The sequence below is a fragment of the Nitrosomonas sp. genome (assembly GCF_019635155.1).
In the GTDB taxonomy this organism is placed as follows: Bacteria; Pseudomonadota; Gammaproteobacteria; order Burkholderiales; family Nitrosomonadaceae; genus Nitrosomonas.
This window is the reverse complement of the sequence record NZ_JAHBZY010000008.1, coordinates 1-57,671: the sequence shown is the minus strand read 5'-3', so window position 1 is coordinate 57,671 and position 57,671 is coordinate 1. Positions and strand designations below refer to the sequence as shown.

Below are 57,671 nucleotides of genomic sequence, written 5' to 3'. Positions count from 1 at the left end.
TTTTGACGTGCAAGATTATATCCGGAAATTTCTCGAAGAATTCTGCGACACCGAGAAAATCGATCATGGAGTATTTATTTTGAGTAGTTCTCATAAATACCTCATTTGTTTTGATCGTGATCACTTGAACCGGGTATTGTGGAATTTATGCCGGAATGCTTGGAGGCACTGCCGCCGGCAAACCGGCAGTATTTACATTCAACTGGAGAAAGCAGTCAATGAGAGCGATTTTTGCATCGATATCATGGATGATGGCCCCGGTGTTGATCCGCAGCAAGCCAAGCAACTCTTCGAACCTTTTTTTACTACAGCTTCCGGTGGTACCGGTCTGGGCTTATTTATTGCACGTGAACTGTGCGAGATTAACCAAGCATCGCTTGATTTTGTCGAAGACTCAGTCTCGGGGCATTTTAGAATCGTTTGTAAAATAAACAAATTATGTCAATAGTTAATGGACGCAATGCGGTTGCATCGCGTAAAAACACGTCTCCCAATATTCTAATCGTCGATGATGAGCCCGATATCATTGAGTTGCTGGAATTGACATTGGCGCGCATGGGGATGGATGTGGTGAGTGCAAGATCGCTTGGCGAGGCTAAGGATAGGTTGCAATCCAAGCGGTTTCAATTATGTTTGACCGATATGCGATTGCCGGACGGGGATGGATTGGATTTGGTGAGATTTATCTCCCAATCCTGTGCGGACTTGCCAGTTGCCGTCATTACCGCCCACGGTACGGCGGAAAACGCGGTTGCGGCGCTTAAAGCCGGGGCTTTTGATTACTTGGCGAAACCGGTTTCGCTGAAGCAATTGCGCGATTTGGTTAAATCCGCGCTCAGTTTGCCGCCAATGGTGGCGCAATCGGCGCCGGTCGTTCAGGCGCAATCGAATCGGCGCATGTTATTGGGTGAATCGCAGCCGATGCGTCAGCTTCGTGCAACCATCGATAAGCTTTCCCGCAGTCAAGCCGCCGTTTATATCAACGGCGAGTCCGGCAGCGGTAAGGAATTGGCTGCAAGAATGATTCATGAAAGAAGCGCGCGCCATCAACAGCCGTTTATCGCAGTTAACTGTGGCGCAATTCCGGAGAATCTGATGGAAAGTGAATTTTTCGGTTATAAAAAAGGCGCTTTCACCGGTGCCGAAAAAGACCATGACGGATTCTTTTGGGCGGCCAATGGTGGAACCTTGTTTCTTGATGAAGTTGCGGATTTGCCATTGGCTATGCAAGTCAAATTGCTGCGGGTCATCCAGGAAAAACAAGTGAGAAGAATCGGCGAATCGCAAGAAAAAAATGTGGATGTGCGCATTATCAGTGCAACGCATAAAGGACTGAGTCAGTGTATTGAGAATGGGGAATTCCGGCAGGATTTGTATTATCGGTTGAATGTCATCGAGTTAAATATGCCGGCGTTGCGTGAAATGCGTGAGGATATTCCATTGATTGCCACGACTATATTGGGAAAATTGTGCCGCGACGCGACGCGGCCGGTTGGCGATTTTACCAAAGGCGCGTTGGCGAAATTGATGAATTATGATTACCCGGGAAATGTGCGCGAACTTGAAAATATCCTGGAGCGAACGTTAGCGCTGTGCGGGGAAGTGCAAATCGGCGAAGCGGAGCTGCAGTTGCCCGCCGCAGCCAGAGAAGTCAAACTTTCTACACCGGATATTCCAACTGCTGCCTTGCCGGATCCGGATTCAGGATTGCCTCTGCAAGATTATCTCGATCAGTTGGAGAAGGATTCCATTGTCAAGGCGTTGAATCTTAGTCGCTATAACCGGACGAAGGCGGCTAAAACGTTAGGAATAACCGTCAGGTCGCTCCGCTACCGGATGGAACGGTTGGGCCTTAACGAGAATGCATAATCCGGCGATAAAGACGAGCCTGAAAATCGGTAAGATCAGTTCCGGGAAACGTTTTTCAGCGACCTGCTAATGCGATCGCAAACGGTGGCTTACCCATAAGGATGCCGCGAATAACAATACCGCGCCGCCTTGATGGGAAGCGGCTAACGGGATCGGTACGACATGCAACAAGGTGGCGATTCCCAAACTGATCTGCAGGATCAGCATCAGTAAAAAAAGATTGCAAGCAAACCGGGTTGTACCCGGTAACTCAATCTTGCGCGACTTGAACCAGAAAAGCGGTACTAAAAAAGCCAATGTCCACGCAATCAAGCGATGATCGAATTGCACGGTGGTAATGTTATCGAAGAAATTCCGGTACCAAGGTTCGAGAATGAAGAGGTCGGGTGGGATCAGATGTCCGTTCATCAATGGAAAAGTATTGTAAGCCAAGCCGGCGCGAATGCCGGCAACAAAACCACCCGATAGAATCATAATAAAAATCAATAGACTAAGACCAAAAGAGAACTTTCTTAACTCCTGAATTTTATCGTCGGTTTGTTGCGAGACGGGGTAAGGCGACAGCAATCCCAGAGCTACCCAGAACATGGCGGCAAAAATAATAAACGCCAGTCCTAGATGTGCAGTGAGCCGGTATTGGCTGACATGCGGGTCATTAACCAAGCCGCTCATGACCATATACCATCCCATAAACCCTTGTAAGCCACCTAGCACGAATATTCCCGCCAGCTTGATTCCCAGTGGCTTGTCGATTTGTTTTTTCATCAGGAAATAAATAAACGGGACAAAAAATACCAGTCCGATCATTCGTCCGAGTAAGCGATGAAAATACTCCCACCAGAAAATACTCTTGAATTCGTCGACGCTCATACCTTTATTGACTTGTTGATACTGAGGTGTGGCACGGTATTTTTCCAATAACACGTCCCAATCGTCCTGAGTGATAGGCGGCATGGTGCCGACGATCGGTTGCCATTCGACGATTGAAAGCCCGGAATCGGTCAAGCGAGTGACGCCTCCGACGACTATCATGGCAAATACCAAGGCACAACAAATTAATAGCCAAATTGCAATGGGTTTCTTCATAGTTGTTTGAAAATTAATAATAAATTTAATTCAAGAAGTTATTTTGTCGCATTATTTTGCGCGTAGTAGCCGCTGCTTGGTGCGTTCCCATTCTTTTTGTTTTTCGGATTCGCGTTTGTCATATTGTTTTTTACCCTTAGCCAAGCCAATTTCGACTTTGATCCGGCCGGTTTTATAATGCATGTCGATCGGGACCAGCGTATAGCCGGCACGCTCCACTTTGCCGATGAGCCGCTGGATTTCTTCGGCATGCAATAACAACTTACGTGTTCTCGCGGGATCAGGGTTGATGTGCGTCGAAGCTGTTTTGAGCGGACTGATGTGGCAACCGATAAGGAATATTTCGCCGTTGCGGATGATAACATAAGCTTCTTTTAACTGAATGCGGCCATCGCGAATGGCTTTTACCTCCCAGCCTTCCAGTACAATGCCTGTTTCATATTTTTCTTCGATAAAATAATCGTGAAAGGCTTTTTTATTTTGTACTATACTCATGCAGGAATGAAATTGGTGGGAATTACAAAATTCCGTTTATTTTATCAGTTTTTCAACATTACTCCATTGAGCTGGAGTGATTTACCTTTATGGCAGAAATAGAAAAATCGGTTTTGGTCGAATATTCGGCAAGTCAGATGTTTGCGTTAGTCGATAATGTTGAAGAATATCCAAGTTTTCTTCCTTGGTGCGGAGGGACTTCGGTCGATCCGCAAGATGAAGTTACGACGCATGCGACGGTTAAAATAAACTATCATCATATCCAGCATAGCTTTACCACCATTAATAAGCGCTTTCCGCCAGATCTGATTGAAATGAGTCTGCTGGATGGGCCGTTTGAACATTTGGATGGCTACTGGCAATTTATCTCCCTATCGGAGCATGCTTGTAAAATTAAATTCCGATTACATTACACCTTTTCACACAAAATTCTTGAGAAACTGGTAGGACCGGTATTTCATATGATTGCTAACAGTTTTGTCGAGTCTTTTATTGAAAGAGCTGAAACGATCTATGGCAAACGCTGAGAGCGCTTTTCAAGTAGAGATTGTTTATGCATTACCCAAAACTCAGGTGTTGAAGCAATTGACCGTACCGGACGGTTGTACTGTTGAACAAGCGTTATTAAGTTCAGAATTGCTGAACGATTATCCTGAAATTGATTTGGCGAAAAATAGATTAGGTATTTTCGGTAAGTTCGTGCAATTGGATGACTGCTTGCGACCCCATGATCGGATTGAGATTTACCGACCGCTCGTGATCGATCCCAAAGAAGCGAGAAGGAAGCGCGTTGGATCAAGAAACAAGCGGTGACCATCACTGATCGGGTAGCTTTTCACTAATCTTCCCGGTACGAATAAAGTAGAAGAATGCTGCAACCGTCAGGGAATTGATCGCCACGGCGATAATGTTCCAGACAATCACCGGCATTGAATCAATCAGAATGCCGTAGTAAACCCAAACGATTTGGAATGTACCCATGATGCCGGCCATGTTCGGGTTCATGCCTGCAGAGTTTCTGCGTTTCAACATCGTATATAAATCCGGGGCAGCGGCAAAAGTGGTACCGAGGCCTGCTATGAATCCGATAATCTCATGGCTTTCCATTCAGTTGTTTCCTCATGTAATGAATCCGATTACGTGTCAACGATTGCGATCTCAATCAAGTATAAGATATCCGATGAGCGCGGAAACATAACTTTGTCCGTTATGAATCGTGTTTCTTGATGATGTTGTATTGATTTGAATCAATGGTTAAGCGGGTGTTTGTCGACACACTATTCGCGAAAAGGTCTGGTCGGGGCGATCTATTTTTAGAGACGTCATTAATTGTGAGGAAACGTATGGTGATGAAAAATTTATTGGCAATCGATAGGTTCGTGTTACTGGTGTTTATTTCTCTGGTTGCGCATACTGCAACGGTCAAAGCCGATGCCGTTACGGATTGGAACAAGCGGGCGGGAGATATCGTCGTGGCTGCGGGTATCGGTCCATTACCTGCCGAGCGGGCATTGGCCATAGTGCATACCGCCGTGTATGAAGCGGTAAATGCGATTACCCAGCGTTATCCGGTGAGTGATTTGAAATTGCAACCGGCACCGGATGCATCAGTGGAAGCGGCGGTCGCGGCGGCTAACCGAGTTACGTTGATGCAATTGGTTCCCAATCAAACCGCTGCGATTGATATGGCTTATCAAACAGTGATTGCCGCCGTCAGTGATGAAGTTGCGAGGAATTCCGGTATCGCGGTTGGCGAACGAGCAGCACAAGGGATTCTGTCGATGCGAGCCAATGATGGCGCGTCCGATCAGGAAACCTACCGGCCGATTACCGGCGTGGGTGTGTATATCCCCACGGTTATTCCGGAAACACCGCAATGGATTACGCGCAAACCATGGTTGATGACGAATGCCGCACAATTCAGACCAGCGCCGCCACCGCGATTGGATAGCGAGCGCTGGGCGCGCGATTACAACGAAGTTAAAATACTCGGCCGATTTGATAGTCGGGTACGGACTGCAGAGCAAACCGAAATTGCCCGATTCTGGGAAGAGGTGATGCCGCCGATTTATCACGGTATCGTGCGCTCAGTGGCTACCCAGCCGGGACGGGAAATAACGCAAAACGCGCGATTGTTCGCCGCAGTCACGCAAGCGTCTGACGATGCATTGATCGCTGTTTTTGATGCGAAATATCATTACGGCTTATGGCGTCCGTTGACCGCGATCCGCAACGGTGACATCGACGGCAACGATGCTACTGAACGCGATTCTTCGTGGAGGCCGTTCATCGATACGCCAATGCATCCGGAGTATCCATGCGCGCACTGCATCGTGTCCGCAACTGTCGGTACCGTATTACACGCGGAAATTGGTAACGCCCCGCCGCCAGTGCTGATGACCGTCAGTAAAGCGGCGGGCGATGTATCCCGGAGCTGGGACAGTACGGATGCTTTTATGCAAGAGGTGATCAATGCGCGCATATACGACGGCGTGCATTACCGTAATTCCGGTGAAATCGGTGCAGCGATGGGCAAGCAGGTTGCCAAGCTTGTAATCGATAAATATCAATTGGGTAAAGAATAATTCCGCTGACCGACTTGCGAACCGGTGACTGTTATCAATGCTCATGATCGGTACAGTCGTTGTTCTGTGATTTTTCTTACTGACCTGTCTTCGGCAGTAGTTTACTCTGGCAGACTGTATAGGTTCGAGGTGGAACTGACAGCAAATTCAGTTACTCATGGAAAAGAAGTCATGCTCGCTAACATTGTTAAAAAGGAGTCGTTGCATGAAGACTTTGCTGCAATTGTTTTTGATGCTGATAATGGAATTCACCAGTGGAATGAGCGCGTTATCTTTTGCCGCTACGACATCGACTCAAATCAGCGGATCAGCCTCACCGGCAGGGTATTCCGGCAAGCAGGGCGGCAATAATAAAACTCTGGCGCCATCATCGGCATTTAATGAAGCGCTGTTTGGCGTGGAAATTGCGGAACGTTCCGATATCCGTGTTTCTTGCGGGTAAAATACCGCACTATCGCAACCGGCAGCGATGGCGCGCGTGCTTAGGCGCCGCTTTTGATGATGTCGTTAAGAATCCAAATGAATAGTTTAAAAAAGATATTCAAAACAACAATGAAGATTATTAATTCTAAGATAATTTTCATTAATCAATAGAAGATGAATGCTTATTAGTCAGAAGCCACAAGTTTAATTTCTTAGCGAAATTGGGCAAACATCGCGGAAGAAGGTTCCGGCGCGATGGGAAAATTCAATTTTGTATCGTTTGTACCACTTGCTTTTCAATGTATCCGAAACACCGAGTTCATTGCAACCTTCCGTTTCTATTCGATGTTTGGGCGATCATCAGAAATAAGGTGGAAATATCCCTTTATTCCGGCGATTGAGCTAAACCATCCCGTGAATAATTTGATCTATAGTTTTGATAAATGGTCATAAATGTCCTAGTTGTAAAGCAGGAATGATTGACTATGGAATTAATCAGTGAGCGAGCCTAGAATGAATATATCTTAATTTAATATAGTTTCTTTCGATAGCATAATTGCGGCAAAGGTGAACGGTTTAGCGAAATAATTGGTGACTGGAGTATAAAATGACACGAATATTGATAATTGCATTACTGCTGATCAGTCCGAATGTATCAGCATTTTCGGTAGAATGGCTGCCCTTGGTGACGACTGAAAAGAACGGCAACCCATTAAGCATTTATGGCAATCCGGTTCTGGAATATAGGAATGCCGGAAAAGGCGGCATCGATTGGGTGGTGACCGGTGACGGCCCGACCGGCGGGCGGGGAATACGGGAATTGTGGCTATTTGACGACTCGGCAGCCGGTATTCCGGGAACAAGCCAAGCGACTACAACGTTTTCCGCTATCAGCAATGCCGTAGGTTTTGTAATGGCGGGTGATCATAATGACGGTTTTGCCCAATTCCTGGTCGACAATGTCGATATCGGTACTTTTGATATGTATCGCGCCGGTAATAGAATTCTGGTAGTCACCGGATTAGATTTCATGACGCATACGTTGACGATCGTGCAGCTTGGAGAGCATAACCTCAATTCAACCAAGGGCGATGTTGCGATTTTTGGCGGTGCTGCGTTTAACACGTCGATTGCGGCCATTCCGGAACCGCAAACCTACGCGATGCTGCTGGTCGGCTTGATGCTACTGGTTTCTATGGCACGTTACCAAAAACAATATATCTAACGGGTTTTAACACCGTATCCCATAAACCCCGCCTTCCGGCGGGGTTTGCATTCTAGTGTACTGATTGGCTGCAGTTTGAGCAATTAGCTTTTATCGCTATTTTGTTTTCCTTCGGAGAATTCACTAACCTCTGTTTGCGAATCTGTTTTTTGGTCATGAATTGGAGAAGACTCAGTTGTCGCTGCTTCAGTATCAATATTTGTTGGAACAGCGACTGTATGATCATCTTGGTTTCCTTTGCCGTTCCACATGAAATAAATTGCACCCACCGTGATAAGCACGACGGGTAATGCGACAAATTCAAAAAGAGCATATTCAACGGTGACATCTTTTCCTGGTGGGAGTGGTTTGGTGACGATCATATAGGCATGCATTAAAGCTACACCGTAAACGGGTACCAAAGCAACGACAAATCGATTGGTGATAATCGGGCGGACCGTCAGCATATTTAAAATATTAGAGCCATAGTACCCAATGAAATAAATGAAAATGTAAAAGAAAATAGCGCCCATAAGTTTTCCTTTTTTATTTGGTAGAGTTTTCAAGTAAACGATTTTATCGTTACCGACAAGCACCGACCTATGATACACAGATCAATATAAAAAATGTACTGGGTAAAATTGAGCAGCAAATCTTGTTTGGATAAAACCAGGATGAACTTCTTATATCCGCTGGCGAGACCAGCTTGAAAATTAATGAATCAGAAACTGAGACTATCCGTTTTCAATCACAATTCCTTCACAGTTTTCGTGCTAGACTGCCATCGTATCTTCCTAATGTTAGTCGATCAACGCCCCTTGTGGGCGTTGTTTTTTTAGTTTACCCTGCCTGGGATTCTGCATTTTAAAACCGGTATCTGAATAGCGACCGGGCGGGATCGGCTTCTATGATGTGTGGGCAGCGCATGCAACAAAATATCTTGCTCGATGGATTAATCAGCGTTCCTTCAGCATTCGGTGATACTGACCGCTAAACCTCCCAATGATGTTTCTTTATATTTTACCGACATTTCCAATCCGGTTTGCTTCATCGCCGCAATGCAATTATCCAACGACATAAAATGCTGACCATCGCCACGAGTCGCCAGTGAGGCTGCAGTGTAGGCTTTGATGGCGCCAAAGCCGTTGCGTTCGATGCATGGAACTTGTACCAAACCGCCGACCGGATCACAAGTCATGCCGAGATGGTGTTCTAATGCAATTTCTGCGGCATTCTCGATTTGTGCAGTTGAGCCGTTATGGATGGCGCATAAACCGGCTGCAGCCATTGATGATGCCGAGCCGACTTCACCCTGGCAACCGACTTCAGCACCGGAGATCGAACTGTTGTGTTTGATTAATCCGCCGATTGCACCGGCAACCAACAGGAAGTCGCGAACCTGTTCCAGTGTTGCTCCTTCATGTTTGACTGCATAGTAAATAACTGCCGGTATTACCCCGGCAGCACCGTTGGTCGGTGCGGTAACTACCGAGTGACCAGCGGCATTTTCTTCATTAACCGCCATTGCGTAAGCGCATAACCAATCATTGAGCGTAGCTTTCTGCGGGTTGTTTTGTAGTTGCTGGTAAAGTGAGTGAGCGCGTCGCTTTATTTTTAAGCCACCGGGTAATTGACCTTCCGCAGTCAGGCCCTTTTCCAGGCACGTACGCATAGCATTCCAAATCGCATCCAGTCCGGCATTTAGCGCTTGCTCACTAGTGCGTTCAAGCTCGTTGCTGCGTTTCATGGCAGCGACCGATAAGCCACTATCGGCGGACATTTTCATCATCTGGTTTGCAGAGTCGAACGGAAAGCCGCACGAACGAGCTACTTCCATTTTGATCGGCGCAACGATTTGACCGATTTCAGCAATCGTCGTGATAAAACCACCACCGATTGAAAAATAAGTTTCGGTTAAAAGAGTCCGTCCGGTGCCATCCAGCAATTGGAAAATCATGCCATTGGGATGTTCCGGTAGTGGCTCCCCTTTATCAAAAATAATGTCTTCGGAAGGTGAAAAATGAACGATGCTCGTGTCGTTAATTTGGAAAGTTGTTTGCTGCCACAGTCTTTGGAACAATTCATTGACATCCATAGTGGCCAGACCTTGCGGGGTGTATCCGTTCATGCCCAATGTGACAGCACGATCGGTGGCGTGACCTTTCCCGGTAAAAGCCAATGAACCGCGCAATGTACAACGTACCTGCAAAAAAGCCTGAGCAGGATTATTCGTAACAAATGTCTGAATCCGGTTGCGAAAATCATTAGCTGCAACCATCGGCCCCATTGTGTGTGAACTGGATGGGCCGATACCGATTTTGAAGAGATCAAGAACGCTGATGAACATTGTATTGCCTGTGAAAAAAGGATTCTATTGGAAAGATGCAGAATATGTATTGAGTGTGTTTTTTGAAAATCAAAGCGCAACTAGTATGCAATATGTCTTTGGCCGACTCAACATTTTTTTGTTCGTCATTCATGCGCCTAGAATGCTTGCTCTGATTTGTAAATTTAGCATTATAGATTTTTCGGTAGTTTGTTTCACAGCTTATGGTTATTTGCTCAGTTGCCGGATTTGTTTGAGATAGGGATGGTAACGGACTTCGAGCGAATGGCGGGGACGGGCAAGAAATTGCTCTGCCCAAAATTTTCCTTCAGTAACAGCGTGTGTTCTCCATTTACCGGGCAGACGAATTTTGCCGGCCAATAATCGTGAGACCAAGCGCGATTGCGCTTCCGTCAGTGTCCAAATACAGCCTTGCGGTTGTATTAAACCGATAAAGAATAGACTGGAATGATCCGGGTGAAAAATGCGCAAATAAAGCGGGATGTGTAATGCATTCTCCCAATTTATGAAACTGCGATCAAAAAAGGGAAAACTGATAATATAACCGGTAGCGGCAATGATGACATCGTATTCTGCAACGGCTCCATCGCTAAAGCGGATTGTTTTCCCAGCAACATCTTGAATCCCGGGGCGTGGATGTATTTTGCCATGCCGTATTCTGTCGAATAATTCCGTATTGATGGTTGGATGTGCTTGCGTTGGTGAAGAATCAGGTTCCGGTAACCCATAGTCACGGTAATGTCCGATTTGAATGCGCAAGGAGAGCTTTTGCAACCAATCTTGCACGCATTGCGGAAGCCATTGCATGGATGCCGCAAAAGTGTCGGTGGGTTTTCCCATGATAAGCTTGGGTATAATATATTGCGGCGAGCGTAAACTGATGTCGACAGAAGCCGCGTTACGGCTCGCTTCAATTGCACAATCACAACCGGAGTTTCCAGCACCCACCACGAGCACACGCTGGTTTTCTAATGTTTGATTATTTTTGAAATCATGCGAATGCAAATATTTTCCTGAGAAATCATTTTTCCAATCAGGATGACGTGGGTTCGACAGATGCCCATTCGCGACGAAGAGATAATCAAATTCGGACTGGGTGCCATCACTTAAGGTCAAACGCCACCGTTCGCTCTGGATTTTATGCACATGCAAAACGCTAACTTGGAAGTAAATATACTTTTCCAGCTGGAAATGTTGTGCATACGATTGAAAGTAGGCGAGAATTTGTTGGTGGCTGGGATAATCGGGATAGTCCTGCGGCATAGGGAAATCACTGAATTGCGACATCTGTTTGCTGGAAATCGTATGGGTTGTATGGCAGATGCTGCTATGACCGGGCGTGGCTGTATAGACCCAATTGCCGCCGATTTGATCAGTTTCTTCATAACAAACGATATTTGTTAGTCCGGCCTCTACAAGATGTTTGATGGTGGTCAGCCCGGAGCAACCGGCGCCGATGATTGCAATGCGCATTTTGTTTTGGATACTGGCGTATCGGTTATCAATAATGAATCATTATTCTACCAAGATCGCGATCACGAGAGATTGAATCTCGGTTTTTTGATTAGGTGATTACTAAACTGCGTATGTGCGATACGACACTCATGTTAGCCAAGGATATAACCATACCCTTGACTGAAATTGAAATACAGGCTGTGCGCTCGCAAGGCTCGGGCGGGCAGAATGTCAACAAAGTGTCGACCGCGATTCATTTACGTTTCGATATCAAGGCTTCTTCGCTGCCAGAACAATATAAAGAAAGATTATTGAGTTTAAAGGATCGTAGAATTTCCAGTGATGGCATCGTTATTATCAAAGCGCAGCGTTTTCGCAGTCAGGTCAAGAATAAAGCCGATGCGTTAGAACGGCTGCAAACGCTGATCAATTCCGTGATTGCCGAAGTTAAACCACGAAAATCTACGCAACCCACTCTAGCTTCAAAGACCAAACGATTGGAAGAAAAAATTTTGCATGGCCGGAAAAAATCGTTGCGCGGGAAAATAACAGGGGAATAATATCCGTGGCTTTATCAGTTTCGTATGGGTGCGAAATTTTGTATGGCGGGCTGCTTGGCGCCCCGGTTTTATGGAGATTGATCGGTCATCCGCTACGGATTCAATGGGTACTCATTGAAATTGTACTATGAGTCTAGTAAAATCATCGGTTTTTTAACCTTGTCTTACTGCCATCATCGGTTTTTAACCTTGTCTTACTGCCACTGGCGGAAGGCTTTACCCATAAGGAAAATATGCGACATTACGAAATCGTTTTTATTGTTCATCCTGATCAAAGCGAGCAAGTGCCGGCAATGATCGAACGCTATCGCGGCATTGTTACCGCAAAAAATGGTAAGATCCATCGAATGGAAGACTGGGGGCGCCGTCAGCTCGCCTATCTGATCCAGAAAGTTCATAAAGCACATTATGTTCTAATGAATATTGAATGTGATCAAGAAACTCTGGATGATTTGGATCATGCTTTCAAATTCAGCGATGCCATTCTCAGGCACTTAACCATCCGCACCGATGGTCCGGTTACGGAGCCGTCTCCAATGATGCGTCAAGAAGAAAAATCAAGTTCGTCCAGCTTGGATGGTGCAGAATCAAGCGTTGATGAATTAGAGACTGAAGATACACCTGACGAAGCCAGTGCAGCCGTATAAATTTAATTGCAATTGGAATGTAATCAAACAATTATTAGTGGAAAACTCATAAGGTTGGGTGTTTTACGTTACACGCCCGCCGGTGTTGCCGTTATCGAATTTACTGTTAATCATGTATCGCGGCAAAGAGAAGCAGGAGCAATGAGACAAATAATTTTTGATATTTTCGCGATAGCGATGGATCAATTGGCACTCGGGGTAGCGGAATTTCAAATTGATAGTATGGTTAGATTGACAGGTTTTTTGAATCGGAAAAGCCATATGAATCATCAACTCGTATTGCATGCAAACCATATTGAACTTATTTAATCAGACATTAGGGATTAACAAACATGACGCGTTTTACCAGACGTAAAGATACTAAAGATAAAGAAAAAGAGAAAAAAGCTAATCGTCCTTTATTCAAGCGTAAGAAATTTTGTAGATTTACTGCAGAAGGTATTAAGCATGTGGACTACAAGGACACTGAGCTTTTAAAGGACTTTATCAGTGAAAATGGCAAAATTATTCCGGCGCGTATTACCGGGACAAGTGCTTTTTATCAGCGCCAACTGAGTACAGCTATTGAACGGGCACGCTTTTTAGCATTGCTGCCGTATACTGATCGTCACTAAGGAGTCATTGCAATGCAAATTATTCTGATGGAAAAAATCGTAAACTTGGGACAACTGGGCGATATCGTTAATGTTAAAAGCGGCTTTGCGCGTAACTATCTGATTCCGCAAGGAAAGGCAAAGCGCGCGACCGAGCAGGCGATTGCTGAGTTTCAGTCAAGACGAGCGGAATTGGAAAAGAAACAGGCGGCTGCTTTAGATGCAGCTAAAGCAGTGGCTACGAAGCTTGATGGATTATTGGTGCAGATTACACAAAAAACCGGAAGCGATGGAAAGCTATTCGGTTCCGTGTCTAACGCAAATATTTCTGAGGCGCTGACCGGATTGGGTTTCAGCATCGAAAGATCCATGATCCATATGCCGAATGGTCAATTAAAGCAAGTTGGAGACTATCCGCTGACCATCACGCTGCATAGTGATGTAACAGCGAGTATTACTGTTTCAGTACTTGGAGAAGCGACGATATAGACGGCTGCTGCTTAGGTTCGGTTTTTTAAAAAAGGACTATTTTTATAGTCCTTTTTTATTTGTAATGCGGCTTAATGATAAAATGAAAAAACCACCAATTGCATATATTTAATTTCCATGGCGCAGTCACCGATCAGTTTTTTGCAGGATCAGCTCACGGATCCTTATAAGACGCCTCCTCATTCGATAGAAAGTGAACAGTCGGTTCTTGGCGGTTTGATGCTGGATAATGATGCTTGGGAAAAAGTAGCCGACATCATCACGGAGAATGATTTCTACCGATACGATCACCGGATGATTTATCACCACATTTGTAAATTGATTGAGCAGAGTAAGCCGGCGGATGTGATTACGGTGGCGGAATCGCTGGAAACATCTGCAGAGCTGCAAACAGTCGGCGGGCTTGCTTATATCGGTGCAATAGTGCAAAACACGCCGTCTGCCGCCAATATCAAGCGCTATGCAGAAATTGTCCGTGAACGTTCCATTATGCGCAATCTGGCACAAATTGGTGTGCAGATAACAGACTCAGCATATAACCCAGCCGGGCGTTCCGCGGCCAATTTACTGGATGAAGCGGAAGCCAAAGTTTTTGAAATCGCAGAAGAAGGTGCGCGCGGAAAAGAAGGTTTTGTCGGTATCCAGCCGCTTTTGAAACAAGTGGTGGAACGCATAGAGTTGTTATATAGCCAGGATAATCCGAGCAATGTAACCGGTGTTGCATCCGGATTTCATGATCTTGACCAAAAAACATCCGGTTTTCAATCGGGCGATCTGATTATTGTCGCGGGCCGTCCTTCGATGGGTAAAACCGCTTTTTCTTTAAACATTGCCGAACATGTCGCGCTGGAATTAAACAAGCCGGTTGCGGTATTTAGTATGGAAATGGGCGGCGCTCAATTGGCCATGCGGTTATTGGGGTCGGTCGGAAAGCTTGATCAACATAAAGTGCGAACGGGGCGCTTAGCCGATGAGGATTGGCCGAAATTGACGCACGCCTTAGGAAAATTAAATGAAGCGCCCATTTATATTGATGAAACCGCAGCACTTAATGCATTGGAGTTGCGAGCGCGAGCAAGGCGGTTATACCGACAATACGGTGAGCTAGGATTGATCGTGGTTGATTATTTACAGCTCATGTCTTCCACCAGCCAAGGAGAAAACCGGGCTACGGAAATTTCTGAAATTTCACGCGCATTAAAAGGATTGGCAAAGGAACTGAAAGTTCCGGTAATTGCGTTATCGCAATTGAATCGCAGCCTGGAACAGCGGCCCAACAAACGTCCGGTTATGTCCGATTTACGTGAATCCGGCGCCATCGAACAAGATGCGGATGTGATACTTTTCATTTATCGGGACGAAGTTTATAACCCGGATTCACCGGATAAAGGCATTGCGGAGATAATCATCGGCAAACAACGTAATGGACCGATTGGAAAGGTTGATTTAACCTTTCTCGGTGAATATACACGTTTTGAGAATCATGCGGGGCAGGGATATTACTCTGCTTAGTTTCAGTCATTACCGTATTTGGCCGGATATTCGATTCCTTGTTTTCGGCACTGGCACATAATCTGTGTGAATGCATCAGAAATAGTGAGTTTCAGAATAGTGAAATGCAAATGAAGTGTAAGTATATCTGTTCAAGTTGGCGAGGTGTTTTGCTGCGTGTTTTGACATATGGCTGCATTCTGATTGCTTTGACCGGTTGTCTCTCACCGATTGCGCTGAACCGCGCCGTGATCGCGTACGATGAAGCCGTTACAGATGCCATCTCGCAGCAGTTGCTTGTCAATATCGTCCGGGCGCATTACCGGCAGCCGATTCATTTTACCGGTGTTTCCAATATAACCGCTACCTTCACTTTCGCTGCCAATGCCGGTGCGACTCCGGCATTGGGAGGACTTGCCGGAGCAACTCTGATGCCGATTTTTGGCGGTAGCCTTGCCGAAAGCCCTACGATCAGTATCGTGCCGATTGAAGGCGAAGAATTTACCAAACGGCTGTTGACGCCATTTCCGCAGAGCAAGCTGACATTGTTACTGCGTCAACACTATGATGTGGACATGTTGCTGCGGATGATGGCGCAAGAGGTGCGCATGGAGGATTCCGTTCAGCGCGGCGTTTATCGCAATAGCCCGTCGGAAAGAATGGGCTACGAGATGTTTCGTCGTGTCGCATTGCATCTTTCCGCAATCCAAGATCACAATCAACTGTATGCGGAACCACTATTGCTAACGCATACTTGGATCATGCCCGCCGCTACGATTGCCCCTGATAGCTTTCAGTCGTTGCAAAAGGAATTTATCGTGCACTATAACGCCGCCGATGATACTTTTTCCTTGCGAAAACAAATTCCCGGGCCGATTTTGATTACCAATTACGATCCCGATCTGCTTTCTGAAGAGGAACGTGAGAAATTGAATGAACGTGCCCGCGAATGGGATGTGAGCGATATCGCATTCGATATCCGTGCGGGCTATCCCGGTGGCGAATGGCCGATGAGCGGTTTTTTCCGGCTAAGAAGTTTTCACTCGATTCTCGGCTTCCTGAGCAAGTCACTGGGCTCAGAAGTCGGTTACCATGTCGAGAAAGATTCCAGAACACTTCCCATACTCGGCGATGAAAATCCCAATATAACCATGGGATTTTCTGTATCCAGCACACCACCGTCCGGCGCTGATTTTTCTATTCGCTGGGATAGTCGCTATTACGCCGTTAATACTTCCGGTCCTCATGCCCGGTGGAATCGTGATGCTTTTCAACTGCTATTCTTGTTATTTCAGATGACGGTTACTGATTTGCCCCGCATCGGCGTGCCGAGCATTACAATCGCCAAATAGTTTTTTACGAGCTGTCTCTTGTGAGTCATTCGGAGTTAAGTGTCCAACGGTTGATTGTTCTCACGTGTGGGCAGGTATTTTATGAATAATGTATTAAGGGCGGGGATATCGATTGGTTTGGTAATAAAATCGTTCATGCCGGAAGCTATGCAAGCGGCTTTGTCGTCTTGATAGGCATTGGCTGTGCAAGCGATCACTGGCGCTAAAATTCCATTTTCTCTAAGCATCTTCGTCGATTGGATGCCATCCATTTCAGGCATCTGCATATCCATGAGGATAAGATCAAATTTGTTTTTCAACGCCAGATCGAGTGCTTCCTTACCATTGCCAGCTTTGGTTACGTTTAATTCAAACCGGCGCAATACTTGTTCAAGGATTAACTGATTCAACGTGTTGTCTTCCGCGATCAGTACATGATAGCGATGACCAAATGTATGTAGCGGGACACTATTCGCGGGGTGCTTGTATTCTTGAGGTGCGGAATACAGGGGAATCGACAAGTTAAAAGTCGATCCCTTACCAACGGATGATTCTACTGTGATCGATCCATTCATTCTATCGATAATGTTTTTTGAAATCGCCAGACCTAAACCGGTACCGCCAAATTTTCGAGTGATAGAGCCGTCTGCCTGATAAAAAGGCTTGAAGAGATTTCTGACGATTTCCGCATTCATGCCGATACCGTTATCTTTAACGATGACAGAAAGTGTGTCGTCGCGATAATCGGCGCAGACTTCAACGATACCGCCTTCTGAAAATTTGATGGCATTCGACACGATATTGTTGATGATTTGTTTCAATCTGAGTTCGTCACCTTCTACATAACATCCTTCAGCAATATTTCGATAATCGAACCGGAGGGTAACGTGTTTTTCCTTCGCCAGCCCGAGCAATATTGCACGGCAATCCTTGAATACTTTGATGAGCGGTAGTTGTACTTTTTCGATTTGGAATTTACCTGCCTGAATTTTTGAGAAATCGAGCAATTCATTTACGATATCCAGTAAATGCCTGCCTGATAGATGGATATCGTGTGCATAATTTCTGATTTTTTCCTGATCGGATTCCGTTTCGATCAGTGTTGATAAACCCATCACGGCATTTAAAGGCGTACGCAGTTCGTGACTGACATTCGCTAAAAATTCGTCTTTCATTTGCTGTGCTTTCTGCCATTCTTTGAGCGCAGTAATATCCTCAAAGACACCCACGTAGCCGATCAAATGATCATTAGCATCTCTTAATGCGCTAATTGACAGGTAAGAAATAAACGTTGAGTGATCTTTACGTTTATAGGTCCATTCCCTGGTTTCCACTTCACGTTTTTCCCGAGGGTTTTTGACAAAAACGTCAAAACCGGGTTCGATTCCCAATTCGTTAGCGCGGGCTGCAATTTCCTCCGGAATGTGAATAATGGCAGGTGTCAGTTTGCCGATGACTTCCTCCCCGTGGTAACCCAGCATTTCCTCAGCGGCAGGGTTAAAGATCAGTATGGTTCCGGTTAAATCGGTCTCGATAACGCCGTAGCGGGTTGTCTGAATGATAGCTTCAATAGCGAGTATGCGCATTGATTCCTTGTCGCGGTTGTAACGGCGATGGAGGTATGCGATATAGCCGATACAGATCAGTAAGAACACAACCAAAATAGTGGTCATAAATTCATCAGGCCGGAATAATCGTAATGTAATAGCCAGATGATAATGTTATTGATACGAATAAACTAGAACGGAATAAAATATATTCGAAGATTGACTTGTAGAAATCGATTCCTGAGTTTGCATCGTTGCTTGCTGAAGGCTGGGTCGCAGCTGATAGCGGAAATACAAGAAGCTAAAAGCAGGAGAAGCCCGCCGATTTTAGTTGCGGCAGTTTATTTTAGTGTTCTCAGTAGGTTGAAAGAATGGTTATGTCTATGTTGAGTTGATTGCGATGATCGATTCGTGCCTGCTTTCGTAAGGAAGAAATGGGCTGCCGTAAAAAGCAAAGTGTTAACGACGCGCATACGGCATTCTTTCCAGTGCCTCTTGGGTTATCAAATCCATCAGATCCGGTGCGCGTACGCCGATATGCCGCCACGCCATGACGAACGGCGCCCAGGCGGATAGTCCCGGCATGGTGTTGACTTCGTTGAGCACCGGGCCTTCCGGACTCAGGAAACAGTCAATACGGGCGATTCCGCGCATATCCAATGCACGCCAAACCTTTAATGCAAATTCCTGTAGCCGGACGGTATCGGTTTCGCTTAATCGGGCAGGAACGATATCGTCGAGTGCGTCGGCGCTGTATTTGGCATCGTAATCGAAGCTGTCGGAGCGTAGCGTGGATTCGGCAATGGCCGATATCCGGGGGTGCGCTTGGTTACCGGCGATGCCGATGCCGTATTCGATGCCTTGAACCTGTGCTTCGATCAGGATGCGGTTATCCCATTTCAATGCGTCTTCGATAGCGGATGCAAGATCTTCAAAACGGGTTACACGATGCAAGCCGATCGACGAACCTAAACGGGCGGGTTTGATAAATAGCGGTAAACCTAAGGGGCGGCAGCGTTCCAGGCAAGCCTGCTGATTCTGTGCCCAGGTAACAACGGTTACTGCAGTCCACGGCGCTACGGCCAGTCCGGCAGCCTCGCAGAATTGTTTGGTCAGTATTTTATCGATTCCCAGCGCCGAACCTTCCAAATTACAACCACCATAAGGCAAGCGCATAAATTCGAGGAAACCCTGAATGCTGCCGTCTTCACCGCCTTGGCCATGAAAAACCGGCAGGAACAGCCCCCAGTCGCCTTGGCCACCATCGCGGAGACACATTTCACCGGATGGGTGTGCGCGTTCTTGCAACCATGTGCAAAGATCATCCGCCGGCGGGGTTTCACCAGGGCCGAAAAAAGTAACTTCGTTGCGGGCAAAGAAAGTTGCAATGGCATTCCGGCAACTGGCTGCCGGAGCAGGTTTACCCTGTTGATCGAAATAAACGCCACGTACCTGATAACGTGCCGGATCGAGGTGCAGCATGGCAAATAATCCGGATTTGACGCTGACCCAATGTTCCGGGCTTTTGCCGCCGAAAAGGACGGATACGGTTTGGCGGGGAGCGTTCATAATCGATCCTTAAAACCAATGTTAAGCTGATTGCGTCGGCGATGGCGTTCCAAGCCGGCAGCTATGATTTCATCCAATAATACGGCTGGCGCTAAATCCGCTTTGGCGAAGGCTTCGGCATAAACGCTATGCGCACCGAAGCCCGGCATGGTATTGACTTCGTTGATCGCAAACTGGCCGTTTTCATAGAAGCAATCGACTCGTGCGCAACTTTCTAAGTCCAATGCATGCCAAGTGGCGATAGCCAGCTCTTGGAGTCGGCGTGTTTGATTTGCGTCGAGATGCGCCGGAATGGCATCGTCTTGCGCCTGGTTGCCGAATTTGGCCTCGTAATCGAAAAAATCCGGATTCAATGCATATCCGACCACCCATGAAACCTTGGGCTCATCCAGACCGCACAATCCGATACCGTATTCCGGCCAGTTGCATTGCGGCTCTATCAGTACACGCCGGTCGAGTGCCAGCGATTGAATCAATGCCGAAACCAATTCCTCGCGATTGCTAACCTTGGTAACGCCGAGCGAAGACCCTAAACTGGCCGGTTTGACGAAAACCGGATAATGCAAATGCTGTTCCGTTTCTATAATCCGTTCGGTCAATACCGGGCTAGCGGTTTTGATAACATCAAAACCTGATTGAATCTTGCTTTGAGCGTGTTGCATTTGCTCAGCGAGCGCTGAAATGGCAGCGGAACCGCCTAATTCCCAGTCGTCGATCGTGACTTGCGGCAGTACGGGGAGGCCGGATACCCGCAAGATCGCTTTGGTTTTGATTTTATCGACGCTGATAACGGATGCCGCAATGCCGCAGCCGGCGTAGGGTAGATCCAAGCTTTCACAAAAACCCTGGAAACTGCCGTCTTCACCGCCACGGCCATGAAAAGCCGGCCACACCAAGTCCCAGCGCGTGCTGGTCAGCATCGTCCACGGCGATCCATTCCAAGCTGCCGCTCGCCGGAAGATGGCACGGCAACGCTCGGCACCTGCCGGATCGCTCCAAGCTTTAATGTAAGGATGCGTTGCCCAAGTTTCGAACAAAGCGGGTAATTCAGCCGCCTCGGCCAGGCGGCCATCGGGGTGCTGGTAGAAAAAAGTAGGGTGGTGATCGGTTCGAAATTGACTCAGTATCCACAGTGCACTTTCGATACTGCCGATATGTTCTGCGCCGGTACCGCCGCATACGAGTGCCAGTCTCAGCGAAGGCAAATGAGTTGTCACGTGTTATTTACCTCAAACTGAATTGTTCTGATTAACGTCTACCGTCATACCAGATCGGTAATTTTTTTTTGTTAAGTAACGTTTTGCGAGGGCTGATGATGACGCGTAACAATTGTTCCGCAATCTCACGACCGGTGTACAGTTGAATTTTCCTGGGAGAAGTTTCCAACGGGTGACGGGTCAGTATCGTGAACTTTAATCCACGTTGACGCCCCCATTTTTTTAGTAGTTGACTTAAATCGATTTCGTCGGCGGCGAACAGTTCCTGGTTAAAACCGCCCACTTCACGAAAAGCATCCGTCCGGCACACTACCAGCGCACCCGCAGCCCAATGGAAAGTAACCGAGAGCGTTGTCCAAAGCCGCATGGCGGCATTGCCCCACCAGGGTAAGCCGGGCATGTTCAGGACACTGCCGCAACCGACGTATCGGCCGCTTTCGACCAGCTGCAAGATATCGCTTACCATACCGGGATTGAGCAAGCTATCGGCATCGACAAACAAGAGCCAATCGCCGGTTGCTACGGCAGCTCCCGCATTACGGGCGCGACCGATTTGGTTGATCGGTTCGAATACGACGATGGCGCCGGCTTGTTTGGCCAGTTCAGCGGTTTTGTCGGTGGAATTGTTGTCGACGACGATTACTTCGTGCGTAAAACCGGGTTTGGGGTTGGCGCTGACAGACTGCTGAATCGAACGCAAGCATTCCAGGATCAACTGTTGCTCATTAAACGCAGGGATAATGATCGAAAGGTGCATATGCTGGCGGCATGAAGAAAATGATGGACGTGATTGACGGAGAGCGGTGCCCGCTCTCCCATGAGCAATTAGAACTCGCCTGATTTGATATAAGGCCGTGACCAGAGGATCACTTGCATCAGCACCGATTTGCGCCATGCATCTTGCATGTGGTCGACATCGTCGCGAGAGTGGCCGCTTTTTTCCAGAAATGGGCGTAATGTGGTGGTAATCGGGATCAACAATGCAAAAATGTAATGAATGTGAATGATCGGTACCGATTTCACATTGTCTGTGGTGTTTTTCTTGGAGCTGTGATGACGTAATCCGATTTCGTGTTGATAATTGAGCCAATCTTGGTTGTAATCGGCTTTGGCCGTATCCAGAATCCATTGACCGAAGCGTTTGCGAACACCCCCCAGGTAATCCATGTTAGGCTGGCCATCGGCTGCGTTGGTGAAGTAATGCAGCAGAAACGGGGTTGAACCGACAAATCCGTACCACACGTCCAAAATTTGTTCGACTTGGTCCTTCAGCACATCGTGAGACATTTTCAAATAACGCACATCGTCGTCGCCAAACAGTGATGCTTGTTTGAGTTTGGCGAAATCATCCAGGGAAACAGGAGATTTTGCTACTGCAGGGGTACCGTAGGTATAGCCCGGTATATTAGTTGCCATAACATTTCCTTTTTGTAATTAATTATTGATCTTCATAGGGATAATACATGGATTATCGCGCTATGTGTTTGATATTATGCGACTGTGCAATGAATTCATGTTCAAAAAATAATATTTGGATGAACAGTGACTCGCGCTGCGAATTTTACAGGAATGAGTATTTCTGCGGGGAGACTTTTTAGTGCGAATGAGCGCGAATTCCCAGCAATGCATCCAACCATTTTTTCCAGCGCTGATACTTTTTGATGAGTGCGGTATGGGTATCAGGAGAAACAATTTTATCCGCATTTTTCTGGCAAGTTATGGTCAAGCCGCTGGCTAACATGGCGGTTCCTTGCAAGCTGGTTTCCTTTTGGCGCAAATGAGCGACGGGGATGCGGATGCATTGCGAAATGCCGTGTTGCAAGATTGGCAATTCGGATAGCCCTCCGGAAAGATAGATTTGTGTCAATGGCGTTTGGTGGTGAAATTCTTCCAAAATATGCGTAACGCGGAAAATAATCGCTTCAAGCAATAATGTGGCAATTTGCCGTTGCGTGAGTCCGTCCAAAGTCTGAGAAAAATGAAGCCCATAATCTTTGCGGAAAAAAGGCGCGCCCAGTCCGCTGGGTTCCGCCAAGCAAAAAATATCAGTTGCTGCAAGATCTTGAGGAGAGCATTCGCTAACCGGATAGGGGGCGAGCGCTGAGGCGATGGAATTGAGTGTGCCCTCGACGGCAAATTGCGCTTGCCGTTGCTTGTTTTGATACACCAGTGTTTGCAGGTAACCGTTTAACGCCGGTTCATCAGCAGCAAGCGCGCGGATTACAAACCCCCCCGTGCCAAGATTAACCAATGCTTCATGGGATGTATGCGGCGTCAAACTGGAAATCAGTGCAGCGGATTGATCGCCGATGCTTGCCTGAAGGGTTAAACCATTATTTAAAGGCAGATTTAACCCGATTGATGGCAGGATATCGGGCAAAATCGTATGAGGAATGTCAAACAATCGGCACAGCGTATCTGACCATTGCAATCGGGAGATGTCCATTAACAGCGTGCGCGCAGCCATTGATGCATCGGTGACGAAATACCGGCCGGCGGTTAAACGCCAAATCATGAAAGTATCCAGCGTACCGGTAAGCCATTTGCCAAGAATCAGATTTTCGCGCCAAACAGGGTTTTCCTGCAATAACACACTCAGTTTGGGACCGAAATAATAAGGCGTTAGCCGCAATCCGGTGAGTCCACGGATCGTGTCGGAAGTTGTTTGTAAGCGTTCGCAGGCGCTTGAACCACGGTCATCTTGCCAGGAAATCAGGGGCGTTACCGGTTGACCGCTGGTCTTATCCCAAATCAGGAAGGATGAGCGCTGACTGCATAAACCCAGCGGCGGTCTGTGTCCGGTTCGGCTCAAGCATTCTTCGAGTATTGCTTCCGCCGTTTCCGCATAGTGCAACGCATTGCTTTCATACTGTCCCTGATGGATATCCATGACAGGCGCCGAACGAGTCGTGAGGTGCGTGAGTTGACCGTATCGATCCATCAATGCCGCTTTGACCGATGTGGTGCCCAAGTCGAGAGCAATCGCGGCAGTCATGGTTGTTTTCGATACCGGTTGCAACGCGCGATTTCTTCGGTCTGCCGTGAATGATCCCAATTCAGAATAGCGGCGACGCTCTGCGCGATGTCGCGTAATTGATCGCCGGTGAGCTTGGTTAGAATGAGCAATGGCAAACGGCGGCGGAGCAGATCGTCCAGATGAATGATCATTTCGGTTGCAGCGCAGTACAGTAAATCGGCGCGAATAAACGGCAGCGACGGAATGATGCGTTGCGCTAAATCTTTTTTCACCCGGATCTGCTGGAAAATTTCAGTTGTACGGATGCCATGGCGGCGTAACAACCATCGCGTGCTTTCGGCATCAATGCCAAGACTTACCGCTGTATTTGCCATGTCGGTGGTCCAAGCGGAAAAACCGGTGCGCGGCGCCCAAGGCAGCAGTTGATTGTGCGTTACGCAAGGAGTCGTAATGCCCAGTTGTGCGCATATCGTGTCGACAATGCTGGCAGCATCTTGACGTGCGGAGGTGATTTTCCCGCCAATGGCGTAATGCACTCCGTTTGGAGCGGATTTCAATTCCCAATCGCGGCTGACTGCCGACGGCGATTCGGAAGCGGCGGACTGCGAAGATTTTTTAAAAACCCGCACACCGGCAAAGTAGCCGTGGATATCCGATCGTGTCCAGGAAGTTTTTAAGTAATGATTGGCGGCTTCAAGTAAATAGTCGATGTCACAGTTCGCAACCGTTACGTTTGTGACATCGCCTTGATAATCGGTATCGGTTGTGCCGAGCAAGGTCAGACCGTACCATGGAATCATGAAAAATACCCGGCCATCGGAAGGTGCCATCAACAGTAGTGCAATATCTTTCAGCAGCGGCGGCATGACTAAATGCACGCCTTTGGCAAGCCGGCACCAATCCTGGCTAGGTTCTGCCGCAGCCAACCACTGACCGGTGGTGAAAACAATCTGTTTCGCGTGAATTCTTAGTTCGTTATCAGAGAGTTGATCGCGAACAATTGCGCCATCGGCTTTGCCTTGTATTTCCAGGATCTGTATCAGCTGGCAATAATTGATACAATCCGCACCGGCATTTTGCGCACCGGCAATCAATTCCAATACCAAGCGTGCGTCATCGGTTTGTGCATCGGCGTAAGTAAATCCGCCTTTTAATTCGTTATCTTTAATAAAAGGGAATAATGCGGATAACCGGGCGGAATTGAAATAATGATGCTGCATTGCCGGATCGGTGTCGTGCGCCAAATAGTCGTACAGCGATAAACCCAATTTCAGTTGCAACCGGTTAATGCGCTGCCGGGCATATACCGGTACACCAAAGTGCAGCGGCCATACGCGATGGGGCGCCAGGCGCAGCAGCAGGGTGCGTTCCTTGAGCGACTTCTTGACCAAATGGAAATCAAATGTCTCCAAATAACGCAAACCACCGTGGATTAATTTCGTGGAGGCGGAAGAAGTCGCACCGGCCCAGTCATTCTGTTCAACGATAAGAACCTTTAAGCCGCGTAATGCGGCGTCGTATGCCGTCCAGGCGCCGTAAATACCGCCGCCGCAAATCAATAGATCATAGGTTTTATTCGATAAGCTGGTGAAATCACGCTTCATTGATTGCGCAGTAGCAATGCTTTTTGCGGCACGTCGCTGATAAGAATATTCACACCGAGCTTCAGCGCTTTCGTGATCTCGGCATCGCTGTTGCAGGTATAGACGCCGATACATTTGTCATGAGCACGCAATAAATCGACAATAGCTTGATCAGTGTTAGCGATCGGTAAGCAGAAGCCGTGCAGAAATGTGTGCGAAGTTAGAAGTTTGCGAGCATCTTCGATCGTCTGATCGGTTTCAAAGTTGTAGATCAACGGAAATCCCGCGCGATATTGATGCGCATATTCCAGGCTTGCGAGATTAAACGACGATATCAGTACGTGCTGATCAGAATCGTCACCGGTTAAATCGAGTGTTTGCCGCATTTTGGCTTGGTGACGGGAGACCGGTTCCCAGTCGCGGTTTTTGACTTCGATCAATAACCGGCAGCGCTGCCGGTAGTTGTGCAGAAAATCCGCCAGCGTCATGATACTTTCGTCAGCAGAATCAGGGTTGATCAGCGCGCGCAGTTGTTGATAATCAAAGTCATCAATGTGCTTGTCACGCAATCCGATTTTGTCGAGAAAGCGGTCATGCCATAGCACCGCCACTTCATCACGACTTAACTGCACATCGGTTTCGATACCGTCGATGGCATACCGCAATGCCTTATCGAAGGCATTGCTCGTATTTTCCATGGCTTCACGATTGGCGCCGCGATGCGCGAACACTTGGCATTTTTTGGATTGCAAGGATTCAAGCATCGCATTCATGTCGGTATCCGGGATTATTTCCTGGCGGTTTGCAGCAACTCGATAATAGCAGGATCTTTTGCAATTTCAACGGCGGTTTTCCCGGTTTTGCTTTTGATCGCCATGTTTGCGCCACTGGCTAAAAGCACTTTGACCGAGTCGGCGTGATCATGCAAACTTGCCCACATGAGCGCAGTGACGCCATCGTCGTTTTGCAAATCAATCTTTGCGCCATTTTCCAATAATATCTCGATGACAGGCGTGTGACCGTTCTGCGCAGCCAGAATCAAAGGAGTGAATCCGTTCGTGGCTTTATGATCAATAGCGGCGCCGTGCTTGATGAGCGTTTTTACTATTTCGGTATGTCCCATCAAGGCAGCCAGAATCAATGGCGTGGCTTCATTCTGGTCTTGCACGTCAACTTTGGCGCCTTTCGCCAATAATGCATTCACAATGCCGGTGTGGCCATTTTGGGCCGCGATAAACAATGGCGTGGTGTTGTTGACAGCCATGATATCGACGGCTGCATTTTTAGCCAATAAGGTTTCAACGATCGCGGTGTGACCGTTCCGGGCGGCCATATACAGTGCCGTGGTATTGTCCGATGCCGGCTCATCAACTTTTGCTCCTTTGGCCAAAAGCTTATCGACAATAGAATTTTTACCTTCCATTGCGGCGATGAGCAAAGCCGTGAGTTTTTCCTGAGTTTGCAGATGGATATCCGCGCCTTTATTCAGTAAAGTGTCGACGATGGCATCCCGCCCTTTCTGGATAGCCAGCATCAGCGGGGTAATGCCGTCAGTGGTTTGCGCATTGATATCCGCGCCTTTGTCCAGGAGCATGTCGACAATATCCGCATGGCCGTTCTTTGTGGCAATGATCAATGCCGTTACGCCGCCTGCATTCTTGTGGTTAACTTCAGCATTACTTTCCAGCAGTTTTTTGACGATATCGCTATGGCCGAATTGGGAAGCGACGATCAGTGCAGTAAATCCCATTTCATTTTCATAATTGACATTAACGCCTTTCTCCAGGGATTGCGCGATGTCCTCGATTTTTCCGGAAAATGCGGCCTTGAGGAATTCGGTTTCATCTTCGGTTGCGGCATAGGCCAAGGGGATTAATATTACGAAGGTTACAATGGTGCGTGCTAAAGATGTAAGTATGTTGTTCTTTATATAATTCATTGGTTATACCTATAACGGGCTTGTTATTGTCAATTGTGGGTTTTTAAGGGGTTGACTGATCAGCGCACTATGCATTGAAATTGATGATCGCTTCTCATGGTATATATATTTTAACCTAGAAATATCCGGTTAAAGGCTGAATTGGTAGTGAAAGGGTTTTCTCATTGGTTACAATGATCATGTGAATCGAGCAAAGAAATTTTTTAGAAGTTTTCAAGGAATGTGCAAATGATCACCAGAGAAGATTGGATCATTCCCGATTGGCCGGCGCCGGACAATGTCAGAGCGCTCTTTACCACTCGTAACGGCGGTGTCAGCAGCGGCGCTCGCGGAATGTATGCGTCATTGAATCTGGGTGCCCATGTGAACGACGAATTGGAAAATGTAACGCGGAACCGGGCGATAGTGCGGCGTCATTTGCCACGAGAACCCAAATGGTTAAAACAAGTGCATGGCACGTTACCGGTGCAAATTGAACACACGGCGACCATCATTCCCGAAGCGGATGCCGCCTTCAGCCGCCGGCAAAAACACGTGTGTGCGGTAATGGTGGCCGATTGCCTGCCGGTATTATTGTGCGATCAAGCCGGAACAGTCGTGGGTGTTGTGCATGCCGGATGGCGCGGTCTGGCCGGTGGCATTATCGAAAATACTGTTGAAGCGATGCAGGTGGATCCTCATCAATTGATGGCGTGGCTGGGGCCGGCCATTGGTCCGAATCACTTCGAAGTCGGTGCGGATGTTCATGCAGCGTTCGTGCAGCATGAGGAACGCGCGGTACAAGCTTTTCAACCCAAATTTTCCGGCGATCAGGCAAAGTGGTTGGCGGATATTTTTTTGCTGGCCCGGCAGCGGCTCAATGGTTGCGGCATTTCAAAAGTATATGGCGGCGGGGTTTGTACGTATAGCGATTCAAATCGCTTTTATTCTTACCGGCGCGATGGCGGAACCGGACGAATGGCGGCGCTAATCTGGTTTGAATAAAATTTCTTAACGGGTGAGTCGAGTCAGCTGCAACAGCGTATAATCCCGCCTTTCCTTTTCGATTCGTTTTATGTCGACGCTTACCTGGATAGTCATTGCCAGCCTGCTGGGCGGCGTATTGAGTATATCGTTTGCCGCCATTTTGGCGCTCAACGCCAGAATATCCTGGTTATCCTTGCTGGTTTCCTATGCGATCGGCGCACTGCTGGGAGCCGCTTTCTTGAATACTTTGCCGGAAGCGCTTGAGCACTCCGACAATCCCGTACAGGTGTCGATGACGGTATTGTTTGGCATTTTGGCTTTTTTTATTTTAGAGAAGCTCGTGCTATGGCGGCACTGTCATCTGGAAAATTGCGAAGCGCATGATCCCTCGCATGGGCATGCATTGGAAGCATCCTCATCGCATCACCATCAGCACGATCACGGCCGCAGCGGAATGATGGTAATTGTCGGTGATACATTTCATAATTTTGTTGATGGAATTTTGATTGCGGCTGCTTTTATGGTCGACGTGCAATTGGGTATCATCACTTCGATCGCTATCATCGCGCATGAGATTCCGCAAGAGGCCGGGGATTTCATTATTCTGCTGAATTCAGGATACACTCGCCGTAAAGCGTTTCTGCTGAATCTATTATCCAGTTTTGCAACGCTGGTCGGTGGTGTTCTGGCTTACTTTACATTGCATAACATGAATTTCCTGATACAGCCGCTATTGGCGATTGCGACTGCAAGTATGATTTATGTCGCGATGTCGGATTTAATTCCCGGATTGCATAAACGCCCGGAAATTCACGCGACTATTCAGCAAGTGACTTTAATTCTGCTGGGCATCGCATCGATCTGGATTATCGGAAATGTTTTTTCCCATGCGTAACGAAGGGTTCTTTTGAACAGTCTGATGTGAAAAATGTTTATTATAATTAGGGTGTAAACAATGAAACAATGGCTCCTTTTATTGGTACTGTTTTTTGGATGCGGCTTGGTTCAAGCGGATGACAGTGCGACTTTGAAAATTGTGGAGAGTACAGCGCGCTCTTGGTTTAAGTTAGTGGATGACGGGCAATACAAAGAAGGCTGGGAAATGTCGTCGACTTTATTTAAAACAAAAACTCCCGAAGCGCAATGGATAAAATCGATCACTGAAATCAGAATCCTCCGGGGGGCAATGACTGCTCGCTACATAGCTACCGCAGGGGTAACCAAATCAGTTTCCGGATTTCCGGACGGTGAATATATCGTATTGCAGTTTTATACGACCTTTGCCGAAAAAGGATTGGCAATGGAAACAGTCACATTGGTTAAAATTGCAGAAAATACCTGGCAGATCGCAGATTATGCGATCAAATAATATTGAAGCTTAGTTTGCCGGTGCCACCCCTCTGAATCCTTCCGAAATCCGGTAATAGACACGTCTTACCGGTGTGCCGTAGCGTTCGATCACACGGTATTCGATGGATCCGGGTTGAATCAGCATGGGTTTGAGATCGGTACCTTGCCTGGTTTTTTCCAAATGCCGGCGTTTCATACCAACCTGGATAATCGGACGATCCTCCGGCGCTTGTGAGGGGAACCAGTATTCATACATGGCGCCGCTATCGCCGAACATGTTGCGTGAGCGGATATCCAGTGCCGCGTCGCCATGGATGTAGAATGCCAGTGCGCTGGCTACAGACCATTTACTCATACCGACAATGATTGGTTCTTTACCGGTTTGATTCCTGACATCTGCCGCTATCTGAGTAATTTCATTGGCCGTTTCCCGCCAGAAATAATGTTCGGTGAATAAATGATAGGGAATGCCCGGTATTCCCAAGACGACGTAGTGCAATACAAACGCATAGGCCAGAATACAAGTGGCGATCGTGAGCCGCCAGCCTTTAATGATGCGTTTGCCAATGGCGCCGAGTTGGTCGCCATGGCCAATCATCCAGGCGATGGTGGGTAAAATGGCCAGCCAGATGGGACCGGTCCAATGAAATCGCGGCGCATCCGTGATACTTGCTATCACAAATATAATTAAGGGGATACCGGTAAAAATCTGCACAAATAAGTGTTGTCTACGTTCCAATGGCCGATCGGCCGGTTTCTTGATTGAAAACAAGGCGAGTGCCGCAGCGGCGAAACCAATGGGCGTTAGTAAGACGATCATGTGAAGAAATAGCTGATGAATGGCGAACTGGTAACGATCCGACAGTACTCGATGGGATTGAAAAGCAAACGACGCCCAATCATTTTCATAATTCCACAGTATCACCGGTGAAAACAACAGTAGTGCCAGCAGCGAAGCTAAATAAGGGTAAGGGCGCAGCATCCAGCGGCGCGCGGTTGGATCGATGATTACGAATGCCAGTGCGGCGATTCCCAATAATCCGACGGTGTATTTGGATAACAGTCCGAGGCCAAAAGCAATCCCCATGCCGAGCCATGCAGAACGCTGCTCCGCAACAAGCGCGCGTTCCATGTAATAGAGCGTGGCTGCCCAGGCGGCTATTAACGGCGCATCCGGGATCATTAAGAAACCCGAGCCAAACCCCAATGGTAGTATCACCAGCAGCAGCATCGTGCGCATCGCGGTCGATTTGTCATACAAATTCTGCGCCATGGCATATAAATAGCTCATCGCGATCAGACCGCTGAGCAGTGCGCCGATCCGAATACCAAATTCGTTGTGGCCCAGAATCGACGTACCCAGCCAAATCAACCAGGCGACCATGGGCGGGTGGTCGTAAAAGCTGAGATCCATGTGCTGCGCATATTGCCAATAGTAAGCTTCATCCGGGATGAGTTGAGCCAAGCCGAAATAAACCAAGCGCAGCAATACCGCGAATAGAACAATGCCAATGGCCGCTGTGCGCCATTGGATATCGATGGATGGCGGATTCTTTAGATCGGGGAAGACATAAAAGGCGGAACCGAGATAATTCACGATCGCGGTGGCGGCAATCGCCGGAAAAATTGCTAGCGCGGGTGGAACCTTTAAGACATAAACCAGCAATGCCAGAACGCCGCCGCGCAGTAATAATGCCAGCAAACCAACGGTCAGGAAACGGCCGAATTGATGCCAGTGCAAATATCCCGCATGGTGGTCCCGGAAAGACCATTTGGAATTGAAAGCGTAGTTGGTGGTGGCGGCCACGAAGAAACTGACAAAGTGCGACATGGCAAGGCCGGCATCACGGCTGATCATCCATTGAAAAATCAAAGCATCAATGATGACACCAAATAATCCTACCACTGCAAACCGGCCTGCGGTATTGAGCGAGGCGGTGCCACCGGCTAATGTGATCAGGCGTTGAATGTATGCCTGTTGATGGGAAAATGATAATTTTGATGCGCCGCGCGTGCGGTCGCTAAAGCAGATGGGTATCTCCGTAACACGAATTTTACCTTGGTTGGCCATCAACAGTTCCAGCAAGACTTTGTAACCGCGCGCATGGTTTGAGATATTGTTTGCCAGTTCCCGGCGGAATGCAAAAAAGCCGGAGGTGGCGTCATTGACATCGCTGATGGGGCGCGCAATCAAACCCCCGACACGTGATAGCAATTGGCGGTATAGCGGCCAGTTCTCGATTCTTCCGCCAGCAATATAGCGGCTGCCGATGGCGACATCGAATGAATTGTTCAATACCGGTGCGACAATATCCGGCAATTGTTCGGGCGGGTGGCTCAGATCCGCATCCATAACGACAATGACATTGCTATTGGCTGCTGCAACACCTGCCAGGATCGAACCGGTTAAATCGGGTTTTTCGCGCCGTTCGATTAAGCGGACGTTGGACTGCTTGGCCCAACTTCGCACTTTATCCGGCGTGCCGTCGGTGGAGCCATCATCCACAAAAATAATTTCAAATGTATCTGGCGCAAGGTCCAGGGCGGTGAGACGAGTTACAAGTGAATCAATATTCTCGGCTTCATTGAGTGTGGGTACTACGATGGAGAAATCGGTCATGTAGTTCCACGGACGAGTTTAGGAATTGTTGGCATCATTTTATTTTTGTTGTTTCTGGTATTTGTTGACTGCTTTATTGTGGTCAGTTAGGTTTGTAGAGAAATGCGAAGTTCCATCGCCCTTTGCAACAAAATAGAGAGAATCGGTTTCTGCAGGATTCAGTGCGGCGTGAATGGAAGCGAGACCCGGCATGGCGATAGGTGTGGGCGGCAAACCGGAACGGGTATAGGTGTTGTAGGCTTGATCAGTAAGAAGGTCTTTTTTACGCAGATTCCCATCAAACTGTTCACCCAAGCCATAAATGACAGTGGGATCCGTCTGCAATCGCATGCCTTGACGTAATCGGTTAATGAACACGCCGGCTATTTCGGCGCGATCGCTTTCCATACCGGTTTCTTTTTCTATAATCGATGCAAGAATAAGCGCTTCATAGGGTGTGGTTAACGGCAAAGATTCGGCGCGAGATGCCCACTCCGATTGCAAATGCTTTTGCATCATGCGATAAGCGCGTTGCAGAATCTCGATATCGCTGCTGTTTTTCAGAAAGTAATAAGTATCCGGGAAAAATATTCCTTCCGCTGCTGTTTCGGAAGCGCCGATCAAACGGAGTATTTCTTGCTCGCTCGAATCGGCCGTGAGTTTTTTTATGAACGGGTGTTCGTTTAGAGTTTGCCGTAATTGCGCAAATGTCCAGCCTTCAATGAATCTTACTGCATTTCGTTTGGCATCGCCTGAAGTTAAGTAACTCAGAAGCGCCAATTGGGTAATATTTTCATTGAGCAGGTAATCACCCGCTTTGATTGCGGACTCTTGATTCAGGTAACGTGCGAGCAGAATGAAAGTCCATTTGTTGAGGATAATCCCGTCATCCTCTAATTGTTGTGCGATCTGCTTAAGATTACTGCCTGCTCGAACGGAGAATTCATAAGGGATCGTCGAGAGTGTGATACTCGAATGAACATGAAGATAAAACCATGCAACAAACAGCATGGCTATAAGCACGCTAGTATAAAGGAGGCGTCTTAGCGTGTGCATGCTCCGAATGAATAAGATTACACGCTTCGGAAAACAAGCGTTCCGTTGGTTCCACCAAATCCGAAGGAATTTGATAACGCAACTTTGATATTCATATCCCTGGCAGTATTGGGAATATAATCCAAGTCGCATTGCGGGTCTTGATTGATCAGATTGATAGTAGGCGGTGCAATTTTATGATGGATTGCCAGAACCGAGAAAATCGCTTCTACGCCTCCGGCAGCTCCCAGTAAGTGACCTGTCATGGACTTTGTGGAGTTAACAGCCAACTTGCTGGCATGGTCTCCGAAACAGCGCTTAACCGCGATCGTTTCAGCAATATCTCCCAATGGTGTTGAGGTGCCGTGCGCATTGATATAATCGACTTCTGTTATCTCAATGCCTGCATTCTTGAGCGCATTGGACATGCAGCGTGCGGCACCCTCACCATCGTCACATGGTGCGGTCATATGAAAGGCATCCGCACTCATGCCGAAGCCCGCAAGCTCGGCATAAATTTTAGCGCCGCGTTTTTTGGCATGTTCAATTTCTTCCAAAACCAAAACGCCGGCGCCTTCGCCCAGTACAAAACCATCGCGATCTTTATCCCAAGGACGGCTTGCGGTTTCAGGGTGGTCATTTTGCACTGATAAAGCTTTTGCAGCTGAAAAACCGCCGATTGCAAGCGGGGTAACGCAAGATTCCGCACCACCGCAAACCATGACATCGGCATCGCCATATTCAATCATGCGAGCGGAATTGCCAATGCTGTGTGTCGCAGTTGTACACGCAGTCACAATCGCCAAATTAGGCCCTTTATAACCATACATAATGGATAAATTGCCGGCAATCATGTTGATGATCGTACTAGGGATAAAGAAAGGGGAAATTTTTCGCGGTCCATTGGCATGATACGCGCTATCGGTATTTTCAATCATCGGCAAACCTCCGATGCCTGAACCGATATTGACCCCGATTCTTTCAGGGTCGAGATGGGAGATATCATCAATACCGGCATTTTTTACAGCTTGTATGGCCGCAGCCATGCCATAGTGAATAAAAATATCCATCCGCCGCGCTTCTTTAACCGAGAGATATTGATGAATATCAAAATCTTTCACTTCACCGGCAATCTGGGATGCGAAAGCTGATGCATCGAAATGGGTAATCCGGGTAATCCCGGATTTTCCTGAAATAATATTATCCCATGCGCTGGAAATCGTGCTGCCTACCGGCGAAACTATACCCAGGCCGGTTACTACTACCTTGCGTTTGGACAAAATGACTCCGCTTGAATATTCTTATGAAGAGATTAGAACTAATTCGTGGTGTGTGCTGTGACGTAGTCAATAGCTTCCTGGACGGTATTGATTTTCTCAGCTTGCTCATCTGGAATCTCACATTCGAATTCTTCTTCTAATGCCATTACCAGTTCAACAGTATCAAGTGAGTCAGCCCCAAGATCATTGACAAAAGATGATTCATTTTTGACTTCCGCTTCGTTGACGCCAAGCTGTTCAGCAACAATTTTTTTGATACGCTGTTCAATATTTTCCATCTAGGTATTTCCTTCTCAGATAAGATAAACTTGGTTATTTTAACAAATTTTCAATCTCAACAACACTGCAACATGTGTGCTGTTATTGCTATAGGATCGTAGCACCAGGATGCTAATCCATATACATTCCACCGTTAACATGAAGGGTTGCGCCAGTGATATAGCCGGCTGCTGCCGAGGCTAGAAACGCAACGGCAGATGCAACTTCTTCAGGGCGTCCCAACCTTCCCAAGGGAACATGCTGGATCAGGTTTTGCTGAAAAGCATCGGCCAGCGAACGGGTCATGTCGGTGTCGATAAAGCCCGGAGCGACGCAGTTGACAGTGATGTTGCGACTGCCAACTTCACGTGCCAGCGATTTACTGAATCCAAAAATTCCTGCTTTGGCCGCCGCATAATTTGTTTGCCCCAGATTCCCCATCGCGCCGACAACCGATGAAATATTAATGATGCGGCCGTAACGTGCTTTCATCATTGCACGAAGAACCGTGCGGCTCAGACGGAATACCGATTTCAGATCGGTTTCTATGATGTCATCCCATTCTTCATCTTTCATGCGAACGAGCAGATTATCGCGCGTGATTCCGGCATTATTAATTAATACTTCCACATCACCAAATTTTTCACGAATGAGCTGCATGCTATTTTCAATTTGATCAGCATCGTTTACATTTAAAGTGATGCCGAGCCCTTTGATGCCAGCTTTCTCCAAGTATTGATTGATTGTGTTTGCGCCGTTTCCGGTCGTTGCCGTACCGATAACGATAGCACCCAGTTGACCTAGTTTGAGCGCCACCGCCTGTCCTATTCCGCGGCTGGCGCCTGTAATTAACGTTACTCTATTTTCCATATCACTTCTCCATCAATAACAGAGCCATGACGATTTATAATTAACATTCATTTGGTTACATTGCCTTTAATTGATTGGCAGCTTGCTTGATGGCTTCACTATCCGCCAGCGAGAGCTGTTGCAAATTTTGATCAATACGTTTGTTTAATCCAGCCAACACTTTTCCCGGTCCGCATTCAACCACGTGCGTGACTCCTGCGACGGCAAAAGCCCGGATCGTGTCGACCCAGCGCACCGGTTTGACGAGTTGTTGCACCAATATGTCTTTAATCGTTGCTGGATCGGAATGCGATTTTACATCGGCATTGTGCAGAATGGGCAAGTGCGGCGACTGTAGCGTTATTTTTTCCAGTTGTTGTTTCATATGCTCGGCGGCCGGTTTCATCAGCGAACAATGCGAAGGAATGCTCACCGGTAGCATAATCGCTCTTTTGGCCCCCCTCGCTTTTGCCAGTTCGATGCCTTGTTGAATGGCATGTATATGCCCGGCAATGACAATCTGGCCTGGAGAATTGAAATTAGCCGGTTCTAATGATTGACCATTGCTTTGCGTGGTGATTTCGTGGCAGATTGTTTCGATGATCGCATCGTCCAACCCCAGGATTGCCGCCATGCCGCCGGTACCTTCCGGTACCGCTTGTTGCATAGCTTGCGCCCGGTAGCGCACCAATGCCAATGCATCGGCAAAACTCAAAGCTTCCGCCGCTACCAAAGCAGTATATTCACCCAGGCTGTGCCCCGCGATGATGGCTGGCTTTGCACCGCCAAGACTCGTCCATGCGCGATAAACCGCTATGCCCGCAGTCAACATGACCGGTTGCGTATTGACGGTAAAATTCAGATCGTCGGCGGCGCCATTATTAACCAGGGACCACAAATCCTGTTTCAGTATCTCGGAAGCTTCGGAAAAAGTCTCCTGAATGACAGGTAATCCGGTGTAACCGCCCATCATTCCGATTGATTGAGATCCTTGACCAGGAAAAACAAATGCAAATGTCATAAATTACCAGCGCAGCAGCACCGCTCCCCATGTAAAACCGCCTCCGACACCTTCAAGTAACAGCAATTGATCCGGCTGGATGCGTCCATCACGCACTGCGATATCCAATGCCAACGGAATTGAGGCTGCGGAAGTATTGCCATGTTTATCCACCGACACAACGACTTTATCCATCGGCAAGCCTAACTTCCTGGCGGTCGACTGTATTATTCTAATATTCGCTTGATGCGGAATAAGCCAATCAATGTCGGTCGATTGCAGATTATTTTTCTCGACCGCTTCTTGTACGACTTCTTCGAGTACCTTGACGGCAAATTTAAAAACGGCATTCCCCTCCATATTGATGTAAGGATTACCTTGAACTCTTCCACCGCTGATGCAGCCCGGCGCCGACAAAATGTTGCTATGGCTGCCGCTGGCGTGAAGATGGCTTGATAAAATGCCGGGGTGATCGCTTTGTGACAGAACGACCGCTCCGGCGCCATCGCCGAACAGAACACAGGTGTTGCGATCGTTCCAGTCGAGTATTTTGGAGTAAATTTCGCTGCCTACCACCAAGGCATTGCGGCATTTTCCGGAACTGACAAACATGTCGGCGGTTGCCAATGCATAAACAAAACCGCTGCAAACCGCCTGCACATCGAATGCCGGGCAATTTTCAATACCCAGTTTGTTTTGCAGGATGCAAGCAGTGCTCGGAAAGATCATGTCCGGCGTCGTCGTGGCGACGATAATTAAATCGATATCCGTACTACTGATACCGGCGGCTTGCATGGCTTTTTGACAAGCATACAGCGCCAAGTCACTGGCAACCTGATCTTCACGCGCAATATGACGTTGCGTGATGCCAGTGCGGGTTCGTATCCATTCATCACTGGTATCGACCATGCGTTCCAGATCAAAATTGGTAAGGATTTTTTCCGGTAAGTAACTACCAGTGCCTGTGATTCTTGAATACATTTATCAAACCAATTTTAATTAGATGTGGATTGAGAGTGACGGGAAAACTCTGCGACCCGTTCGCTAATACGCCGCAACATGCCGCCGCGCACTTCATCGGCGGCGCGTTTGATTGCAAAACTGAAAGCGTATTTATCCGCAGATCCATGGCTTTTGATGACGATGCCGCGTAAACCTAAAAAACTGGCACCATTATAGCGCCGATGATCGACTCGCCGTTTAAAAGATTTGATGACGGGCATTGCGATAATACCGGCAAACTTTGTCAAAAGATTCCGTTTGAATTCTTCGCGCAGGTAAGTTGCGAGCATTTGCGCCAAACCTTCCGAAGTTTTTAAAGTGATATTGCCGACAAAGCCATCACAAACCACGACATCGGTCGTTCCTTTGTAAATATCCGTGCCTTCAACATTTCCATAAAAATTAAGACCACTGCGGCGCAGTAACTCTGCAGCTTGCTTTACGATCTCGTTGCCTTTGATTTCTTCTTCTCCAATATTGAGCAGACCGACGCTAGGGGATGTTATATTTTCCACCGAGGATACCAGGGAAGCGCCCATGATACCAAATTGAAACAGATGCTCGGCAGTGCAGTCGACATTCGCGCCTAAATCCAGAACATAGGTATGTCCGGTGATGGTAGGTAAAATAACCGCGAGTGCAGGGCGATCGACACCAGGAATTGTTTTTAATACGAACCGGGAGGTCGCCAGCAGTGCGCCTGTATTGCCGGCGCTAATGCATGCTTGGGCTTCGCCGGTTTTAACGAGATTGATAGCTACACGCATGGACGAATCTTTTTTGCCACGTAATGCCGTTGCTGGCGATTCGTCCATATTGACAACTTCACTTGCCGGATGCAGGCGAATTCTGGGGCCAAAGTCTACTTTGGCAGCTTTTAACTCGGCTTCGATGGCGTCGGGAATTCCGACGAGAATGATATTGGCTTCAGGATCCTGCTGCAAATAATCAAGCGCGGATGGCACGGTAACGTGTGGACCATGGTCACCGCCCATACAATCTATTGCTACAGTGATATCCAATTTCGGTGCTCTTGAGACTCAGAAAAGCTATATTTCAATATGGTTTGTAGCAAGAGAGAGAGTTTAGTCGTTTTTGGTTTTAATCACTTTTTTGCCACGATAATATCCATTGGGGCTGATATGGTGACGTAAATGAACTTCTCCGGTACTGGGCTCCAAGGCTAATGGCGGGTTGGTCAGAAAATCATGCGAGCGATGCATGCCGCGTTTAGATGGGGATTTCTTATTTTGTTGAACAGCCATGTGAGTTACTCCTTAAACTAATTTGTTTTTTTTAATGTCGTCAATGCCGCAAAAGGATGTGCTGATTGTGGATTGCCGGGTGGATCGTTGTTATCGGTCGATTTTAATTTTAATGTACTGCATTCATTTTCGGCGTGACGCGATGAGATGGATAAACTGAGTAGGACTTCTTCTTCTACTAAATCAACAACATCCAGTCCGGGTGTCGCTAAGATTGCATCCACACTGTCATCCTCGTCCGCCTGACTCAGTTCAAATTCATTTTTTGCAAGAAGCAGGAATGTTTCAAGGTTGACGGTATGAACTAATTTGTCGAGACAACGCTGGCAGCGAAGATGCATTTTGCCGTTAACCCGCAGCTGCAAACCCGGTTTCTCATTTTGGTCAAGCCGTCCGTCAATATGGTAGGTTATTTCTCCTTCCATATCGAACAGCAAGTCATGCAAGCGCGTAAGCTCGGCCAGCGGGATTTTATCATGGCGATTACCCGCATTACTTACAAAATCGAGTGGGTCAATAACAAACCTTACGGACATAAGGCGCGCATGTTATAGTTTTTAATCGTAAGTGTCAAAAATTACAGCAGGAAATTTTGGAAACACAACAAATTACTTCAAAAATAATACTGGGATCCGGTTCGATTTATCGAAAAGAATTGCTGCAACGGTTACGGATACCCTTTGAAATATGCAATCCACAGGTTGATGAAACGCCACTTGCCAATGAGTTACCCGAGCAAACCGCTGGTCGTTTGGCTGAAGCGAAAGCGCGTGCAGTGGCCAATATCTATCCGCAAGCATTGATTATCGCTTCCGATCAAGTCGCCGCATTGGGTGACAAGCATCTGGGAAAACCACTGAATCACGTTAATGCAATCGAGCAACTGCGTTTGATTCAAGGTAAGGAAGTAATCTTTTATACGGCGCTTTATCTTTTGAACAGTGCCACGAATTCGGCGCAAAGCCACATCACGCCATATCATGTGAAATACCGGCAATTAAGTGATCAGCAAATCGATCATTATCTGCGAACTGAACAGCCGTACCAGTGCGCCGGTAGCGCGAAATCAGAAGGGCTGGGTATCGCATTGATCGAAAAAATGACGGGGGATGATCCGACCGGGCTGATCGGATTGCCATTAATCGCTTTAGTGAATATGCTGATGGCGGAAGGAGTGCGGATTATTTGATATGCATCAAAAAAAGGTGTTTTTTTGGGTTACTTGTAAATTGCAAAGCTTGGCATAATATGAAATGATTATGTCAAAGTGGTTTTTCACTAATCTTTAATTGAGACATTCATGAGGAAACATGTAGCTTATCCGGTAATCGTTATGCTAATTGTCAGCATATTGACGAACGGACTCAGCTTGTCGTTCCGAGGTGAAGTTTTCGCGCATGAGTTGGATCATATCCGTCATGCACTTTCCGCCGACCCTGCGACACATTTGGAAATGCATCGTAACAATGCTTCCTGGGACGGCACCGAACTGGATGCGGCAACGCATCTATGTTTACATTCCGCCGGGCAATATCAGCCTTTTTTCTTTAATTCCTTACCTTCAGTGCCGGCTCAGAAAATTACCGAAATAATGACTGCTTTTATTTCTGAGACGATTCCCGAAGTAGTTCCGGATTTACCGCTTCGCCCCCCTCGCACCGTTTCTGCAAGCTAAAGTCTTTCTGGATGTTGACACGCTGATTGCAAGTTTCGAATCAGCGGCGAAATCATTCAGCATGGCTCTGAGTAAGAGCGTGTTTTAAAAATGTTATAGCTCTGTGGGAGAATTTCATGAAATTGAGCGACCTGAATTCCACGTGGCGGGTTGCACCCGGACTGCGGGTTTTGTGGCTATGCTTTATCCTGATCGTGTTCTTACCGTTCCGGATTGAAGCGGCGGCTGACACTTTTAGCATCGCATCAGACAACCCGAACGAACGATTAACGGCGAATCCGGTGCATGATGCCGGTGACCTGACGTTGCGCGATGCGATTAACTTGGCATTGACGCTCAATCCGGAATTGGCCGCCTTTGCCAAGGAAATGAAAGCGCTCGAAGGCGTGACGTTGCAAGCCGGGCTATTCCGTAATCCGGAACTTACGGCAAATGTGGAAAACCCCGGAAACATAAAGAAATTGAGCGGCGACATCAACTCGCCCGATTCGGTTTCGCAGGAAGTGGTTCAACAGCTGACAACGATCCGGATAGGTCAGTTAATCGAACTCGGCGGTAAGCGTGCAGCCCGAGTCGATGCCGCGTTGTTAAGCGAGGAATTGGCTGCGAAGGATTACGAATCGAGGCGTATCGAAATCATGGCGCGGGTAGCGAATTTATTTACCGAGGTACTGGCTGGCCAGGAGCGGTTCAGGTTAGCTGAAGAAACCCGGCAACTGGCGCAAACAGTTTTTGATACCGTCGTGCGAAGAGTTCAAGCGGGTAAAGTACCGCCAATCGAAGAAACGCGCGCTAAAGTCGGGTTATCGTCAACCAACATAGAATACGAACAAGCGTATCGGGACTTGGTTTCAGCGCGTAAGCGGCTGGCGTTGATGTGGGACAGCGCCAACCCGCAGTTTGGTAAAGCACTGGGTGTTTTGGAAATCACGATTCCACCACCGGATTTTGAATTATTGCAGCAGCGCATACTGGATAATCCAATGGCGCTACGCGCATTAAAGAATATCGAACATCGCAAAGCTTTGCTCAAAGTCGAAGAAACACGCCGTATCCCGAATCTGACGTTGAATGCCGGGGTGGTGCATCACGCGCAATTGGGGGGCACAACGGCAGTGGCAAGCGTGATGATTCCGTTGCCGTTATTCGATCGAAACCAAGGTAATTTGAAAGATGCCTATCACCGGATCGGCAAAGCCGAGGATGAACAGCAAGCGACGGAGTTGCGTTTGAAGACGGAACTGGCGTTGTCGTATGAAGCAATGTCGGCCGCGTGGAATGAAATCAATATCTTGCACGATGAAATTTTGCCAGGCGCCAAAAGCGCTTTTAATGTCATGCGCAGAGGCTACGAACTTGGCAAATTCGGTTTATTGGAGTTACTCGATGCGCAACGGGTGTTGTTCCAGAATCAAGTGCTTTATGTGCGTGCTCTGGCGAATTATCAACGCTTGGTCAATGATATCGAGCGATTGATAGCGGCGCCGATCGAAAGTGTCAAACCGGGAAGCGAAGCCAAGCGGCCATTACCGGAGCTACCATAATGAGAAAGGACAATATGATGAATAAAGCACGATGGATGCCGACGTTAATCGTCATCGTAATGGGTGTGGTACTGGCGATATTGATTCTGACGCTGGAGAAACCATCGGCATTGACAGCGACCGATGGGAGCATCGATAGCCAAGGAGAATCAACGGAATCTGTTCGGGAAACCGGGCCGAGAGGCGGTAAATTGTTTACTGAAAACGGTTTCACGGTGGAATTAACGATTTTTGAAAAAGGTGTGCCGCCGCAGTTCCGGATTTATTTATATGACAAGGGCCAACCGTTGCCGCCGGCTGCAGCGAGTGTTTCCATCAGCTTGACGCGGCTTGGTGCGCCTGTTCAGCTTTTCAAGTTTGTACCTGAGGCGGATTATCTGTTGGGCGATCAAGTCGTGGAAGAACCGCATTCATTTGATCTGGCGATTACTGCCGAGCGTAACGGCCAAATATTCCGCTGGGGTTACAGCCAAGTCGAAGCGCGGTTGGAAATGACGGATAACGTGCTGGGTTCGATCGGTGTCGAGATTTTGACTGCAGGACCGGCGGTGATCCGTTCAACATTAAAATTGCCGGGAGAAATTGTGGTTAATCCGGACAGCGTTGTGCAAGTCGTGCCGCGTTTACCGGGAATAGTCGCTGCAGTGAATTTCGAAGCCGGACAATCCGTGAAAAAAGGCGAGGTGATGGCGGTGATCGAGAGTCAGATGCTGGCCGATTTGCAAAGCCAATATCTGGCCGCGCAGCGTCGCTTAGCGCTTGCCAAAACGGTATATGAACGTGAAAAACAATTGTGGCAGGAAAAAATTTCCGCCAAGCAGGATTTCTTGGCGGCGGAATTGACGTTTAGCGAAGCTCGGATTGCTTCCGATCTGGCAGCGGAGAAATTGCGCGCTTTGGGCGTAAAGCCCGAACCGGCTTTGCGTGCCAAAGACCTGACGCGCTATGAAGTGCGTGCGCCGATTTCCGGTCTCATTTTGTCGAGAACAGTCGCGCTGGGCGCGGTATTCAAGGACGACATGCCAATTTTTACCGTGGCAAATATGTCCAATGTTTGGACTGCCGTGACGGTTTACCCGAAGGATCTGAGCATCGTCAGAACAGGACAAAAAGCGCGCGTGAAAGCGACGGCTTACGATGTCGAAGGTGAAGGCCTGGTTACGTACATTACCACGCTGATCGGCGGCCAGACACGTACCGCTACCGCCCGGGTGATTCTGGAAAATCCCGACGGTCGCTGGCATCCCGGCATGTTTGTCAATGTCGAGTTGGTTTCTGACGAATTGGAAGTACCCGTCGCAGTGGCAGCGCAAGCGGTGCAAACGTATCGCGACTGGACTGTCGTGTTTGGACGTTATGGTAATTATTTTGAAGCGCGTCCGCTGGAATTGGGGCGTAGTGATGGCCACATGGTGGAAGTATTAGAGGGATTTGCGGCAGGGGAGCAGTATGCATCCGGCAATAGTTTCGCGATCAAGGCGGACATGGATAAAGAGGGAGCCAGTCATGACCATTGAGCGATCAATACGTTGCACAAGGAGCCGTCATGTTTGAACGCTTATTGAAACTATCGATTTATCAGCGTGGCTTGATATTGGTGGCAGTCGCGGCGATGGCCGGTTTTGGCATCTATAACTACTTGAAATTGCCGATCGATGCCGTGCCCGATATCACCAACGTGCAAGTGCAAATCAATACTACCGCAGCGGGTTATTCGCCGTTGGAGGCGGAACAACGGATTACTTTTCCGATTGAGATGGCGATGTCCGGATTACCCGATCTCGAGTACACCCGTTCTTTGTCGCGCTATGGCTTATCGCAAGTGACAGTGATTTTTAAAGACGGCACGGACATTTATCAGGTGCGGCAGCTCGTTAGTCAGCGTATTCAGGAGGTTAGAAGCCGCTTGCCAGCAGGCGTAGTACCGACCATGGGGCCGATTTCCACCGGTCTGGGTGAAATTTTCATGTGGACCGTTGACGCTGATCCGGAAGCGCGCAAGCCCGATGGCACACCCTACACATCAATGGATTTGCGCGAATTGCAAGACTGGGTCATCAAGCCGCGCATGCGTATGGTGAAGGGAGTGACCGAAGTCAACTCGGTGGGTGGTTACGTGAAGCAATATCATGTTGCACCGTATCCGGAGAAATTGCTGGCGGTTGGTTTAACTTTGCAGGATCTGGTACTTGCGCTGGAACGCAACAATCTCAATGTCGGCGCCGGTTATATCGAAAAAAGCGGCGAACAGTATTTGGTCAGAGTACCGGGGCAAGTGGCGAATCTGGTCGAAATCGGCGAGATCATACTCGGCAGCAATCAAGGCGTGCCGATCCGTGTAAAAAACGTCGCCGATGTACTGATCGGCAAGGAATTACGCACGGGCGCCGCCACCCAGAACGGTCACGAAGTCGTATTGGGCACGGCATTCATGCTGATGGGGGAAAACAGCCGTATCGTATCGCAAGCAGCCGCTGAGAAACTAATAGAAATCAATCGCAGCCTTCCCGCAGGAGTAACGGCGACTGCGGTTTATGATCGCACCACGCTGGTCGATAAAACCATCAGCACGGTTTCCAATAATTTGCTGGAAGGGGCGGCGTTGGTAATCGTGGTGCTATTCATTTCGCTCGGTAATCTGCGCGCGGCATTGATCACGGCATTGATTATTCCGCTATCGATGCTGTTTACCATCAGCGGTATGGTCGCCAGTAATGTCAGTGCCAACCTATTGAGCTTGGGTGCGCTTGATTTCGGCATCATCGTCGATGGCGCCGTCATTATCGTCGAGAATTGTATCCGCCGCTTATCGCTGGAGCAGCAACGGTTACAACGGCAATTGACACCAGATGAACGTTTCGAAATTGTTTTCGACGCTTCCAAAGAAGTGCGGCGCGCCTTATTGTTCGGACAAATGATTATCATGGTGGTGTATTTACCGGTGTTTGCATTGTCCGGCGTGGAAGGCAAAATGTTTCATCCGATGGCATTCACGGTGTTACTGGCGCTGCTCGGTGCGGTATTTTTGTCAGTCACGTTTGTGCCGGCGGCGGTGGCGATGTTTCTGTCCGGTAAAATGATGGAAAAAGAGGGCACTGCGGTGCAATGGGCCAAAACCATTTACGCTCCCGCGCTGGATTTCTCGCTGAATAACAAAGGATTGATCGTTACTATCGCAGTGGTCATTGTGATTCTTTCGCTATTACTGACCACGCGCATGGGCAGCGAATTCGTTCCCAACCTCGATGAAGAAGACATCGCGCTGCATGCCCTGCGCATACCGGGCACCAGCCTGAGTACGGCGATCGACATGCAAAATGAGCTGGAACAGACTATCAAGCAGTTTACCGAAGTCAGCCGGGTGTTTTCCAAGATCGGTACGGCGGAAATCGCCACCGATCCGATGCCGCCAAGCGTTGCGGATATTTTTATCATCATCAAGCCGCAATCCGAGTGGTCGGGTAAGTATCGCAACAAGGAAGAATTGATCGCTGCGATGGATCAAGCGGTGCGGAAGATACCGGGAAACAATTTTGAATTCACGCAGCCGATCGAAATGCGTTTTAATGAACTGATATCCGGTGTGCGTGCGGATGTTGGGATCAAAGTATTCGGCGACGATCTTGACGTGATGCTGGCGGTGGCCGAGCAAATCGAAAGAATCGTCAAGACGGTGCCCGGTGCAGCGGATGTGCGTATCGAGCAGATTACCGGTTTGCCGGTATTGTCGGTGCAAATGAACCGGGAAAAAATGGCGCGCTACGGGCTTAACGGCAGTGATGTGCAAGACGCGATCAATATCGCTATCGGCGGTAGAACTACCGGTTTAATTTTTGAAGGCGACCGGCGTTTCGAGCTGCAAGTGCGGCTGCCGGAGCAGCTTCGCGGCGATATCGAAACGCTCAAGCGGCTGCCGATCAAACTGCCGGTATTGAATCCTACAGGCGCGCCGAATGCCCCTGGTGTGGCAATGCCGGTTTATGTTGCGTTGGAAGAGGTTGCCGATCTGAACATTATCAAAGGTCCCAATCAAATCAGTCGCGAGAACGGTAAGCGCCGCGTAGTCGTTACCGCCAATGTGCGGGGCCGTGACATCGGCTCTTTCGTGATGGAAGCGGAAAAACACATCGAGCAGCAAGTCAAAATCCCTGCTGGATATTGGTTATCGTGGGGCGGGCAATTCGAACAGCTGCTGATGGCGGCGGATCGCTTGAAGATCGTTATTCCTTTGGCACTTGGATTGGTGTTTTTTCTACTCTATACCATGCTTGGCAGTTTTCGTGACAGCCTGCTGGTGTTCAGTGCGGTACCGCTGGCGATCACGGGCGGTATTATCGCCCTGTGGTTGCGCGATATTCCGCTGTCGATTTCCGCCGGTGTTGGTTTCATCGCCATGTCCGGCGTGGCGGTGCTGGATGGTCTGGTGTTGTTGTCATTCATTCGCGACCTGCGGCAGCAAGGATTGCCGCTGGAGCAAGCGATCCGTACCGGTTCATTGCTGCGGCTGCGCCCGGTGCTGATTACCACGTGGGTCGAATCGCTCGGCTTTCTGCCGATGGCGCTTAGCACGAGCACCGGCGCTGAAGTGCAACGCACGCTGGCGACCGTGATGATTGGCAGCACGTTGTCGCAATCGTTACTGTCGTTATTGGTGGTGCCGGTGTTGTACTCTCTGGTACATCGTAACAGCGCCAGGAAATAATTAGCGGATGCTTGAATGATCAAAACAAAATCCCTCGTTGCATTATGTTTTGTAATGCAACGAGGGATTGGTGTGATTCTAGTACAGCCGTTAGGGTGCGAACTGGATTATTTTCTGCGGCGTAAGTTGAATCCGATCAAGCCTAAACCCGCCAGCAGCATCGCGTATGTTTCCGGTTCAGGAATGGGCATCACCGTTAGGGAGCTAATGTAGAATTGATCCGCATGAGCGCCACCGAATTTAAAGTAGAAATCCTGACCGGCGTGAATCAAAGCGAATTGACCGACGTTTTGAGGCAACAACCCTGTGGACCAGGTTGAATTATCGAAGCTATACTGGAAAGTTGCATTGGAAATCCAACCAGTGGTGTTATGTCCTTCAGCACGGAAACCAACGGAAAACAATTCGACGGCTTGATCGAAATGCAGCCAAATGGCTTCTTTCGAGGTGACGTTATCGTCACTGGTATCGTCTTTCTTGTGATAAACACCTAAGCCTGCGCCGATTGCATCAGCTCCCGAGAGCTTGCCGTTATAACCGTTCTCGTGATCTTGAACGACAGCTGCTTTTGAACCATAAGTGCTGCCGTCGTACGAACCTTTGGCGTGCACGGTCAATCCGCCGTTGGTAAAGGTCAGGTCGCCGCTCAATGACGATGCAATGTTGGAACTGCACAAATCGCCACCGCTGCATGCAATACCATCGGTTGGCAGGAATCCGGTGTTAATGCCACCGCTGTATTTGAGGTTGGCAAAGTCGAAATCAACGATTGGCGCCGCAGCAACCGGCGCACTCGTCAGAGCCAGCAATGTTAGAGTAGATAAAATACGCATTTTTATAAAATCCTTTAAGAGTTACTGTTTAGTTGTTGATTTTTAATTTATTCACAGAAACCCTTTTGCAATTTATTTTCTGGCTAATTATCAGATGGTTAGGAGCTCTGTGAGCGTGGGATTATACCCAACTTTATGATAGCGAGATCATATATTTTGTAAATAGGAGAGCTTGCCTGTTTCTTTAGGGTAAATGCACCAATTTTGTCCTGCTCTTCAAATCATTTGATTTTCTTGCAAACCAATTTTGAGGTATGGTGCGTTTTTCAAGCCACGATCTCAAACAATGCTTCAACATTGGCATCCGCCGCGATATGTTCGGGAAAGATGAATCCTTTGGAATCGCGTGGGAAGACAATACCGATTTCGCGAAAGCAGATGTCAACGAATTCGGAGCAGATATAGGCGCCGTTATCGCCATGCTTGCCGAGGCCGATGGTGATGCGTGCAATGATTTTAGTAATTTCGTCTTTGTCGTATTTTTTGTTCAGCGTATCGGCGGCTTTGCCGAGCATGCGATTGATGGTCCCGGTATCGAACGAGGCGTTGTGTCGTCCGAGAAAAAGCCGGCCGTTATAGGAACTGCCGGTATTCTCGTAATCGCTCAGATAGTGGCTCAACGGCACCATGCGTACGCCGTCGTCTTCGACGCTCTCCAGCAATAGCACACGATCGTTCCAAGTGAACACGAAACCGACATGACTGAACATCGAATCGGAAAAGTGTTCGATGATCCGACTCATCGGATAATTGCCGGAAGCAAAGAAAATATCACCGGTTTGAATGCTGTTACGGATTTGCAGATAGGCTTTGCGTTCCAGTCCTTCGAATTTTTTCGTTCCCATGAAGTGTCTCCTTTTGATTGGATATATGCATCCGCATTGTCTCCCAGCCGCGTTGTCGGGGCAATTCGCCAAATAAAAACGGGAGCCTAAGCTCCCGTGATGGACTGGATGAAAAATCCGGAATTAAACAGCAATCGCTTTTTTACGATTTGCCACGAATCCCAACAGACCTAAGCCCAGCAGCAACATCGCATAAGTTTCCGGTTCCGGTACGGCAGAGGTGAAGGTGAAATTATCCCAACCCAAACCGCCGCCATCGGTAATATCGTGAATACGGATCGATGTTACGTTATTAAACGCGGAAAGATCGACCAAATCCGGGGTGTTGAATATACCGCTGACCGTGATATTGTTAGTTGCGGCAAAAGCACCATTCACAAATACGTCTACCAGTGCCTGAACACCGGAATTATTGCTGCCAACCGCCAGGAAAGACACGCCGGATACCGGGTTGTCAAAAGTTAGAATCGTCTCACCCGTGCAATTGATGCCGGGGCTGCCGGTACATAAAAAATTATCGCCATCACCGATACCGGGCTGAGTGCTGACGATATTGACGTTTGAGCCGGTGGATGAAAATAACACGCCGGGATATTGATTCGTGACCGTAGGACCACTGATACCGACTGGTCCAAAATCTTCAAAACCGATGACGGTTGGTGCTGCACTTGCGAGAGACACTATACCCATAGACGCGCCGATAGAAATAAAGCTTGCTGCGATTGCATGTTTAAAAGAGTTCATTGCTTTCATATTATTCTCCCATTAATCGAAAGACGGAAAACCTGCCGAAACTGGTAATTATTGAAGCCCGGTTTCGATTGCATGGTATGCTTGCGGTAGGTTAATTGCAAGTGATATTTTGTCAATTAATCCAGTGTGTTATATCCGTGAGATATTCTTTGTGAGCAATAACTGGAACAATAATTGGCAACAGTTTGTTTCTTCAGCATGTCATCCTGTAGCTGTCGTTAAAACATCTCCAAGTAGTAGCGGTCGGTTTATCATCGCTGTAATCGTTCCCTTTGCAATTATTCGTTTTCTACCACTTCGATGGTCACTGATTCATTTAAATTTGAATTCCACCTTCTGCGCCGCGAACACTTGTAAGCGTTCTGTTCAAAATTTCCATATTTTTTTGTTCTGTTTCTTCAAGTAATCGTCATTGAAGTTACGTAGAAACAATGAAGTAGTTTCTGTGGCATGCATTAAAAAAACGGAGTGTTTTTTGTTCAATTAATAATGGGATTAATCACTTTGGGAATTGGTACATTCAGAGCACTGACGCCCGTGATAAAACTAAGATGTTCTTTGTGATAAAACGCACAATATCCAGATTGCCGGTAGGGTATATTACTGATCGCTTGATTTTGATAACTTGGTAATGAATGAGTACTGGAAAGTGAGCGATGAGCATGAATAAAGAAACTGTTCAAAATGTACTGACCGGTAAGGATTATCAGATTACCTCGGCGATCATCAGTTGGTTGAATAACTGCCAAACAAGGAATGAATTCAATCAAGTGCTGCAAACTGCATTGCTGCCTTTGATTGCTTGTAATTGTGCATTCTATGGGCGACGCATGGGTACATACGGCTCCATGCAGTTACTGGGTAGCATTAATCAATCTACGTGTTGTCAGCACGGCTGGAAGCAGTTTCTCGATACTATCTTGCAAAGAGCACCGAGCGCCACTCTGAAAAACTCTACGACTGCATCATCATTAATGGTATTTGAAGGCAGCTCGATACCCTGTTCGAACGATGTAAACTTTTCGCAGCGTTCATTTGATCCATCATGGCAAAGATTGCATCACAGCTGTAGCCTGCTCTCGTTTTTTGGTGACCATCAACAACTGTCGTGCCAGTTTTATTTTTGCCGGCTCGATTCGCAGGTGACTATATTCAATCAACGCGATACCGAATTGATGGAATTACTCCGCCCGGTCTTGCTACGGACGTTGCGTTTTATTATATACCGCGAAGAAAGCACGCATCCCGCTACGCTTAAATTTTGGTCCGATAATACCGAATCGATCACGGTTATCCGGAATGATGGCGCAATCCTTTTTCAGAGCGAAACTTTTGCCCGGATTATTGAACGGGAAAAGCACACATTTCTTTCGACGGCATTGGCCCTTATTCAATCCACTCAAAGTATTCAAACCGGCTGGCACAGCTTTCTGTCGAAATTGGGTAAACGCCTCTATGAGATCAAGCTGACTTTAATTCGCTCGAACACTGCTAATCAACAGGATATTTATTTTCTGCAAGTATCCCGTGTTGCCAACAAAATTGGAAAAATCTTCAATCGATTAGATAGAACCGGCCTAACCAACCGCGAACTTGAAATTGCCACACTGATTTACCAAGGTAACTCTCCCAAGGAAATCGCTGAGGAGATTTGTCTCAGTTATCACACCGTACGCAACCATATCAAAAATATATACAGCAAACTGGGTGTTTCGACACGCAGCGAAATGCTGGTGAAATTGGCATAACTGCATCTTTCTGTTATCGCTCTTGGTATCGATCCATTCAAAATGACTCAATTGGGTTATTTTTATTGCACTTGTCTTGTTGTATAAAAGTAATTATTAAAATGACGAATTTGTGACAATCCGATTGAGTTTAACTTGTGTGTATTCATGGCTAAAAAACAGTATTTGCTCATTTGCCTCTTGTTCATGCAAGTTACTGGTTGTGCAATTAATGATATAGGTTTCACAAAGCTGCGTTATTTTGAGAATGAAACCAGTTATCTAACGACACAAAAAACATGGGGCGGTTTTGTCAGCACGCATTCCAGTGATCGAAGTTTAACGATAGTGCACTCAGGATTAAGGTTTATTCCAAAAAAGATAAAAATTATTAAATAATTGTTTTTATTTATTATATGTTGAGATCCTGATATGCGCTCTGCATTCCCTATTATTATTGTTGTTTATTTTATGAGTGGTTGCGCAATTCTATACCATGATACTAAAACGGATACACAGCACATAATTGGATTTGGGCATATGAAAATGCGTATTAATTCATCACATGAAAATATACGTTCGAAAGTATTTGGTCTTGACACAATCGGTATCTCATTTGGGAGTTCACCTGGTGGGAAACATGTTTCATTAGGCTGGCAATCTTTAAAATCAGTACAGATAACTGATGATTCTGCTGTTCGCCTTGAATGGCCAACAGATGATCTCTTTAGTATTCGCGCTGGTACATATTTCCCTCAATATCTACTCAATCTTCAGAAATGAGGAATACATCATGAATCGATGCACTATAAGTTTAATTCTTGCGTTTAGTTGTTTACTAAGTGGTTGTGCGATTGGTTACAACTCAATTTTGTTTGTTACAAAATCAAATTTTGGAGTTGATGTTGATACACACCCACCAACAGCAGATATAGGTATTAATCGATTTGAGGGAACGATCAGTCCTGTATTTGAGGGAGGCCAGCCTCCGCCTGTTCTTTCAAGTTTCCGTCCTGAAAGCAAAGCGCTATTTTCTGGGAATGTGAGTCAAACTTTTGCCACCGGTGATGCGGCTCATATCATGGCGATTCTTTTTGCTTCGGAAAACCCTTGCTCTGCTTTAAATGCACAGGGAGGATTCCAAACATGCGATCAGATTGTTGATGTGTTGTCATCTAAAATTGAAGTTAAGGAAGAACCGGAATTGAAGTTTGGATCTCTTCAGAAAAATGACGTAAAACCAGTATTCTTTGGAACTTCAACTGGTGTTGGAATGCGTCTCGTATGGACAGGAATGAATGCGCAATTCCCTGACGAATTTCATTTTGGTTATAAGCGAAAAGAAATCGCAATCGCACCAGTTGCTAGATTTGATAACGACAATAAGAAATATGTTAGTGCTCCGTCTTTAATTGCCACAATTGATTCAGAGTTCACAACCGGAGTTCCCACAGATACCGGCTTAAAATGGATTCAATATTTTGCAACTGGAAAAGCGGCTTCCGCACTTGCACTTCAAAAAGATGTTCGTACTGCAATGCTTAAACGCCTAGATCCTAAATTGCTGCCACGTTTTCTACAAGGTGATATAGGTGTAACTCGTTTTATTGTATTAGATCAGACCAACAAATATCTTAAAAGAAATACCACAGAGAAAGCTAAAGCTCTACTCACTCAACTGGACAGGCTGGGTGAAAATGTTCCTTCGAATTACGAGTATAACTACTGGCATTTAGAATCAGATACATTGCTTAGTATTAACAAAAAGGAAGGTGCAATTATTGGAGAAAGTAAAGGATTTGAACGGTTTCGACAGTATTGGTTTGAACTTACCGATAGTATTGAGCGGGTTGATGGGGCTATAACCAATACATCAGTCAAAACTATTGATGCAAAACCAAGGGATGAGAAGATCGATCAATTGAAAGCTGAGTTACAGTCAATGAAGTTATTAAAACAACGGCTTGATATGATGATTAGAAATAGCCCAGAAATTCAGGAAGCTGTGTATTTATATCTTACAAGTTCTGACTAAACAGGAGGGTTGAAATGGCAACAAAGACAATATTTCTACCAGATGATACTACGGGTGAAAAAGTACCAAATGAAGTACTTGGTGAACAATTGTTAGGGGTCTCAAAATATAAAAAAATTACAAAAATAGAGCGAAAAGATGACCAACCATCCGGATGGATAATAACTTATGAAGAATAGATAAGAAAATTTAGGTGTTTTTTTGACTAGAAAAGTTCGATGCTAGTACTTTGGTGGGGCAATAGTAATTCTCACAAAGCCTTTGAATGACCTGAGAATATTACGAAAGGAAAGTTATGATAACTCTAAAAAGAGGTTCTACAGGCAATGAAGTTAAGGTGTTGCAAAAGCGCTTACTTGAAGTAGGTTTTAACCCAGGTGATCAGGATGGTGAATACGGTGGCGGCACGGAAGCTGCTGTTCGCGCTTTTCAACTGAGTAAAAGTTTACTGGCGGATGGTATTGCTGGAAGGCGGACGCTTGCGGCACTGAATTTACCGGAGATACCGATAGAGCCGGGTCGCCCACTCAGTATCGCCGAGGTCACGGTGGAGCGTGTTTCTCATATGTTTCCGGATGCACCGATCGGTAATATTAAAAAGCATCTGCCGCCGGTATTGGATGAGTTAGTGGCTTCGGATTTAGGTGACAAGCCAATGGTTCTAATGGCTTTGGCGACAATCCGCGCTGAGACTGCTGGTTTTGAGCCGATTAACGAATATAAGTCGAAATACAATACATCGCCTAATGGACACCCTTTCGATTTGTATGATAACCGCGAAGACTTGGGGAATACTGGAAAACCGGATGGAGAGAAGTTCAAAGGCCGCGGTTTCATACAGTTGACTGGGCGTCATAACTATAAAGCGATAGGTGAAAAAATCGGATTGGGGAACAAACTGATAGAAACCCCTGATCTTGCCAATGACTCTGAAATCGCTGCCAGAATTCTTGCTGCTTTTTTAAAAGATAAAGAGCTTCAAATTAAGAAAGAGCTTTTGGAAGGCGACTTACGCGCAGCCCGGAAGCTTGTCAACGGCGGCAGTCATGGCATTGAGCGCTTTACTGAAGCGTATAACATCGGGCAACGTGAAATTCCTGATTTAGTATAAAAAGAAGGAATGGGTGATGGAGCTAACTCTTAAAAGGCGGATTTTTACCGACGAAAGTACCATCGGTGAGTTATTGAGCGAACAAGGTGAGCATGTCTGCTACGTTCTTGAAGACAGAATGCGTGAAATTTCCGGGAAACCCGTTTCTCAATGGAAAGTGGCTGGAGCTACCGCAATTCCGACTGGTAGGTACAGAATTATTTGGGATATGTCAAACCGGTTCAAGAAAGAGACATTACGTCTCCTCAATGTACCGGGTTATGAAGGAATCAGAATTCATAAAGGAAATAGAAGTAAAGAGACAGAGGGTTGTCTTCTTCCTGAAACTGCTGTTTCAGAAGATCTTGTATCACACAGTGCCGATGCTCTGGAAAGAATTGAGAAACTGATATGTCCTTGTCTTGCACAAGAAGAAGTATGGATCACTATCGCAAATGAGACGGTCTGAATCTGCGAACCATTTTAATAATGATCAACAATTATGAGTAATAATGAAAAAAACTCCTCTATAAACGAGTCAATCGACAAAGAAACTAGCCAACAAGAAACAGAAAAGGGTCTGAAAGTCAATAAATTTAATTCATTATTTACATTAATCCTATTAACTGCTTTTAGTTATTTTGCTTTAATTCTAATAGATAATCGTCACATATTGGAAAACCTCGTACTACCATGGAAAGTAGGTGAATATCAAGAAATTGCCCTTAAGAGCCTTGCTTTAATATTCAATATTGCATTTGTTCTTGGACTATCCGGCATGATACTAAGCTTGTTGCTAAATAAATCTGAAAAATCTGAAAAATCTGAAAAATCTGAAATTAGCTTTGCAGAAAAACTTATTAATAAGATTATTGATAATGCCATGGGTAGTGGTGCTGGTGGAGCAAGTTCTTTTTTTTCTATTCCTACGTTATTAAGCGCAAGTGTAGCCACGACAATTGGAATGGCGGCAGTTAATGCTTATAAAATACCGCCACCAACACCATTGAATCAAGCTCCTAACTTCAATACTGATTCGCATATTGCAGAAACAATCAAGTTAATCAATGATAAATTGCAACAGGATATTTCTTTAGCAAAGAATTATCAAAGCAGCACTGAAGCAATTAACTTAACTGTCGAGAAAATTCTAAAACAAATAAATTATCTATCCGCCTCCACTCCGAATCAACCAGGAAAATATGATGATTTATCTGAAAAGATTCAAGTTAATGAGAAGGCAATAAATGCAATTAGAAGTGAGCTCAATGAAGCATTTAGATCGGTTTGCAAAGAGTACAACCCAAATGATGACGGGAGAGTATGTGATAACTTCTTTGAAAAGAGGTGAATAAGCTATTGGCTAATTTATCCCCAATCGAATATACAGTTAACAAATACTAGGCACTTGTTTATATATAGTTATTATAAACCATTGCATCGCTGATGTTCAGGTTGCAAGTTTACGCATAATAGGGAGATAAAAATGTTTTCTTTTGAGAAGCGAATTCATCAGGGATTATTTTTCTTATTTTTATTTTTTCTGGTTTGCGGTGCGAATGTGCGAGCAGCTGGCGATACACAGACAGCGAGTCCCGAGATAAAAATTGAGAATATTTCAATTTCATTGATGGGTCAGGAGGCTAAAAAAGCGGAAGTAAAGGAAGATGAAGAAGGTAGGAGGTTTCTTAAGCTTCAAATAGGAATCAATGACAGATTGCGATTGGAGGTGCGCAATCTCCAGACACTAATAGATGCGAAAAACGAATGCTCAGCACAATCCAATTGTAAAAGAAATATCGCTCTTTATTTTAATGGAATGAAAATAAGTGAACTTTCTTCTACATCTATAATTAATTTAGAAAGAAACAACCCAGTCGGTGCGGTCGAATTTGTTCTCAAATATGATGCCAGTGCCGAGATCAAGCAAAATTGGGCCAGCTTGCTTGGCGCTCCAGTTCCAAACTGGAAAAATGTATCAAATATATTTAAAGCTGTAGAAAATAACCCGCCAGAGCCTGGTTTTTTTACTAGGCCGGTAGATGTCGCAATTGGATTGGATGATGGCTCGAAGTGGGTTCCCTTTGAACATAAGGAAGAAAAAACGTTTTATGTAGTGTTCGAACAGGTAAATCCAATCAAATTTTGGATTTTTTTTATTTTTTTAATAATAATTTTCATATTTACCTGGGTATATCGACCTCTCCGAGGAGCACTGAAAGAAGCGTTATCTGATATCGGGCCTAAGCCGCAATCAGGCACCAAGCCTTGGAGTCTGGCACGCTGTCAAATGGCTTTCTGGTTTGTACTTGTAACCATTTCTTATGTTTCAATTTGGGTAACGACTGGCGCATTGGATGCGATCAGTGATAGCGCGCTTGCATTAATCGGGATTGGTACCGGCGCTGCATTAGGTTCAGTAGCAATTGATATTTCAGAGGATTCTCAGTTAAAGCGAATTGATCTGGAGCAAAAGCTGATTGGAATGCAAGAAGAAGCAAAAGGTGTTGAGCAAGAGCTTCAGCAGAATTCGACTTTAAATTACGATCAAAAGAAATATAAAGAAAGAATGCTGAGCGCATTGCAACATAATCAAGTACAGATGAAGGAAAAGATTCTGAGAATCATCGAAAATAACCCGAGTCAGGGATTTTCAAAGGACATACTGAACGATCTGGATGGCGATGCCGCCCTTCATCGTATTCAAATTGTTATTTGGACACTTATTCTCGGCATCATTTATATTTACTCGGTTTGGGAAACCCTGGCAATGCCTGAATTTAGTCCTACCTTACTTGCACTGCAAGGACTTAGCGCAGGCGCCTATCTGGGATTTAAGATACCTGATAAAAAATCTTAATAAATGCTCGAAGTAAGTATTTCGAAGAACTGGTCGCGAACCAAGAAATTAACCCTTGACTTGCTGATCAACATTTAGCGTGGTGTCGCTGGCAATCTTCGGCAGAGCTGTTGTCTTATGATTGTGCGATATTCTACAGTCGATCTCCACCCAACCGCATCGTCAACGCGATCCGTTTGCGTTTTTCATCGATTTCCACCACCTTGACGGTGACCACCTGACCCACCTTGACAACGCTGTGCGGGTTTTTGACGAATTTATCCGCCAATGCCGAGATGTGCACCAAGCCATCTTGGTGCACACCGATGTCGATGAATGCACCGAACGCGGCGACGTTGGTGACCACACCCTCGAGCACCATGCCGGGGTGTAGGTCTTGCAGTGTTTCGACGCCTTCCTTGAACGTTGCGGTTTTGAACGTCGCGCGCGGATCGCGGCCGGGTTTTTCCAGTTCGTGCAGGATGTCTTTCACGGTCGGCAGGCCGAATTGCGCGGTCACGTATTTTTCCGGGCGGATCGATTTTAATGCGGATGAATTACCGATCAATGCCGTGACATTGAGCCGGATGTCATTGAGAATGTGTTCGACCAGTGGG

General features: G+C 46.9%; 60 protein-coding genes (1 of these 60 running past the window's edge). 31 read left to right on the top strand and 29 right to left on the bottom strand.

What is annotated here, in order from left to right; all coding sequences use genetic code 11:
* Together KF839_RS07180 and KF839_RS07175 are read left to right on the top strand one after the other, a co-directional pair.
* Positions 1-448, top strand: partial view of a sensor histidine kinase gene (locus tag KF839_RS07180; protein ID WP_292917165.1) — the final stretch only. It extends 1,163 nt beyond the left edge of the window; only the last 448 of its 1,611 coding nucleotides appear in the window; the start codon falls outside the window, past its left edge; it ends in the stop codon at positions 446-448.
* A complete protein-coding gene (locus KF839_RS07175) occupies positions 439-1,869 on the top strand; it encodes a sigma-54-dependent transcriptional regulator (protein WP_292917164.1) in 1,431 nt (476 codons plus the stop codon). The genes KF839_RS07180 and KF839_RS07175 overlap by 10 nt, the downstream gene beginning before the upstream one ends.
* A gap of 66 nt (positions 1,870-1,935) precedes the next feature.
* On the opposite strand, the gene KF839_RS07170 is transcribed toward KF839_RS07175, so the two are convergent.
* The gene (locus KF839_RS07170; protein ID WP_292917163.1) at positions 1,936-2,955 is read right to left on the bottom strand and encodes a COX15/CtaA family protein; all 1,020 of its coding nucleotides are present in this window, start codon (positions 2,953-2,955) and stop codon (positions 1,936-1,938) included.
* Positions 2,956-3,006: 51 nt separating this feature from the next.
* On the bottom strand, positions 3,007-3,450 hold the full coding sequence (gene smpB / locus KF839_RS07165) for an SsrA-binding protein SmpB (RefSeq protein ID WP_292917162.1): 444 nt from the start codon (positions 3,448-3,450) through the stop codon (positions 3,007-3,009).
* 89 nt (positions 3,451-3,539) lie between these two features.
* Between smpB and KF839_RS07160 the strand changes: the two genes are divergently transcribed.
* Positions 3,540-3,977 carry a type II toxin-antitoxin system RatA family toxin gene (locus tag KF839_RS07160; protein ID WP_292917161.1) on the top strand — a complete coding sequence of 146 codons (438 nt, stop codon included), beginning with the start codon at positions 3,540-3,542 and terminating at the stop codon, positions 3,975-3,977.
* Positions 3,964-4,263 (top strand): RnfH family protein, encoded by a 300-nt coding sequence (locus KF839_RS07155; protein WP_292917160.1) that lies wholly within the window; start codon positions 3,964-3,966, stop codon positions 4,261-4,263. Before KF839_RS07160 ends, KF839_RS07155 begins: the two co-directional genes overlap by 14 nt.
* 3 nt (positions 4,264-4,266) lie before the next feature.
* Here KF839_RS07155 and KF839_RS07150 read toward each other — a convergent pair whose 3' ends face one another.
* Positions 4,267-4,557 carry a SemiSWEET family sugar transporter gene (locus KF839_RS07150; protein ID WP_292917159.1) on the bottom strand — a complete coding sequence of 97 codons (291 nt, stop codon included), beginning with the start codon at positions 4,555-4,557 and terminating at the stop codon, positions 4,267-4,269.
* A 242-nt stretch (positions 4,558-4,799) separates the two neighbouring features.
* Here KF839_RS07150 and KF839_RS07145 point away from each other — a divergent pair, with 242 nt between their 5' ends.
* The 3 genes from KF839_RS07145 (at position 4,800) to KF839_RS07135 (ending at position 7,683) form a co-directional block, all read left to right on the top strand.
* The gene (locus KF839_RS07145; protein ID WP_292917158.1) at positions 4,800-6,035 is read left to right on the top strand and encodes a vanadium-dependent haloperoxidase; all 1,236 of its coding nucleotides are present in this window, start codon (positions 4,800-4,802) and stop codon (positions 6,033-6,035) included.
* Between the two features lie 205 nt (positions 6,036-6,240).
* Positions 6,241-6,477 carry a hypothetical protein gene (locus tag KF839_RS07140; protein WP_292917157.1) on the top strand — a complete coding sequence of 79 codons (237 nt, stop codon included), beginning with the start codon at positions 6,241-6,243 and terminating at the stop codon, positions 6,475-6,477.
* A gap of 588 nt (positions 6,478-7,065) precedes the next feature.
* On the top strand, positions 7,066-7,683 hold the full coding sequence (locus tag KF839_RS07135; protein ID WP_292917156.1) for a PEP-CTERM sorting domain-containing protein: 618 nt from the start codon (positions 7,066-7,068) through the stop codon (positions 7,681-7,683).
* A gap of 83 nt (positions 7,684-7,766) precedes the next feature.
* On the opposite strand, the gene KF839_RS07130 is transcribed toward KF839_RS07135, so the two are convergent.
* The 3 genes from KF839_RS07130 to KF839_RS07120 form a co-directional block, all read right to left on the bottom strand.
* The gene (locus KF839_RS07130) at positions 7,767-8,228 is read right to left on the bottom strand and encodes a hypothetical protein (protein WP_292917155.1); all 462 of its coding nucleotides are present in this window, start codon (positions 8,226-8,228) and stop codon (positions 7,767-7,769) included.
* Between the two features lie 401 nt (positions 8,229-8,629).
* Positions 8,630-10,009 (bottom strand): L-serine ammonia-lyase, encoded by a 1,380-nt coding sequence (locus KF839_RS07125; protein WP_292917154.1) that lies wholly within the window; start codon positions 10,007-10,009, stop codon positions 8,630-8,632.
* Between the two features lie 207 nt (positions 10,010-10,216).
* Complete coding sequence (locus KF839_RS07120; RefSeq protein WP_292917153.1) at positions 10,217-11,482, bottom strand: flavin-containing monooxygenase; 1,266 nt, start codon at positions 11,480-11,482, stop codon at positions 10,217-10,219.
* Positions 11,483-11,577: 95 nt separating this feature from the next.
* Here KF839_RS07120 and arfB point away from each other — a divergent pair, with 95 nt between their 5' ends.
* The 7 genes from arfB (at position 11,578) to KF839_RS07085 (ending at position 16,596) form a co-directional block, all read left to right on the top strand.
* On the top strand, positions 11,578-12,024 hold the full coding sequence (gene arfB / locus KF839_RS07115) for an alternative ribosome rescue aminoacyl-tRNA hydrolase ArfB (RefSeq protein WP_476739067.1): 447 nt from the start codon (positions 11,578-11,580) through the stop codon (positions 12,022-12,024).
* A gap of 233 nt (positions 12,025-12,257) precedes the next feature.
* Entirely contained in the window at positions 12,258-12,671 is a 414-nt protein-coding gene (gene rpsF, locus KF839_RS07110; protein WP_292917152.1) for a 30S ribosomal protein S6, read from the top strand.
* Positions 12,672-12,677: 6 nt separating this feature from the next.
* Positions 12,678-12,980 (top strand): primosomal replication protein N, encoded by a 303-nt coding sequence (gene priB, locus KF839_RS07105; protein ID WP_323802052.1) that lies wholly within the window; start codon positions 12,678-12,680, stop codon positions 12,978-12,980.
* Between the two features lie 23 nt (positions 12,981-13,003).
* On the top strand, positions 13,004-13,285 hold the full coding sequence (gene rpsR, locus KF839_RS07100; RefSeq protein WP_292917150.1) for a 30S ribosomal protein S18: 282 nt from the start codon (positions 13,004-13,006) through the stop codon (positions 13,283-13,285).
* A gap of 12 nt (positions 13,286-13,297) precedes the next feature.
* Positions 13,298-13,753 carry a 50S ribosomal protein L9 gene (rplI, locus tag KF839_RS07095; RefSeq protein WP_292917149.1) on the top strand — a complete coding sequence of 152 codons (456 nt, stop codon included), beginning with the start codon at positions 13,298-13,300 and terminating at the stop codon, positions 13,751-13,753.
* A gap of 117 nt (positions 13,754-13,870) precedes the next feature.
* Positions 13,871-15,265, top strand: a complete 1,395-nt coding sequence (gene dnaB, locus KF839_RS07090) for a replicative DNA helicase (RefSeq protein ID WP_292917148.1) — start codon at positions 13,871-13,873, stop codon at positions 15,263-15,265.
* 110 nt (positions 15,266-15,375) lie between these two features.
* Complete coding sequence (locus tag KF839_RS07085) at positions 15,376-16,596, top strand: hypothetical protein (RefSeq protein WP_292917147.1); 1,221 nt, start codon at positions 15,376-15,378, stop codon at positions 16,594-16,596.
* Positions 16,597-16,631: 35 nt separating this feature from the next.
* Here the strand turns inward: KF839_RS07085 and KF839_RS07080 are convergent, their stop codons facing one another.
* From KF839_RS07080 to KF839_RS07040, 9 genes are all read right to left on the bottom strand, one after another.
* Positions 16,632-18,248, bottom strand: coding sequence for a hybrid sensor histidine kinase/response regulator (locus KF839_RS07080; RefSeq protein ID WP_292917146.1), 1,617 nt, complete (start codon positions 18,246-18,248; stop codon positions 16,632-16,634).
* A gap of 333 nt (positions 18,249-18,581) precedes the next feature.
* Complete coding sequence (locus KF839_RS07075) at positions 18,582-19,691, bottom strand: D-alanine--D-alanine ligase family protein (RefSeq protein WP_292917145.1); 1,110 nt, start codon at positions 19,689-19,691, stop codon at positions 18,582-18,584.
* Positions 19,688-20,908, bottom strand: coding sequence for a D-alanine--D-alanine ligase (locus tag KF839_RS07070; RefSeq protein WP_292917144.1), 1,221 nt, complete (start codon positions 20,906-20,908; stop codon positions 19,688-19,690). Before KF839_RS07070 ends, KF839_RS07075 begins: the two co-directional genes overlap by 4 nt.
* Positions 20,909-20,939: 31 nt before the next feature.
* Positions 20,940-21,665 (bottom strand): glycosyltransferase, encoded by a 726-nt coding sequence (locus KF839_RS07065; RefSeq protein WP_292917143.1) that lies wholly within the window; start codon positions 21,663-21,665, stop codon positions 20,940-20,942.
* A gap of 68 nt (positions 21,666-21,733) precedes the next feature.
* Complete coding sequence (locus KF839_RS07060; protein WP_292917142.1) at positions 21,734-22,324, bottom strand: protoglobin domain-containing protein; 591 nt, start codon at positions 22,322-22,324, stop codon at positions 21,734-21,736.
* 178 nt (positions 22,325-22,502) lie between these two features.
* A complete protein-coding gene (locus tag KF839_RS07055; protein ID WP_292917141.1) occupies positions 22,503-23,903 on the bottom strand; it encodes an FGGY family carbohydrate kinase in 1,401 nt (466 codons plus the stop codon).
* Positions 23,900-25,489 carry a glycerol-3-phosphate dehydrogenase/oxidase gene (locus KF839_RS07050; RefSeq protein WP_292917140.1) on the bottom strand — a complete coding sequence of 530 codons (1,590 nt, stop codon included), beginning with the start codon at positions 25,487-25,489 and terminating at the stop codon, positions 23,900-23,902. Before KF839_RS07050 ends, KF839_RS07055 begins: the two co-directional genes overlap by 4 nt.
* The gene (locus KF839_RS07045; protein WP_292917139.1) at positions 25,486-26,241 is read right to left on the bottom strand and encodes a glycerophosphodiester phosphodiesterase; all 756 of its coding nucleotides are present in this window, start codon (positions 26,239-26,241) and stop codon (positions 25,486-25,488) included. The genes KF839_RS07050 and KF839_RS07045 overlap by 4 nt, the downstream gene beginning before the upstream one ends.
* Positions 26,242-26,255: 14 nt before the next feature.
* The gene (locus KF839_RS07040; protein WP_292917138.1) at positions 26,256-27,407 is read right to left on the bottom strand and encodes an ankyrin repeat domain-containing protein; all 1,152 of its coding nucleotides are present in this window, start codon (positions 27,405-27,407) and stop codon (positions 26,256-26,258) included.
* A gap of 228 nt (positions 27,408-27,635) precedes the next feature.
* Between KF839_RS07040 and pgeF the strand changes: the two genes are divergently transcribed.
* The 3 genes from pgeF (at position 27,636) to KF839_RS07025 (ending at position 29,742) form a co-directional block, all read left to right on the top strand.
* Positions 27,636-28,391, top strand: coding sequence for a peptidoglycan editing factor PgeF (pgeF, locus tag KF839_RS07035; RefSeq protein ID WP_292917137.1), 756 nt, complete (start codon positions 27,636-27,638; stop codon positions 28,389-28,391).
* A 70-nt stretch (positions 28,392-28,461) separates the two neighbouring features.
* Positions 28,462-29,268, top strand: coding sequence for a ZIP family metal transporter (locus tag KF839_RS07030; protein WP_292917136.1), 807 nt, complete (start codon positions 28,462-28,464; stop codon positions 29,266-29,268).
* Positions 29,269-29,328: 60 nt separating this feature from the next.
* On the top strand, positions 29,329-29,742 hold the full coding sequence (locus tag KF839_RS07025) for a DUF4019 domain-containing protein (RefSeq protein WP_292917135.1): 414 nt from the start codon (positions 29,329-29,331) through the stop codon (positions 29,740-29,742).
* A gap of 9 nt (positions 29,743-29,751) precedes the next feature.
* On the opposite strand, the gene KF839_RS07020 is transcribed toward KF839_RS07025, so the two are convergent.
* The 10 genes from KF839_RS07020 to KF839_RS06975 all read right to left on the bottom strand — a co-directional run bounded on the left by KF839_RS07020 (position 29,752) and on the right by KF839_RS06975 (position 39,547).
* On the bottom strand, positions 29,752-32,343 hold the full coding sequence (locus KF839_RS07020; RefSeq protein ID WP_292917134.1) for a glycosyltransferase family 39 protein: 2,592 nt from the start codon (positions 32,341-32,343) through the stop codon (positions 29,752-29,754).
* A 39-nt stretch (positions 32,344-32,382) separates the two neighbouring features.
* Positions 32,383-33,378, bottom strand: a complete 996-nt coding sequence (gene mltG, locus KF839_RS07015) for an endolytic transglycosylase MltG (RefSeq protein ID WP_416362354.1) — start codon at positions 33,376-33,378, stop codon at positions 32,383-32,385.
* A gap of 17 nt (positions 33,379-33,395) precedes the next feature.
* Positions 33,396-34,637: a beta-ketoacyl-ACP synthase II gene (fabF, locus tag KF839_RS07010; RefSeq protein WP_292917132.1), complete on the bottom strand. Its 1,242-nt coding sequence runs from the start codon at positions 34,635-34,637 to the stop codon at positions 33,396-33,398.
* A gap of 38 nt (positions 34,638-34,675) precedes the next feature.
* The gene (gene acpP, locus KF839_RS07005) at positions 34,676-34,915 is read right to left on the bottom strand and encodes an acyl carrier protein (RefSeq protein WP_292917131.1); all 240 of its coding nucleotides are present in this window, start codon (positions 34,913-34,915) and stop codon (positions 34,676-34,678) included.
* 112 nt (positions 34,916-35,027) lie between these two features.
* Complete coding sequence (gene fabG, locus KF839_RS07000) at positions 35,028-35,765, bottom strand: 3-oxoacyl-ACP reductase FabG (RefSeq protein ID WP_292917130.1); 738 nt, start codon at positions 35,763-35,765, stop codon at positions 35,028-35,030.
* Positions 35,766-35,820: 55 nt separating this feature from the next.
* The gene (gene fabD / locus KF839_RS06995; RefSeq protein WP_292917129.1) at positions 35,821-36,765 is read right to left on the bottom strand and encodes an ACP S-malonyltransferase; all 945 of its coding nucleotides are present in this window, start codon (positions 36,763-36,765) and stop codon (positions 35,821-35,823) included.
* Between the two features lie 3 nt (positions 36,766-36,768).
* The gene (locus KF839_RS06990; protein ID WP_292917128.1) at positions 36,769-37,725 is read right to left on the bottom strand and encodes a beta-ketoacyl-ACP synthase III; all 957 of its coding nucleotides are present in this window, start codon (positions 37,723-37,725) and stop codon (positions 36,769-36,771) included.
* Between the two features lie 14 nt (positions 37,726-37,739).
* Positions 37,740-38,768 carry a phosphate acyltransferase PlsX gene (gene plsX / locus KF839_RS06985; protein ID WP_292917127.1) on the bottom strand — a complete coding sequence of 343 codons (1,029 nt, stop codon included), beginning with the start codon at positions 38,766-38,768 and terminating at the stop codon, positions 37,740-37,742.
* Between the two features lie 63 nt (positions 38,769-38,831).
* The gene (gene rpmF, locus KF839_RS06980; RefSeq protein ID WP_292917126.1) at positions 38,832-39,011 is read right to left on the bottom strand and encodes a 50S ribosomal protein L32; all 180 of its coding nucleotides are present in this window, start codon (positions 39,009-39,011) and stop codon (positions 38,832-38,834) included.
* Positions 39,012-39,028: 17 nt separating this feature from the next.
* Complete coding sequence (locus KF839_RS06975; protein ID WP_292917125.1) at positions 39,029-39,547, bottom strand: YceD family protein; 519 nt, start codon at positions 39,545-39,547, stop codon at positions 39,029-39,031.
* Positions 39,548-39,603: 56 nt separating this feature from the next.
* Between KF839_RS06975 and KF839_RS06970 the strand changes: the two genes are divergently transcribed.
* The 5 genes from KF839_RS06970 to KF839_RS06950 all read left to right on the top strand — a co-directional run bounded on the left by KF839_RS06970 (position 39,604) and on the right by KF839_RS06950 (position 46,932).
* Positions 39,604-40,200, top strand: a complete 597-nt coding sequence (locus KF839_RS06970; protein ID WP_292917124.1) for a Maf family protein — start codon at positions 39,604-39,606, stop codon at positions 40,198-40,200.
* Positions 40,201-40,311: 111 nt separating this feature from the next.
* Entirely contained in the window at positions 40,312-40,686 is a 375-nt protein-coding gene (locus KF839_RS06965; RefSeq protein ID WP_292917123.1) for a hypothetical protein, read from the top strand.
* Between the two features lie 116 nt (positions 40,687-40,802).
* On the top strand, positions 40,803-42,230 hold the full coding sequence (locus KF839_RS06960) for a TolC family protein (RefSeq protein ID WP_292917122.1): 1,428 nt from the start codon (positions 40,803-40,805) through the stop codon (positions 42,228-42,230).
* The gene (locus KF839_RS06955) at positions 42,230-43,747 is read left to right on the top strand and encodes an efflux RND transporter periplasmic adaptor subunit (RefSeq protein WP_292917121.1); all 1,518 of its coding nucleotides are present in this window, start codon (positions 42,230-42,232) and stop codon (positions 43,745-43,747) included. The genes KF839_RS06960 and KF839_RS06955 overlap by 1 nt, the downstream gene beginning before the upstream one ends.
* A gap of 29 nt (positions 43,748-43,776) precedes the next feature.
* A complete protein-coding gene (locus KF839_RS06950; RefSeq protein WP_292917120.1) occupies positions 43,777-46,932 on the top strand; it encodes an efflux RND transporter permease subunit in 3,156 nt (1,051 codons plus the stop codon).
* A gap of 107 nt (positions 46,933-47,039) precedes the next feature.
* Here KF839_RS06950 and KF839_RS06945 read toward each other — a convergent pair whose 3' ends face one another.
* The 3 genes from KF839_RS06945 to KF839_RS06935 form a co-directional block, all read right to left on the bottom strand.
* On the bottom strand, positions 47,040-47,765 hold the full coding sequence (locus tag KF839_RS06945; protein ID WP_292917119.1) for a PEP-CTERM sorting domain-containing protein: 726 nt from the start codon (positions 47,763-47,765) through the stop codon (positions 47,040-47,042).
* Between the two features lie 266 nt (positions 47,766-48,031).
* Positions 48,032-48,610: a YiiX/YebB-like N1pC/P60 family cysteine hydrolase gene (locus tag KF839_RS06940; RefSeq protein ID WP_292917118.1), complete on the bottom strand. Its 579-nt coding sequence runs from the start codon at positions 48,608-48,610 to the stop codon at positions 48,032-48,034.
* Positions 48,611-48,733: 123 nt separating this feature from the next.
* Positions 48,734-49,363 carry a PEP-CTERM sorting domain-containing protein gene (locus KF839_RS06935; RefSeq protein WP_292917117.1) on the bottom strand — a complete coding sequence of 210 codons (630 nt, stop codon included), beginning with the start codon at positions 49,361-49,363 and terminating at the stop codon, positions 48,734-48,736.
* 656 nt (positions 49,364-50,019) lie between these two features.
* On the opposite strand from KF839_RS06935, the gene KF839_RS06930 reads away from it, so the two are divergent.
* From KF839_RS06930 to KF839_RS06890, 9 genes are all read left to right on the top strand, one after another.
* Entirely contained in the window at positions 50,020-51,111 is a 1,092-nt protein-coding gene (locus KF839_RS06930; RefSeq protein ID WP_292917116.1) for a helix-turn-helix transcriptional regulator, read from the top strand.
* A gap of 147 nt (positions 51,112-51,258) precedes the next feature.
* Positions 51,259-51,489, top strand: a complete 231-nt coding sequence (locus KF839_RS06925) for a hypothetical protein (RefSeq protein WP_292917115.1) — start codon at positions 51,259-51,261, stop codon at positions 51,487-51,489.
* Positions 51,490-51,522: 33 nt separating this feature from the next.
* Entirely contained in the window at positions 51,523-51,873 is a 351-nt protein-coding gene (locus tag KF839_RS06920; protein ID WP_292917114.1) for a hypothetical protein, read from the top strand.
* 10 nt (positions 51,874-51,883) lie between these two features.
* The gene (locus tag KF839_RS06915; RefSeq protein WP_292917113.1) at positions 51,884-53,125 is read left to right on the top strand and encodes a hypothetical protein; all 1,242 of its coding nucleotides are present in this window, start codon (positions 51,884-51,886) and stop codon (positions 53,123-53,125) included.
* 14 nt (positions 53,126-53,139) lie between these two features.
* The gene (locus KF839_RS06910) at positions 53,140-53,304 is read left to right on the top strand and encodes a hypothetical protein (RefSeq protein ID WP_292917112.1); all 165 of its coding nucleotides are present in this window, start codon (positions 53,140-53,142) and stop codon (positions 53,302-53,304) included.
* Between the two features lie 116 nt (positions 53,305-53,420).
* The gene (locus KF839_RS06905; RefSeq protein ID WP_292917111.1) at positions 53,421-54,236 is read left to right on the top strand and encodes a peptidoglycan-binding protein; all 816 of its coding nucleotides are present in this window, start codon (positions 53,421-53,423) and stop codon (positions 54,234-54,236) included.
* A gap of 16 nt (positions 54,237-54,252) precedes the next feature.
* Positions 54,253-54,684, top strand: a complete 432-nt coding sequence (locus tag KF839_RS06900) for a DUF5675 family protein (RefSeq protein WP_292917110.1) — start codon at positions 54,253-54,255, stop codon at positions 54,682-54,684.
* A gap of 33 nt (positions 54,685-54,717) precedes the next feature.
* Positions 54,718-55,566 carry a hypothetical protein gene (locus KF839_RS06895; RefSeq protein WP_292917109.1) on the top strand — a complete coding sequence of 283 codons (849 nt, stop codon included), beginning with the start codon at positions 54,718-54,720 and terminating at the stop codon, positions 55,564-55,566.
* A gap of 135 nt (positions 55,567-55,701) precedes the next feature.
* Positions 55,702-57,075, top strand: coding sequence for a hypothetical protein (locus KF839_RS06890; RefSeq protein WP_292917108.1), 1,374 nt, complete (start codon positions 55,702-55,704; stop codon positions 57,073-57,075).
* Positions 57,076-57,208: 133 nt separating this feature from the next.
* Here the strand turns inward: KF839_RS06890 and KF839_RS06885 are convergent.
* A partial coding sequence (locus KF839_RS06885; protein ID WP_292917107.1) for a S1 RNA-binding domain-containing protein occupies positions 57,209-57,671 on the bottom strand: 463 nt, incomplete at its 5' end.

Bases quoted from the DNA above. Each gene is read 5' to 3' on its own strand.
- KF839_RS07175 (WP_292917164.1), top strand. From the start codon at position 439: ATGTCAATAGTTAATGGACGCAATGCGGTTGCATCGCGTAAAAACACG.
- KF839_RS07170 (WP_292917163.1), bottom strand. From the start codon at position 2,955: ATGAAGAAACCCATTGCAATTTGGCTATTAATTTGTTGTGCCTTGGTA.
- smpB (WP_292917162.1), bottom strand. From the start codon at position 3,450: ATGAGTATAGTACAAAATAAAAAAGCCTTTCACGATTATTTTATCGAA.
- KF839_RS07160 (WP_292917161.1), top strand. From the start codon at position 3,540: ATGGCAGAAATAGAAAAATCGGTTTTGGTCGAATATTCGGCAAGTCAG.
- KF839_RS07155 (WP_292917160.1), top strand. From the start codon at position 3,964: ATGGCAAACGCTGAGAGCGCTTTTCAAGTAGAGATTGTTTATGCATTA.
- KF839_RS07150 (WP_292917159.1), bottom strand. From the start codon at position 4,557: ATGGAAAGCCATGAGATTATCGGATTCATAGCAGGCCTCGGTACCACT.
- KF839_RS07145 (WP_292917158.1), top strand. From the start codon at position 4,800: ATGAAAAATTTATTGGCAATCGATAGGTTCGTGTTACTGGTGTTTATT.
- KF839_RS07140 (WP_292917157.1), top strand. From the start codon at position 6,241: ATGAAGACTTTGCTGCAATTGTTTTTGATGCTGATAATGGAATTCACC.
- KF839_RS07135 (WP_292917156.1), top strand. From the start codon at position 7,066: ATGACACGAATATTGATAATTGCATTACTGCTGATCAGTCCGAATGTA.
- KF839_RS07125 (WP_292917154.1), bottom strand. From the start codon at position 10,009: ATGTTCATCAGCGTTCTTGATCTCTTCAAAATCGGTATCGGCCCATCC.
- KF839_RS07120 (WP_292917153.1), bottom strand. From the start codon at position 11,482: ATGCGCATTGCAATCATCGGCGCCGGTTGCTCCGGGCTGACCACCATC.
- rpsF (WP_292917152.1), top strand. From the start codon at position 12,258: ATGCGACATTACGAAATCGTTTTTATTGTTCATCCTGATCAAAGCGAG.
- rpsR (WP_292917150.1), top strand. From the start codon at position 13,004: ATGACGCGTTTTACCAGACGTAAAGATACTAAAGATAAAGAAAAAGAG.
- rplI (WP_292917149.1), top strand. From the start codon at position 13,298: ATGCAAATTATTCTGATGGAAAAAATCGTAAACTTGGGACAACTGGGC.
- dnaB (WP_292917148.1), top strand. From the start codon at position 13,871: ATGGCGCAGTCACCGATCAGTTTTTTGCAGGATCAGCTCACGGATCCT.
- KF839_RS07085 (WP_292917147.1), top strand. From the start codon at position 15,376: ATGAAGTGTAAGTATATCTGTTCAAGTTGGCGAGGTGTTTTGCTGCGT.
- KF839_RS07080 (WP_292917146.1), bottom strand. From the start codon at position 18,248: ATGACCACTATTTTGGTTGTGTTCTTACTGATCTGTATCGGCTATATC.
- KF839_RS07075 (WP_292917145.1), bottom strand. From the start codon at position 19,691: ATGAACGCTCCCCGCCAAACCGTATCCGTCCTTTTCGGCGGCAAAAGC.
- KF839_RS07065 (WP_292917143.1), bottom strand. From the start codon at position 21,665: ATGCACCTTTCGATCATTATCCCTGCGTTTAATGAGCAACAGTTGATC.
- KF839_RS07060 (WP_292917142.1), bottom strand. From the start codon at position 22,324: ATGGCAACTAATATACCGGGCTATACCTACGGTACCCCTGCAGTAGCA.
- KF839_RS07055 (WP_292917141.1), bottom strand. From the start codon at position 23,903: ATGACTGCCGCGATTGCTCTCGACTTGGGCACCACATCGGTCAAAGCG.
- KF839_RS07050 (WP_292917140.1), bottom strand. From the start codon at position 25,489: ATGAAGCGTGATTTCACCAGCTTATCGAATAAAACCTATGATCTATTG.
- KF839_RS07045 (WP_292917139.1), bottom strand. From the start codon at position 26,241: ATGAATGCGATGCTTGAATCCTTGCAATCCAAAAAATGCCAAGTGTTC.
- KF839_RS07040 (WP_292917138.1), bottom strand. From the start codon at position 27,407: ATGAATTATATAAAGAACAACATACTTACATCTTTAGCACGCACCATT.
- pgeF (WP_292917137.1), top strand. From the start codon at position 27,636: ATGATCACCAGAGAAGATTGGATCATTCCCGATTGGCCGGCGCCGGAC.
- KF839_RS07030 (WP_292917136.1), top strand. From the start codon at position 28,462: ATGTCGACGCTTACCTGGATAGTCATTGCCAGCCTGCTGGGCGGCGTA.
- KF839_RS07025 (WP_292917135.1), top strand. From the start codon at position 29,329: ATGAAACAATGGCTCCTTTTATTGGTACTGTTTTTTGGATGCGGCTTG.
- KF839_RS07020 (WP_292917134.1), bottom strand. From the start codon at position 32,343: ATGACCGATTTCTCCATCGTAGTACCCACACTCAATGAAGCCGAGAAT.
- mltG (WP_416362354.1), bottom strand. From the start codon at position 33,378: ATGCACACGCTAAGACGCCTCCTTTATACTAGCGTGCTTATAGCCATG.
- acpP (WP_292917131.1), bottom strand. From the start codon at position 34,915: ATGGAAAATATTGAACAGCGTATCAAAAAAATTGTTGCTGAACAGCTT.
- fabG (WP_292917130.1), bottom strand. From the start codon at position 35,765: ATGGAAAATAGAGTAACGTTAATTACAGGCGCCAGCCGCGGAATAGGA.
- fabD (WP_292917129.1), bottom strand. From the start codon at position 36,765: ATGACATTTGCATTTGTTTTTCCTGGTCAAGGATCTCAATCAATCGGA.
- KF839_RS06990 (WP_292917128.1), bottom strand. From the start codon at position 37,725: ATGTATTCAAGAATCACAGGCACTGGTAGTTACTTACCGGAAAAAATC.
- rpmF (WP_292917126.1), bottom strand. From the start codon at position 39,011: ATGGCTGTTCAACAAAATAAGAAATCCCCATCTAAACGCGGCATGCAT.
- KF839_RS06975 (WP_292917125.1), bottom strand. From the start codon at position 39,547: ATGTCCGTAAGGTTTGTTATTGACCCACTCGATTTTGTAAGTAATGCG.
- KF839_RS06965 (WP_292917123.1), top strand. From the start codon at position 40,312: ATGAGGAAACATGTAGCTTATCCGGTAATCGTTATGCTAATTGTCAGC.
- KF839_RS06960 (WP_292917122.1), top strand. From the start codon at position 40,803: ATGAAATTGAGCGACCTGAATTCCACGTGGCGGGTTGCACCCGGACTG.
- KF839_RS06955 (WP_292917121.1), top strand. From the start codon at position 42,230: ATGAGAAAGGACAATATGATGAATAAAGCACGATGGATGCCGACGTTA.
- KF839_RS06950 (WP_292917120.1), top strand. From the start codon at position 43,777: ATGTTTGAACGCTTATTGAAACTATCGATTTATCAGCGTGGCTTGATA.
- KF839_RS06945 (WP_292917119.1), bottom strand. From the start codon at position 47,765: ATGCGTATTTTATCTACTCTAACATTGCTGGCTCTGACGAGTGCGCCG.
- KF839_RS06940 (WP_292917118.1), bottom strand. From the start codon at position 48,610: ATGGGAACGAAAAAATTCGAAGGACTGGAACGCAAAGCCTATCTGCAA.
- KF839_RS06935 (WP_292917117.1), bottom strand. From the start codon at position 49,363: ATGAAAGCAATGAACTCTTTTAAACATGCAATCGCAGCAAGCTTTATT.
- KF839_RS06930 (WP_292917116.1), top strand. From the start codon at position 50,020: ATGAGCATGAATAAAGAAACTGTTCAAAATGTACTGACCGGTAAGGAT.
- KF839_RS06925 (WP_292917115.1), top strand. From the start codon at position 51,259: ATGGCTAAAAAACAGTATTTGCTCATTTGCCTCTTGTTCATGCAAGTT.
- KF839_RS06920 (WP_292917114.1), top strand. From the start codon at position 51,523: ATGCGCTCTGCATTCCCTATTATTATTGTTGTTTATTTTATGAGTGGT.
- KF839_RS06915 (WP_292917113.1), top strand. From the start codon at position 51,884: ATGAATCGATGCACTATAAGTTTAATTCTTGCGTTTAGTTGTTTACTA.
- KF839_RS06910 (WP_292917112.1), top strand. From the start codon at position 53,140: ATGGCAACAAAGACAATATTTCTACCAGATGATACTACGGGTGAAAAA.
- KF839_RS06905 (WP_292917111.1), top strand. From the start codon at position 53,421: ATGATAACTCTAAAAAGAGGTTCTACAGGCAATGAAGTTAAGGTGTTG.
- KF839_RS06900 (WP_292917110.1), top strand. From the start codon at position 54,253: ATGGAGCTAACTCTTAAAAGGCGGATTTTTACCGACGAAAGTACCATC.
- KF839_RS06895 (WP_292917109.1), top strand. From the start codon at position 54,718: ATGAGTAATAATGAAAAAAACTCCTCTATAAACGAGTCAATCGACAAA.
- KF839_RS06890 (WP_292917108.1), top strand. From the start codon at position 55,702: ATGTTTTCTTTTGAGAAGCGAATTCATCAGGGATTATTTTTCTTATTT.